The following is a 54,982-nucleotide window of genomic DNA, read 5'->3' as shown; positions in this document are numbered from 1 at the left end:
GGCGCGGCGGCGCCTGCTGGTCGCTGGTGCTCATCATCGTCCTCCCAATGCCAGCCCCGAGGGCCGGTTCTCCCTGGACTGGTCTCACTCGGCCGATCTCGGCCTAGTTTCACCTCCGGCGCCGCGTATGTCCATGCGGCTGGCGAAAGTCGGCAAGGGTTGGCGCAGGCCGCCCCTTGCCGAGAGCATCACGCCAGGCCGAGGTCCTTGAGGATCGTCCCGATGCGGGCCGTGTCTTCGGCGACGAATTTCGCATAATCGTCACCGGTGAGCAGGATCTGCGTCCAGTTACGGTTCTTGCATTCGGTGGCCCAGGCGTCGCTCTTGGCCATGGTCTCGATCAGCTTGATCATTGCTGCCTTGTCGGCGTCCGAGACGCCGGGCGGTGCGAAGACGCCGCGCCAGTTGAACAGCTCGACATCGATGCCGGCTTCCTTCATCGTCGGCGCATCAATTCCCTCCTGGCGTTTATCCGCGGAGATGGCCAGCAGCCGCAGCGCACCCGCCTTGACCTGTTCGGCGAACTCGCCATAGCCGGAGATGCCGGCCGCGACCTGGTTGCCGAGCAGCGCCGACAGCGCCTCGCCGCCGCCGGCAAACGGCACATAGGAGAGATTGGTGGCCGGAACACCGACGGTCTTGGCGATGAGGCCGAACAAGATGTGGTCCGAGCCGCCAGCCGAACCGCCGGCGACCGGAACCTGCGTCGGGTCGGCTTTGAGGGCGGCAACAAAGTCGGCCGCAGTCTTGAATGGCGAGGCGGCCGGCACCACAAGCGCCTCGAACTCGCCAGTAAGGCGGGCGATTGGCGTGACCTCGGTAAGGTTGTTAGCCGCCTTGTTGGCGATGATCGCGCCGACCATGACCATGCCAGCCACCATCAGCGCGTTGCCCTTGCCCTTCCACTGGTTGACGAATTGCGGCAGGCCGACAGTACCGCCGGCGCCGCCGACATTGGTGATCTGCGAGCCGGAGATCAGTTTTTCGCTGCGCAGCACCTGGTCCATGGCGCGCGCCGTCTGGTCCCAGCCGCCGCCCGGCGCCGCTGGCACGAAAATCTGCAGCTGCGGCGCGTCCTGCGCGAAGGCGGGGATAAAATGCGATGCCGCGAGTCCGGCAGCACCCGCTGCCGCGGTGCTCATCAAGAATCGGCGTCTGTTCAGCATGGGATTCCTCCAAATCGCGACACCTCCTCCGGTGCCTGCCAGAAACGTGGCCTGCCTTCAGACCCGCTCGATAAAATTCATGCAGAGTTTGCGTCTTCCTGTCAAAGACAGAACACGCCGCATGCGGCACAATCGGCCTGCGCGATTTTCAGGCTGGCGAACCGGACGCCCGAAGACGACGTGGCAGGCAGTGCCAAACAACATCCGTCAGGGTTGCCGCTCCAGCAGGATGGTCGGCTTGCCTTGGTAGACGGTTCGCAGCACTTCGCCATAACCACATTTTGCCGCGACGTTCAGCGATCCGGTGTTTTCCGGATCGATGATGCAGACGGTCTTCGCGGCGCCGAACGTCTCGTCGCCCCAGGCAAGCACCCGTGCGACGACTTCGCTGGCCAACCCGTGGCCATGCGCGCCCAAAACCAGAGCCCAGCCGGCCTCCGGAATGCCCTCGATCGACGGCGTCATGTCGCGTTTCAGATCATGAAAGCCGGCCTCGCCGATGAAGCGGCCAGTCGCTTTTTCCTCGATCGCCCAGAAGCCGTAGCCCAGAAGCGACCACAGGCCGGCGTGGCGCAGGAAGCGCATCCAGCTTTCCTCCCGCGTGCGCGGCTTGCCGCCGATAAAGCGGGTGACGGCGGGATCGGCCCACATCGCGACATAGGCGTCGAAATCGTCAAGCCGGTGCGGCCGCAGGACCGTGCGCGAGGTCTCAATTACTGGGGCGACAATTGTATGCGGACTGGCCATGGTCATGTCTCGGTTGTTGCCCGTGCAGGTCTTCCAAAAGTGGGGACAGCGACACGCCCGAGACGGGAAATCCAAATCCGTTGCGAAAAACAAGAGCCAAGGCTGTGTAGATCATCTTCCAGGCTGATGTGAATCCTGCCAGGCGGTGTTAGTTTTTCTCCAGTACTGGTTCAGGCGCGTTGGGTTTCGGCGCTGCCGTCCGACAGAGGGAAAACAGCATGGACACGACCGACCTTGTGCTTGCCATCTTCCATCATCTGCTGGTGTTTTCGCTGGCAGGCATCATCGGCGCCGAGTTCGTCCTGATCCGCAGCGACTTGTCCGCCGCGACGCTGAAGCGGCTTGTCGGCATCGATCGCCACTACGGCATCATCGCCATGCTGATCATCGTCGCAGGCATCGGCCGCGTCATCTATGGTCTCAAGGGCTGGGAATTCTACGTCTACAACTGGATGTTCTGGGCAAAGATGGCCGCCTTCGCAATTGTCGGCCTGTTGTCGATTATCCCGACCGTCCGATTCCTGTCCTGGAATAGGCAGGCGAGCGCCAGTCCCGGCTTCCAGGTGCCTGCGGCGGAGCTAGCGTCCGTTCGCAGCTATGTCCGCACCGAGGCCTTCATCTTCCTCTTGATCCCGGTGTTCGCGGCGGCGATGGCGCGCGGCTACGGTTATTAAGATAGGTCGGAGGAAGGGCATCGCGCGGCCCAACCTTTCCACTCATTTGCGCGGACAAACGTGCAGTTTGCCGTTCGAGGCTGATTGTCATTTGTCGGGTTGCGCTAGTTATTGCTCCATCTACATTCGGTTTTGAGAGGAACTCCGCGCAGCGGTTGGTAATTCGTATCCTGGGAGGAATCACGATGAGAAAATTCGTCGCCGCGCTGGCTGCCGTTGCGGCCGCCATGCTTTACCCACCGGCCGCTGGCGCGCAGACCTACCCCGAACGCACGATCAGCATTGTCGTGCCGTTTTCGGCCGGCGGCCCGACTGACACCGTCACGCGTCTTGTCGCGGAAGCCATGTCGAAGGACCTCGGCCAGCAGGTCATCGTCGAGAATGTCGGCGGCGCCGGCGGCACACTGGGCGCGGGCCGCGTCGCAAATGCCGAGCCTGACGGCTACACGCTGCTCCTCCATCACATCGGCATGGCGACAAGTGCTACGCTCTACAGAAAGCTCGCCTACGACACGCTGAACGCATTCGAATATGTCGGCCTCGTCACCGAGGTGCCGATGACCATCGTCGGCCGCAAGGACCTCGAGCCGACCGATCTGAAGGGGCTGGTCGACTACGCCAAGGCTAACAAGGACAGCATCACCGTTGCCAATGCCGGGATCGGTGCCGCCTCGCATCTGTGCGGCATGCTGTTTATGAGCGCCATCGGCACGCCGCTGGTCACCGGACCATATAAGGGCACCGGCCCGGCCATGACCGATCTTCTCGGCGGCCAGGTCGACATCATGTGCGACCAGACGACCAATACCACCAAGCAGATCCAGGGCGGCACGATCAAGGCTTATGCCGTAACCTCGCCGCAACGGCTAGACGTGCTGCCGGACGTGCCGACGACGATAGAGGCCGGTCTTCCCCAGGTGCAGGTCGGCATCTGGCACGGCATCTATGCACCCAAGGGCACGCCGGCCGAGATCACCGAACGCCTGTCGAAATCTCTGCAGGTGGCGCTGAAGGACCAGAACGTCGTCGCCCGATTTGCCGAACTCGGCACCAAGCCGTCGCCCGAGGCCGATGCCACGCCGGCCGCGCTCAAGGCCAAGCTGGAAAGTGAGATTGCGCGCTGGAAGCCGATCATCGAAGCGGCCGGCCAGTACGCCGACTAAAGGTTTTTAACGGGGCGCCGCCGGCGCCCCGTTTTTACACCGGCATCGGCACGCCCGTGAGGCGGGCCGGGAGGACGTCATGAAACCTTTCGCAATCGACAGAGCCAACGGCATATGCGCCGCGCTGTTGATCTTTATTGGCGTCTTTTTCGCGCTGCAGTCGCTGGGCCTCGAAATCGGCACCGCCTTTCGCATGGGGCCGGGCTATTTCCCCCTGGTTCTGGCGATCGTGCTCATTCTGCTCGGCGCCGTCATCCTAGTCGAGGCAGTGCGCTTCGAGAGTGAGCCGATCGGTTACATTGCGTGGCGCGGCATGCTGTTCATCCTGCCTGCTCCGATCTTCTTCGGCCTGACGGTGCGCGGCCTCGGCTTCATCCCATCGATCTTCCTGGCGGCGCTGATCGCATCGTTTGCCAGCGGCCGCATGAAGCCGCTGACCGCGCTCGTGCTGTCGGCCGGCCTGACGCTGTTCGCGTTCGCCATCTTCAGCTACGCACTCGGCCTGCCGTTCCGGCGTTTCGGCCGGTGGTTGCCACTGTCGTTGTGAGGAGATGAAATGGAACTCCTCAACAATCTCGCACTCGGCTTTTCGACGGCCACATCTTTGGCAAACCTCGGTTTCTGCCTGATCGGTGTCCTTCTCGGCACGCTGATTGGTGTCCTGCCCGGTATCGGCGCCACCGCAACCATTGCCATGCTGTTGCCGATCACCTTCCAGATCGGCGATCCGGTTTCCTCCCTGATCATGCTCGCCGGCATCTATTACGGCGCGCAGTATGGCGGCTCGACTACCGCTATTCTCATCAACATGCCCGGCGAATCCTCGTCGGCCGTCACCGCCATCGACGGCTACCAGATGGCCAGGAAAGGCCGCGCCGGGGCGGCACTGGCGACCGCGGCGATAGGCTCGTTCTTTGCCGGCACGGTGTCGACCTTCCTCGTCGCCATCTTTGCCCCGCCGCTGACGGCGATAGCGTTGAAATTCGGTGCTGCCGAGTATTTTTCGCTGATGATTGTCGGTCTGGTCTCGTCCGTCGCGCTCGCCCACGGCTCGATCGTCAAGGCGCTGGCCATGGTCGTGCTCGGCCTGCTGCTCGGCCTTGTCGGCACCGATATCTACACCGGTACACCCCGTTTCACGCTCGGCATCCGCGAATATGCCGACGGGCTGAATTTCGTCGCAGTGGCGGTCGGTGTCTTCGGCGTCGCCGAGATACTGCGCAACCTCGAAAACGAGCATGAGCGTTCCGTGCTGATCCGAAAGATCTCCGGCCTTATGCCGACCCGCGAAGATTTTCGGCGCATGGCGGCTCCCATCGTGCGCGGAACGATCATCGGTTCGGCGCTCGGCATCCTGCCGGGAGGCGGCGCGATCCTTGCCGCCTTTGCCTCCTACACCGTCGAAAAACGTGTCTCGAAAAATCCCGGGGAATTCGGCAAGGGCGCCATCGAAGGCGTCGCCGGACCGGAATCGGCCAACAATGCCGGCGCCCAAACCTCCTTCATCCCGATGCTGACGCTCGGCATTCCGGCCAACCCGGTAATGGCGCTGATGATCGGCGCTATGATCATCCAGGGCATCGTGCCCGGCCCCAATGTCGCCATCGAACAGCCTGCGCTGTTTTGGGGTATCATCACCTCGATGTGGATCGGCAATCTGATGCTGATCATCTTGAACCTGCCGCTGATCGGGCTTTGGGTGAAACTTCTTACCATCCCCTACTACGTGCTCTTCCCGATCATCATGGCGTTCTGCTCGATCGGCGTTTACAGCGTCAACACCAACGTCTACGACCTCTATGCCGTCGCCTTCTTCGGCTTGCTTGGCTACCTCCTGACCAAGCTGCGCTGCGAACCTGCGCCGCTGCTGCTCGGCTTCGTGCTCGGCCCGCTGCTCGAGGAAAACCTGCGCCGCGCCATGATCCTCTCGCGCGGCGATCCGAGCACCTTCGTGACGCGGCCGATCAGCGCCAGCCTGCTCCTCATCGCGCTTGCCGTGCTCGTCATCGTGTTTCTCCCCGCGGTCAAGAAGAAGCGCGAGGAGGTGTTTGTCGAAGAGAGTTCCTGAACGTGGACGGCGCCACATGCGAGGAACTTCACAGTCGCTTGCCGGGCACTGACTCAGTAGCCGCTTCTCCTGGCCCGAGCGGCGCGATCTCCACCAGCGGTGCAGGCACGCTGGTCGTCTTTTCCTTGGCCTTGCAGATATCGGCGATGACGCAGGCCGGGCAATCCGGCTTGCGCGCCTTGCAGACATAGCGGCCGTGCAGGATCAGCCAATGATGCGCGTGCCGCATATATTCATCCGGAATGATCTTCAGGAAACCTTGCTCGACCTGTTCCGGCGTCTTGCCCGGCGCCAGGCCGAGCCTGTTACCGATGCGGAAGATGTGCGTGTCGACCGCCATCGTATGCTGGCCGAATGCCACATTGAGCACGACGTTGGCGGTCTTGCGGCCGACACCCGGCAGCTCGACCAGTTGATCGCGATCCTCAGGCACCTCGCCGCCATGGTCGCGGATCAGCGCCTCCGACAGCGCGATGACGTTCTTGGCCTTGTTGCGCCATAGCCCGATGGTGCGGATATGGTCGCCGAGCTTGGCCTCGCCCAGCGCCAGCATCTTTTGCGGCGTGTCGGCAATTTTGAACAGCGTCCGCGTCGCCTTGTTGACGCCGGCGTCCGTCGCCTGAGCCGAAAGCACCACCGCCACCAACAGCGTGAAGGCGTTGATATGTTCGAGCTCGCCCCTCGGTTCCGGCCGCTGAACGGAAAAGCGCCGGAAAATCTCATGCACCTCGGCCGCGCTGTAAAGCGCCCGCGATCTTGCGGGCCGCGGACGCCGCTTGGCGTTCGAGCCGTCGCGGCGGCCGGGCAACAGGTCTTTTTTTAGCGCAGAAGAGTTTTTGGGCTTGGGGCTTGTCATTGCCTTCCTATAATATTCCCCAATGAGCGACACAAACGCCTCATTTCAGGCCGACGAGCCATTTTTCCAGGCGCTGCTGACACCGCACCGGTCGCTGGGCAAGACCGGCTTTGCCATACTGATGGGCGCCCTGCTGTTCGGCTGGCTGGTGACCGGAGCTTTTTTTCTGTCGCGCGGCGCCTGGCCGGTGTTCGGCTTCTTCGGCCTCGACGTGATCGCCGTCTACATCGCCTTCCGCGCCAATTATCGTGCCGCCCGGGCTCGCGAGGAGGTATCGGTGTCGCGCACCAGCCTCGACATCCGCAAGACTGCCCCGTCAGGCAAATCGGAAGCACACCGCTTCAATCCGTTCTGGGCGCGCTTTTCGATCGCCCGCCACGCCGAGATCGGCATCACCAGAATGGCGGTCGAGGCGCAAGGAAAAACCGTCTCGATCGGCGGCTTTCTCAACCCCGCCGACCGCGAGAGTTTTGCCACCGCATTTTCGCGCGCTCTGGCAGCCGCCAAGGCGCGCTGAGCCAGCGTTTCAGAACCGATAGCGCAACAGCCTGCCGATCTTGCGCAATGCTGGAATGTATTTCCAAAGGCGAACAAACAGTTTCGCGAACCAGCGCATGCGAGCGGCATGTTCCGGCTTATAGGCAGGGATGTCCTCGACGAACCGCAGCTTCGGAACGGCTCGCTCCAACTCATGCGGGTTCTCGATGCTCCAATGGACCTCGGCACCGGTGGCGCGGAAGGAGAAATTGAGGCGAATGATCTTCAGGCCCAGGCGACTATAGGCATCGAAAACCAGTTCGCCGCTCGAAAGATGTCCCACCAAACGAGAAAACAGTTGCTGCCCCTCTTCGGCGCCCAGGTAGGGAGTCAGGCCTTCCGCCACGACTATGGCCGGGCGATCCCGAGGTACTTCGTTCAGCCATCCCGGTTCGGTGACCGACGAAGCGATCAGGTGGTAGTGATCCCGCACGGGATAGAGCTTGCGCCTGAGGTCGATGACTTCGGGATAGTCGACGTCGAACCAGTCCACGCCGGCTGGCGGATCGATACGGAATACGCGCGTATCGAGCCCACACCCGAGATGCAGTACGATGGCGTCAGGATTTCGGGCGAGAAAGTCCTGAACGCAGACGTCCAGCGTCTTTGCCCTGATTGCTAGACCGACGCCGAGATTGTTGTCGACCTTGAGCCGTGAGAAATCATAGTCGATGTTGCGCACCGCCTCGTCGGCAAAGTAGTCCCTGAGCAGCGAATTGGGCAGCCGGCTCTCCAGCGCCTTGCCGTAAAGTGTCAAAAGCAAAGTCTCCTTTGCCCCGGTCAGGTTTACTTTTTCACCAGCCACGACCGTCCTCCCCATTCAAAGCCCAGCTCTATCTGGGTACATGCCGCGGGAAAGCAAGTTTCGGGTGGTGATCGGCGCCGCGAAGGACGATATTCGCACTCAAGGAGATACTGCCATGAACGCCCAAATGCCTCTCAAAACGACAGCAATCCTTCAGAAAGACATCACGCCTGAAGGTGGAGACTACGAAATCGTCCGTCGTGCCATCGAAAAGATCAGCCTCGACTATCGCGACCAGCCTTCGTTGGAAGTGCTGGCCGAGGAGGTCGGCGAGACGCCGACCGGGCTGCAGAAGCTGTTCACCCGCTGGGCCGGCCTGTCGCCCAAGGCTTTTCTGCAGGCCGTCACCCTCGATCATGCGCGCAAGCTGCTCGATGCCGGCATGCCGCTGCTTGAAACCTCGTTCGAACTCGGCATGTCCGGCCCAGGCCGGCTGCACGATCTGTTCGTCACCCACGAAGCGATGTCGCCGGGCGATTACAAGACCCGCGGCGCAGGGCTCACCATCCGCTACGGCTATCATATCTCGCCTTTCGGCATCGCGCTGATCATGGTGACGGACCGCGGCCTTGCCGGCCTCGCCTTCAACGACCCCGGCGGCGAGCGTGCGGCCTTTGCCGACATGTCCAGCCGCTGGCCGAATGCGACCTATGTCGAGGACATGGCGGCGACGGCACCCTATGCCGCGCGCATCTTCGATCCGTCGCTGTGGCGCGCCGACCAGCCGCTGCGCGTTGTCATGATCGGCACAGACTTCCAGGTCCGTGTCTGGGAGGCCTTGCTGCGCATTCCGATGGGCCAGGCCTGCACCTATTCCTCGATCGCCGCGCGCATCGGCGCACCGAGTGCCAGCCGGGCTGTCGGTGCCGCGGTCGGTGCCAATCCGATGTCCTTCGTCGTGCCGTGCCACCGGGCTCTCGGCAAGTCCGGCGCACTCACCGGCTACCATTGGGGTCTGACCCGCAAACGCGCCATCCTCGGCTGGGAGGCGGGACAGGTCTCTTCTTGAATAGCCAACGAATGGAACGATTGGAGCGATGCAAGGACCGCTAGGGTGACAAGCAGCGATCTTACGGAGTAGCTTCCCGCGCAATTAGAGTGGTATGCGCTAGCGGGAGGCACTACTTGATCGTCGTCATCGGCTCCATCAATCTCGATCTCATCGCCAGTGTCGACCGCTTGCCCGGTCCCGGCGAGACCGTGCGCGGCTCCGGTTTCGCTACTGCCCCCGGCGGCAAGGGCGCCAACCAGGCGCTGGCCGCCGCCCGCGCCGGCGCCAAGGTGCGCATGGTCGGCGCGGTCGGCAAGGACAGCTTCGCCAGCGACGCTCTGGCGCTGCTGCGCGACGGCAAGATCGACCTGTCCGGCGTCGGCGAGACCTTTGCCTCGACCGGTACCGCGTTGATCATGGTCGGCGCCGACGGCGAGAACGTGATCGCCGTTGTGCCGGGCGCCAATGATTCGGTCGTGCCGGGTGACCTTTCCAAGGCTTTCGTAAAAAACGGCGACGTCGTGCTGCTGCAACTGGAGATCCCGCTGCAGACCGTCGAGGCAGCACTCGACGCGGCAAGCACGGCCGCCGCGATCACCGTGCTCAACACCGCACCTTTCCATGGCGACGCGGCCGGCTTCCTCGGCAAGGCCGACTATCTCGTCGCCAACGAAACCGAGTTCGACCTCTATGGCGAGGCGCTGTCGTTGAATGGCCGCGACCGCCCGGCACGGATGCGCGACTATGCCGCGAGAACCGGCCGCACCATCGTCGTCACGCTTGGCTCGGACGGCGTTCTGGCGGCAACGCCGGACGATCTCCTGATGGTTCCGGCGCTGAAGATCACCCCGCTCGACACGGTCGGTGCCGGCGACACGTTCTGCGGCTATTTTGCAGCCGGGCTGGCAGCCGGCCTGCCGCTCGACCAGGCGCTAGCCCGCGCTGCCGCAGCCGGTTCGCTGGCCTGCCTGAAAGCCGGTGCACAGCCGGCCATCCCGCTGGCCAGGGACGTCGATGCCGCCCTGCAGAAATCTGCAGGCTAAAGCGGGATGACAGCCATGCGCCCGACGACGAAGCACGCGGTGCCGCCCGCCGGCGACATCTGCCGCCTGTCTGCCGTGGCGCTTGCCGGGAAGATCAGGCGCCGGCAGCTTTCGGTGCGCGAAGTGGTCGCGGCATTCCTCGACAGGATCGAGGCGGTGAACCCGCTGGTCAACGCTATCGTTTCATTGCGTGAGCGTGCCGACATCCTGCGCGAGGCCGACAGCGCTGACGCTCATCTGGCGCGAGGTGGAGATACCGGATCGCTGTTCGGCCTGCCGATCGCGATCAAGGATCTTGCGCTGACAAAAGGCCTGAGAACCGCCTTCGGCTCGCCGATCTTCGCCGATTTTGTGCCTGAGGAAGACGACTTCTTCGTCGAGCGCGTCCGCAAGGCCGGCGCGATCATCATCGGCAAGACCAATGTTCCCGAATTCGGGCTCGGCTCCAACACCTACAACACCGTGTTCGGACAGACGCTCAACGCATTTGACCCGGCGCTGACCGCCGGCGGCTCGAGCGGCGGTGCGGCGGTCGCGCTGGCGCTCGACATGGTTCCCGTTGCCGATGGCAGCGATTTTGGCGGTTCCCTGCGCAATCCCGCTGCCTACAACAATGTCTATGGCTTCCGTCCATCGCAGGGATTGGTGCCGGCCGGCCCAGACCTTGATGTGTTTCTTGCGCAAATGGGCGTCGAAGGGCCGATGGGGCGTAACGTGCGTGACATGGCGTTGCTGCTCGACGTTCAGGCCGGCTATCATCCTCGCGCGCCGCTGTCGCATGATAAGCCAGGCTCGTTCCTCGAAGGGCTGGACGCACCGGCGGCCGGCGGGCGCATCGCCTGGCTCGGCGATCTCGAAGGCCATCTGCCGGTTGAAGCAGGCATTCTACAGCTTTGCGAGGCAGCACTCGGCCGGTTCGCGGATGTATCCTTCGAGGCCGAGCCGCTGATGCCGAAATTCGACTTCGAAGCGCTGTGGCAAGCCTTTGTAACGCTTCGCCAGGCGAGCAGCGGTTGTGCGCTCAAGGCGCATTACGACGATCCCTCGAAACGCAGCCTGCTGAAGCCGGAGGCCGTGTGGGAGGTGGAACATGCACTGCGCCTCACCGCGCCGCAGATCCACGCCGCCACGGTGAGGCGCTCGTCCTGGCACCGAATGCTGCTATCGCTCTTCGAGCGTTTCGACCTGATTGCGCTGCCAGCCGCACAGGTCTTTCCCTTCGATGTCGTCACCCACTGGCCAAGGCAAGTGGCCGGGCGTGCCATGGACAGCTATCATCGCTGGATGCAGGTTTCAGCGTTCGCCACGCTGGGCGGCTGCCCGGCGATCAATGTGCCGGCGGGCTTCGACGCCAGGGGCAGGCCAATGGGCATGCAATTGATCGGGCGGCCGCGCGGTGACCTCTCCGTGCTGAGGGCGGCTGCCGCCTATGAGACAACGCTGCCATGGCTGGCCGGCGCCTGCTGAAATCAACTCCGCATTGTCGGCGCCTCGCCGGCTTGCACGCAACTCATCGCCATGCATTGATCGCGACAGCGCGCCGCACGAGCGGCATCTGTGGAGGGAAAAAATGTCGTTGGAACTCTACGCCACCTATGTCGTCGCCTGCATCGTCATCATCCTGGTGCCGGGGCCGACGGTGACGCTGATCATTGCCAACAGCATCCGCCACGGCTCGCGCGCAGGGCTCGCCAATGTCGCCGGCACCCAGGCCGGGCTAGCCATCATGATCGCCATCGTCGGCATCGGATTGACTTCGCTGATCGCGGGCATGGGCCACTGGTTCGAGTGGGTCCGGCTGATCGGCGCCGCCTACCTGATCTGGATGGGCGTGCAGATGTTCCGCTCGAAAGGCAAGCTGAACGCCGACGGAACGGCAAAAAGGCCACGTGGCGGCTTCTTCCTGCAGGGCCTGCTGGTGGCGATCAGCAATCCAAAGACGCTGGTGTTCTTCGGCGCCTTCTTTCCGCAGTTCATCGCTCCCGAAGGTAATTACGCACTACAGATCGGCGTCATGGGTCTCACCGCGATGATCTTCGCCGCAGTCTCGGATTCGACCTACGCGCTGGCCGCCGGCCGCGCCGGACGCCTGCTGTCGGCCGGCCGCGTCAAGCTCTTGTCGAGGATCAGCGGCAGCTTCCTGGTCGGCGGCGGCCTGTGGCTGGCCTTTTCCAAGGCGAAGTAACGGCCGCGAGCCCGGCGACGCCAACAGCAACATCCTGGAATAGGAAAGCCGATTGAAAGTCGGCCTTCAGGCCACCACATGGATCAACAGTTGGGGATTCATGTCTATGCCGTGGAGTTACGCGGATTTGAAAAGGAACGCGTTTGGCGTGATCCTGTTCATCGCTTTGTTCGCGGCGATGGTTCCGTCGGCTCTGAACAAATGGGCGAATGACGCAAGTCCGATCCGATCGGTCGACCCGGTCGATGCGACGATCAAAAGTGGACAGGGTAAAGGGCGCAATATCCAATATCTGCTGGTCCTTGAGAACGGTTCGATGGTCCTCGTTTACGACGACCTCCCGCATCTGATCGGCTCGCGCGTAGGCATCGAGCGCGTCACGCGCGACAATGGCTTCGTCTTTTACCGGTTTGCAAATTGAACGACGATCGATCGATAAGCTGTTTTCAAAGGTGACGCGAGTGACATGGCTTTTTCGGGGAATCGCTCTTGAACAAAGCCCCTATGCTACTCAACTCTAAGGTATGGGGCCGGCAAATCTTTCTCTTAGAACCCGCATTCTTTTGCTTCGGGAAGAGTTTCGCGACAGAGTTGTTGGCACCGCAATCTTGTGTGCGCTCGCTCTCGCGATCGCTGTGCCGATTGTAACCAGGCAGAACAGTCCGATCACTGGCACACAACTCGTAGGAGGCACCGTCGAAGATGTTGCGACGATGCCTCTAAATCCGAGGGGTTCCGTCGGACATGGACTTTATTATAGATATGAAGTCTGCCCCTATGAGGGCAACGCTCGGATATTTGTCGATGGTGAGGTGGAAACACCCCACATGATTGGATCGGAAGTCTCGATCGAAGAACAACAACGCCAGGACGGTACCACCACCTACCGCCTGCTCCAACTACTGAGCAGCCCTAAAGCCGCCCCAGCCGTTCCAGCAACAGCGCGAAAAACGCATCATGGTCGATGTCGCGCATCACCATGGCGTTCTTCGGCCGCTTGGTCACCCCCCACCAGTCGATCACCGTCATGCCCATGGTGAGCTCCGAGGCGGTTTCCACGCTGACATTGCAGTTGCGCCCCTTGAACAGCTTCGGCTTCAGCAGATACGCGATCACGCAAGGATCGTGCAGCGGGCCGCCGTCGGTACCGTATTTCTCCTCGTCGAAACGTTCGAAGAATTCCAGCATGTCCGCGGTGGCCGTGCCGACCCTGGTGCCGAGCTTGCGGAAGGCCTTCGTACGCTTGGCGGTGGTCAGCGCCTTGTGGGTGACGTCGAGCGGCATCATCACGATCGGAATGCCGGATTTGAACACGACATCGGCAGCATGCGGATCGACATAGATGTTGAACTCGGCGGTCGGCGTGACGTTGCCGCCCTCGAAGAAGCCGCCGCCCATCAGCACGATTTCCTTGATGCGCGGCGCGATTTTCGGTTCGCGGATCAGCGCCAGCGCAACGTTGGTGAGCGGCCCGAGCGCGCACAGCGTGATCGTGCCGCTCTCCTCGTTCATCAGCGTCTCAACGATGAAATCAACCGCATACTCGTCCTGCAGTTTCATCTTTGGTTCGGGCAGTTGCGGCCCGTTGAGGCCGGTCTTGCCATGCACTTCCTCGGCGGTGACGAGTTCGCGCGCCAGCGGCCGGATGGCGCCTGCATAGACCTTGACGTCCGGCCGGCCGGCCAGCTCGCAGATCTTGCGGGCGTTTTTTTCGGTAAGTTTCAGCGGCACGTTGCCGGCCACCGCGGTGATGCCGACGATCTCCAGCTCGGCGCTGCCCAGCGCCAGCAATATGGCGACGGCATCGTCCTGGCCGGGGTCAGTGTCGATGATGATCCTGCGGGATTGGGGCATTTCAATTCCTTGTTTTGGCAAGTCTTTTTGGGCGGGACGTGTGACGGCTTGAAGTCTGCCGGGCGGCGGACCATATCAAGACCATCGGGAAAAATGCCATCCGGGTTTTTCCACTTTATGTCGCTCTTGAGAGGACACTGTAACATGAGCCGAATGACGCCTTTTTCCAGCCCGCTTCTCCTCGGTTTCGATTCCATGGAAAAGACGCTGGAGCGGTTGGCAAAGTCCGGTGACAGCTATCCTCCCTACAACATCGAGCGCCTCAGCGGTGCCGACGGCAAAACCGAAAGGCTGCGTATCACGCTCGCCGTCGCCGGTTTCGCGGAAAGCGATCTCGATGTCACAACGGAGGAGAACCAGTTGGTCGTGCGCGGCCGTCAGAACGACGACACCGAGCGCGAATTCCTCCACCGCGGCATCGCCGCGCGCCAGTTTCAGCGCTGTTTCGTGCTGGCCGACGGCATGCGGGTGATTGCGGCGGAATTGAAGAACGGCCTTCTGTCGATCGATCTCGATCGGCCGGAATCCGAACGGCTGGTACGAAAAATAAACATATCGGTGAAAGACTGATTTTTGCCGATAGCTCTCATGCGGGATGGCCTTGAGCGGCATCTCGCGGCAAGGAGGCTTGAAATGACCAGAACTAACGAAAATATCATCATGACCAGCGGCGAATTCGCCCATCTCGGCGAAGGTTCTGTCGCCTATCTCAGGAAAGTGTCGAGCGACGATCTGCGCGGCCGTTTCCCGGGCCTCGGCGAAATCGCGCCCGGGCTGGAACTGTGGGCCCTGTTTGCCGCCAATGGCCAGCCGATCCTGCTTTCGGACGCTCGCGACCGGGCACTGGCTGGCGCGCTGGAAAACGATCTGACCCCGGTCGCTATCCACTAACGTCGTTATCCACTGACAAATACGGCGCAGCGATCTGGTTGGAAACGGACAGGGCCGCTCACGGCGGCCCTTCAACGGATTTAATCAAAACCTCAGGCGGCGTGCGAGGCCTGTGTGTCCGACAGCAGCGCGTGGATGGCTACGGCGTCGCGCGTGCCCCTGATCTTGGCAACCGTGTCGGCGTCGCGCAGCACCCGCGCAATGCGCGACAGCGCCTTGAGGTGGTCGGCGCCGGCGCCTTCGGGAGCCAAAAGCAGAAACACCAGGTCGACCGGCTGATCATCGAGGGCCTCGAAGTCCACCGGTGTCTCCAGCCGGGCAAAAACGCCGGCGATCCGCTTCACCCCGGCCAGCTTGCCGTGCGGAATGGCGATGCCGTTGCCGACGCCGGTGGAGCCGAGCCGCTCGCGCTGCAGGATGGTGTCGAACACCTCTCGCTCCGGAATGCCGGAAATCGCCGCCGCCCTTTCGGACAGCAATTGCAGCAGCTGCTTTTTGGAGTTCGCCTTCAACGCCGGCATGATTGCCGGAACGCTGACGAGATCGCTCAGATCCATGCTTGAAATCCCTTGTTCGCCTGCCGTCGCCAGTCCCCACGCTCGCGTGCGGCTGGTTTTTACCCCTGCGCGACCTTGGCCGTGGACGGGTCGATCCAGCCAATATTCCCGTCCGGCCGGCGATAGACGATGTTGAGATGGTCGTTTCCGGCATTGCGGAAGACCAGGACCGGGCTGTCCTTGGTATCGAGTTCGATCACCGCTGACGCCACCGACATGGTCCGCAGCGTCATGGTCGATTCGGCGACGATGGCCGGCGCGAAATTCTCCGGTATGTCCTCCTCGTCGTCGGCAAGCGGCGCCATCACCGTATAGGCGACGTCGGTGAGCTCGCCGTTGCTATTGCCTGAATTGTGCGACTTCAGCCGGCGCTTGTAGCGCCTGAGGCGTGTTTCCAGACGGTCCGCCGCGGTATCGAAGGCAAGCGTTGGATCCTGGGCATCGCCGGTCGCCTGCAGCGAAGCACCGGAGTCCAGCCGGATCATGCAATCGGCCGTGTAGCGCGACCCCGATTTGACGACTACGATTTGCCCTGAAAAGCCCCGATCGAAATATTTCCCGATCACTTCCCCGACACGGTCGTTGATGCGCGTACGGAACGCATCGCCGATATCCATGTGTTTTCCCGATATGCGCAGTGTCATCTGAAAACTGACCTTCCTTGCTCAGGCTTCAAACTGTCCCGAGTTTATACTCGTGGTCCGCGCGCACAAGCTTTTGCGGCGTCACTTGCGCCGATTTTAGATCCGAACTTTCCGGTTGATCACAAGCCGCCTTCTTGGCCGTCCCGTGGCCTACATCGTGACGGACCATCTCTCGTGCGGGCATCGGCGAACTCAAATTCACTCGCCAGCCCGTCCCACGCGGGCGGGCTTCTAGCCACTTCGTCGCCGCTTGTCAATGAAGGGCGAAAGCTGTGGAAATTCCGCCGGAGATCAACGGCCGGCGCTGGCCAAAGCGCGTTTTTCGCGCCGCCGCTGCACCGAAGAGGGTATGTTCATGCCTTCCCGGTATTTGGCCACCGTGCGCCTGGCGATGTCGACGCCGCATTCCCGCAGCATGTCCACGATGGCATCGTCGGAAAGCACATCGATGGCTTTCTCCTCGTCGATCAGCTGCTTTATGCGGTCGCGCACCGCTTCCGACGAATGCGCATCGCCGCCACCTGACGAAGCGATCGAGGCGGTGAAGAAATAGCGCAGCTCGAACACACCGCGCGGCGTCAGCATGTATTTGTTTGCCGTGACGCGGCTGATCGTTGATTCGTGCATGCCGATGGCGTCCGCCACCGTGCGCAGGTTGAGCGGCTTCAGGTGCCGCACGCCGTGGACGAGAAAAGCGTCCTGCTGGCGCACGATCTCGGAGGCCACCTTGAGAATGGTCTTCGCCCGCTGGTCGAGGCTGCGCGTGAGCCAGTTGGCGTTCTGCAGGCATTCGGCGAGGAAATCCTTTTCCGCCTGGTTTTTCGCATGTGGCGTGACCTGGGCGAAATAGATGTGATCGACCAGCACGCGCGGCAGCGTCTCGGCATTGAGCTCGACCGTCCAGCTGCCGTCATTGGCTGCACGCACCTCGACGTCGGCCACGATCGCATCGCTGGCACCGCGCGAAAACGCCATTCCCGGCCGCGGGTCGAGCGCCCGGATCTCGGCCAGCATGTCGAGCAGATCCTCCTCGTCGACGCCGCAAATCCGCTTCAGCGTCTGGAAATCGCGCCGTGCCAGAAGTTCGAGATTGGCGATCAGCGCCTTCATCGCCGGATCGAGCCGGTCGCGCACGGCCAGCTGCAGCAACAGGCATTCGGCGAGGTCGCGGGCGAATATGCCGGCGGGCTCGAATGTCTGGCAGACCGCCAGGACCGTTGCCACCGCCGTGGCGTCCGCGCCGAGGCGGGCGGCGATCTCGGCCATGTCGGCACGCATGTAGCCGGCCTCGTCGAGGCCGTCGGCAAGCTCGCCTGCGATCAGGCGCGCCGCCGGATCGGCAAAGGCGAGCGCCACCTGCTCGCCGACATGGTCGCGCAGCGTAATGGCCGCCGCCGCCATATCCGCGACGTCGAAGCCGTCGGAGGAAGAGGTGGAACCGTTGCCGGACGCCGATTTCCATTGTGCCGTCAGGTCGGGCCCGAGCCGCTCGCTCGTACCAGGATCGTCAGGAAACAGGTTTTCCAGCGACGTATCGAGCTTTTCCGAGATCGCCTCGGCGCTCCATGCCGTTTCCGCCTCGAACCAGTCGCCGTCGGCAGCCGGTTCCGATGCGGCGTCGCCCTTCTGCGCCTGGTCGCTGGCGGCGTCCTCCTGCGGTTCGGCGCGTTCCAGCAGGGGATTGCGTTCGATCTCGTCGTCGATGAAGCGTTCCAACTCGAGATGGGTGAACTGCAGCAGGCGGATCGACTGCATCAGCTGCGGCGTCATCACCAGCGACTGCGACTGTCGTAGCTGTAGTTTTGCCGCCAACGCCATGGTTCGGTTTCAAACGCTCCGTCTACGCACCCGCACTGCTGGAAGGAATTTTCCAGGCCAGCATAGAAACTGGCCCGGCTTTTGCTTGTCAAGGCGAGGAGCGGCAAAACTCGCCTGCCGGCACGTTTTCAGGCAGAAAATTGAAGAAAAAGCTGCTGGACTACGCCGGAAATCCCGCTCGAGCCGGAATTTCGCACTTAGAGCGTAAATCCCTCGCCGAGATAAAGCCGCCGCACATCGGCATTTGCGACCACTTCGTCGGCTCGACCATGGGTCAGCACCTGGCCGGCATGGATGATGTAGGCGCGGTCGATCAGGCCAAGTGTCTCGCGGACATTGTGGTCGGTGATCAGAACGCCGATGCCACGTGCCGTCAAGTGGCGCACGAGTTGCTGGATGTCGGCGACGGCGATCGGATCGATGCCGGCGAAAGGTTCGTCGAGCAGCATGTAGGCGGGGCGGGTTGCCAAGGCGCGGGCAATTTCGAGGCGTCGCCGCTCACCGCCGGAGAGCGACAGCGACGGAGCCTTGCGCAGATGGCTGATGTGAAATTCCTCGAGCAATTCGTCGAGCAGGCGCTCACGCTCCTTGCGGCTCTTTTCGACGACCTCGAGCACGGCCCGGATGTTTTGCTCGACATTCAGGCCGCGAAAAATCGACGCTTCCTGCGGCAGATAGCCGATGCCGAGACGGGCGCGGCGATACATCGGCATCGACGTGACGTCGAAACCGTCGATTTCGATCGTGCCTTCATCGACCGGCACCAGGCCGGTTACCATGTAGAAACAGGTCGTCTTGCCGGCGCCGTTGGGGCCGAGCAGCCCAACCGCCTCGCCGGCGCGCACGCCCAGCGTCACGCCGCTGACGACTTTGCGGCCCTTGTAGCTTTTGGTCAGGCCCTTGGCGATCAAGGTTCCCTTGAACTTTGCCGCTTCGACGGTGACCCTGGCCGGTGCCGCAAGTTTGCTGGCGGCGCGCCCTGGAAGACGCGCCAGCAGCGACGATATACCGGTCATCAGGGTTTCGCTGCTCCAGACTTCGCCGGCGGCGTGATCGACATCATGACGCGGCCGCCGCAAGCGTCGACCTGGGCAAGGCCGCTCTTCATCTGCACGGTAAGCTTGCAGCCGACAAGCACGTTATCGCCTTGCGAGAGCACGACCTTGCTGCCCGAAAGCACCAGCACTTCGGTCTTCATGTCGAAGGTGCCGCGGTCGCCGGTGGCAACCTGATTGTCCGATTTGATGTAGACCTTATCGTCGACCTCGAGATGGTCGATGTTGGCGGATCCGGTCATCGCCGCGGCACCCGCGGGCTGGGCGCCTTTAGCGGCGCCTGCATCCCTGACGTAATAGACCGTCATTTTGCCGGCCTTGAGCACGGTTGGACCCTGGACGACGTTGACGTTGCCGGTGAAGACGGCGACGCTTTCCGCCTGGCGCACCTCGAGCTTGTCGCTTTCGATCTGGATAGGCTTGTCGCCCGACAGCCTGAGGCCGGACATTTGGCTGGTGGCACTGGATTGCGCCAGCGACGGCGCCGTCCCGAAGGTCAGCCCCAAGGGCAACCCGAGCGTCAACGCCGAAATCGCGGCGAGGCGCCGTGCCGAACTACTGAACCGCATTGGTCTCTCCGCTCTTTGCCTCTGCCGCCTTCAAACTGGCGGGATCGATGTCGACGCGCACCTTGTTCTCGAAAACCAGGACCTTGCCATTGTCCTGGACCGACATCGAATCCGCCCTGATCCGCGACCCGCCGCGGCTGACATCGACGGGCTCGCTTGTCTTCATAGTGCCTTCGCCCATGTCGAGATAGACTGATTTGAATTTTGCCACCACACCATCCGTGGTCGACACGGTCACATCGCTGGTCAGGCTGAGCGTGTTGCCGTCGCGATCATAGGTGCCGTGCGTGGCATCGATGGCGGCCGTGTTGTCGGTCGCAATCGGCAGCTTGGCCTTGATGCCCTCCAGATCGATGATGCCTTGTTTGCTGACATCCTGTATGGCGCGCAGGGCTGTCATCGAATAGGGCAGGTTCTGTTTGGTGAAGCCGTTGAGCTTGGGGTTGGCCATCACCAGCTTGCCATCGGCAAAGGCGCCGCCGTCGGCCTGCACCTCGATTGCAGCGGGAGCCATGAGATAGGAATAGACGGGAAACGCGACCGCAATCACGGCAGCGACCAGCGGCACGGCCAGCTTGAGGACACGGACCCGGCGCGAATGACGCTGCGCAACGTCAAACGCGTCGACCCGCGCCCGGCCTGCGGCCTTGGGAGCCAACTCCGTCTCGGTGTTGGTCGGTTCGATTGGTCCCGCTAACATGACTGCTTCTTCTAAACCCCTGCCCGCCAGGCCGCCCTATAGGTGGGGTGCCGGCGCCCTCAAGCAAGCACAAGCCGAGGAAAACCGCAAAAATGTGACAGCCGCCCCTGTACAATGAAAATGGCCCCAGCGCAGCCTGTACCTCATACCAGATATGGGCGCACAGTGTTAGAGCCTGTGGAACGTGACAGGTTGAGGCTTGCCGCGAATGCCTAACGGCCTTTGGCGCAAGGCCGTCAGGAAACGGTAGCCGGGCGCGAATGGTTGCTTTAAAAGCATCTGCTCCCACCGACTACGAGGCTGACCATGGTATTGAGAGCCGACGACCTGATCGACCGCCGCCGCTTGCGCCGCAAGCTGACATTCTGGCGTGTTGCGGCGATTATCGTCGCAGCAGCCGGACTGATCGCCTTCTCGGCATGGATCTATGGTGACGACTTCACCGGCGCGGCTGTCGACCACATCGCCAAGGTCAAGATCGAAGGTACCATCACCGAAGACGAAGAACTGATCAAGCGGCTGGAGGCAATCCGTCAGTCGCCGCGCGTCAAGGCTGTGATCCTGTCGATCGATTCACCCGGCGGCACCACCGTCGGTGGCGAATCGATCTATGAGGCAGTGCGCAAGCTTGCCGCCGAAAAGCCGGTGGTGGCCGAGGTCGGCACGCTCGCGGCTTCGGCGGGCTATATGATCGCCACCGCGGCCGACCATATTGTCGCACGCAAATCCTCGATCGTCGGCTCGATCGGCGTGCTGATCCAGTACCCGGATGTCAGCGGCCTCATGGACAAGCTCGGCGTCAAGCTGGAGGAGGTGAAATCCTCGCCCTTGAAGGCATCGCCTTCTCCCTTCAAGCCGACCAATGACGATGAGCGCGCCATGGTCCGCAAGCTCATCCTCGACAGCTACGACTGGTTCGTCGGCATCGTCGCCGAGCGCCGCAACATGACCAAGCCGGAGGTGCTGGCGCTCGCAGACGGGTCGATCTTCACCGGCCGGCAGGCGGTCACCAACAGATTGATCGACGCGGTCGGCGGCGAGGCCGAAGCAATCGACTGGCTTGCAGGCAAGGGTGTCGATGCCAAGCTCAAGGTGGTGGAATGGAAGGACACGGAAAAACGCGGCGGTTTCCTGTTCTCCAAAGCGATGGCGCAGACCGTCGGTGCTGCGCTTGGCCTGGCCGGCCATGACGGCGACGTCCTTCACGAAATTGGAGCGGACCGCTTGTTTCTTGACGGTCTCGTTTCCGTCTGGCACCCTTGAGGAACCGCTTGGGACGAGTGAAAAACCAAATAAAATCATTCTGATAATTTCGGCGGCACTGCTTTTACGGGGAGCCTTTTCATGATCAAATCCGAACTTGTGCAGATCATCGCCACGCGTAATCCGCATCTTTTCCTGCGCGACGTCGAAAACATTGTCAGCGCCATCTTCGATGAAATCACCGACGCGCTTGCCGAGGGCAACCGGGTCGAGTTGCGCGGCTTCGGCGCGTTTTCGGTGAAAAATCGCCCTGCCCGCACCGGCCGCAACCCGCGCACCGGCGAATCCGTAGAGGTCGAGGAGAAATGGGTACCGTTCTTCAAGACCGGCAAGGAATTGCGTGAAAGGCTGAACGGAGGCAAGTAGGCGCCGCGCCCGCCGTCCCGCTCCGATAGCAGTCCCTACGGAAAAACATGTTCAATCGCTTAATCCTCATCGTGGTCTTCGTGCCGCTGGCCATCATCCTGATCGCGCTGGCCGTTGCCAACCGCGAACCGGTCGCCTTCACGCTCGACCCGTTCAATCCGGGCAACCCGGCGCTGACGCTGACCTTGCCGCTGTTCATATTCCTGTTCCTTGCCCTTGCCATCGGCATGATCGTCGGCAGCCTGGCGACCTGGATCAAGCAGGGGCGCTATCGCAAGCTGGCGCGCCAGCGCGGTGCCGAGGCCGAGAATCTGCGCCAGGCGGTAAGCCGCGCGCCTGCCGCGCCTCGGGGCCCGGCTTTGCCGAAGCCGACAAACTGAAGCGTCTTTGACATATCTTTCGCGGAGCCTTTCATGCTGACCATTTCGGCCGCCGAGGTCGACAGCGCGCTGACCTTTCCCGGCCTGATCGAGACGCTCCGCGCCGCCTTTCGCGATGGCGCCGTACAGCCGGTGAGGCACCATCATACGATAGAGCGGCCCGACGGCGCCGCTTCAACGCTGCTTTTGATGCCGGCCTGGACCGACTTCAACACGGCTGGCACCTCCGCCGGCGGTCACATCGGCATCAAGATCGTCACCGTGTCGCCCGACAACAACGCTGTCGGCAAACCCGCGGTGATGGGCCTTTACCTCTTGCTCGACGGCACCACCGGCGAGCCGCAGGCCATGATCGACGGCCAGCGGCTGACGCAGTGGCGCACGGCCTGCGCCTCGGCGCTGGCCGCCTCCTACCTGGCCCGCGAGGACGCCTCGCGGCTGCTCGTGGTAGGCGCCGGCGCGCTGTCGCCGTTCCTGGCGAAGGCGCATTCGGCTGTGCGGCCGATCACCAGCATCCGCATCTGGAACCGCACGCCGGCCAATGCCGAAAAGGTCGCTGCAAGATTGCGTGCGGAAGGTTTTGCGGCCGAAGCCGCAGGCGATCTCGACGCCGAACTCGGCCAGGCCGACATCATTTCCTCGGCGACCATCACCACCGAACCGCTGGTCAAGGGCGCCTTGTTGCGACCCGGAACGCATGTCGACCTCGTCGGCGGCTTCACTCCGGCGATGCGCGAAAGCGACGACGACACGGTTGCGCGGGCCCGCGTCTATGTCGACACCCGCGCCGGCGCCACCAAGGAAGCCGGTGACATCGTCCAGCCGCTGGCCTCCGGCGTGTTGAAGCCGGAAGCCATCGTCGCCGACCTTTATGAACTCACGCGCGGCCAGAAAAAAGGCCGGCAGAACGACGACGAGATCACGCTGTTCAAGTCGGTCGGCGCAGCCCTCGAGGACCTCGCCGCCGGCATTGGCGTGTATCGCGCAAGCGTAGGGCAGTAGGGCAGTAGGGCAGTAGGGCAGTAGGGCAGTAGGGCAGTAGGGCAGTAGGGCAGTAGGAAACCGCACTGATCGTGCGGCGCCGCGCCAGCTATATTTCCTGTCACGTACTCCCCTACTGCCCTACTGCCCTACTGCCTTACTCCCTTTGCCAATAAACCCGCAGCCGATGATTGTCGGGATCGAGCGCGACGAAGGTCCGGCCGAAATCCATGTCGGTCGGGCTCTGCAGGATTTTCAGACCCCGTCCGGCCCAATCGGTGTAGGTGGCATCGACCGCCTCCGGCGTGTCCAGCGCAAAGACGATCTCGGCGCCACCGCCTGCTGCCGCGGCGGCCGGTTCCACGGTGTGACGCGACCAGAGGCCGAGCTTGAAGCCGTTGTCGAGCACGAACAGCACGAAGGTCGGCGAGGTCTCGACCGGCTGCCGCCCAAGCAGCGCGCTATAGAAGGCGCCGCTTTGCTCAGGCTTGTCGACATAGAGGATGACGAAATTGGGCGGTGTCATGAATTGCTCTCCAGATCGTTTCGACTGGAGGAGCATACCGTACGCCACTGCCAGATTCTGGCAGCAGTCTCAACTGAGCAGCAGCCTTAGCTTGGCGTGTCGAGCGTCGCCCGCCATTCTTTGAGCAGCACCTGACGGCGGCGCGGATAGCGCATCTCGGTGGCATTGAGGCCGGATATCCGGTCGGCGCGAAAGTGCCTGAAATCCTGGCGCATCTCGCACCAGGCCGCGACGACGCGCACCTTGTCGAAGAAGCCGAGTGCGAACGGCCAGACGGTGCGCTCGGAGGCAGCGCCGCCGGCGTCGCGATAGACAAAGCTCAGCTTACGCTCCTCGCGGATGGCCTGCCGCACCACGCCGAGATCGATGCCTTCGGTGACCTCGGTGCGCGACCCGACCAGCAGCGTCGAGGCGTCGAGCTCTTCGCGCAAATCGTCCGGCAGCACCGCCGCGATCTTGGCCAGCGCGTCGGTGGCGGCGTTCGCAAGCCGCCAGTCCGGCTGCTTGGCCACCCAGCGCGAACCGAGCACGATCGCCTCGATCTCCTCATCGGTGAACATCAAGGGCGGCAGCATGAAACCGGGCCTGAGCACGTAACCCAACCCCGCCTCACCCTCGATCGGCGCGCCCTGCCCCTGCAGCGTGGCGATATCGCGATAGAGCGTGCGGATCGACACACCCATTTCGCCCGCAAGGCTACGGCCGCTGACCGGCCGGCGATGCCGGCGCAGAATCTGGATCAGGTCGAGCAGGCGTTCAGCACGGGACATGAATCATGACCTGGTTTCAATCACAATAGAGCCCCAGCACTTTCGGCGGCAAGCGACATGGTAGCGGACGGGAACGTCTGCGCCCTGACGCCGTTGTCTGGCCATTATGGATATACGCGGGTTCCTGTTGTTCTGGTCGGTTTTGACCGCCATCGTCGCTGCGCTCAGCCTCGGACCATCCTTCGCCCATGTGCTGGAATCGGTGCCGCGGCTGACCAGATGGCCGCCTTCGCTCTGGCGTGAAACCACTGTCTTCAACGCTCAGTTCCAATTCTTCGCGATTGTCGGCGCACCGCTGGACGTGGCCGCGATCGCCTGTCCGGGGCTTCTCGCCTGGATGCTGCGCAGCGACCGCCCGGCATTCTGGTGGATTTTGGCCGCCACCGTGCTTTATCTGATGGCCCTCGTGGCGTGGTTTACCCTGGTCAAACCGGCAAACGATGTCCTGGCCACCTGGGTGCCTGGACCGATCCCGGACAATTTCGAAAGTATCCGGAGCAGCTGGGAAACCGGCCATATGGTCGTCACCGGCTTCAAGGCCGTTGGTTTCATAACGCTCGCAGTCGGCCTGCTGTCGATCAGGCGCGGCTGATCCGGTTGCACACGTCGGCAGCCCTTTTGTTGCGCCGGTCAATGTGCTGTGGCAGAAGCGGCGAGCCGCCTTCCGGAGATGCGCCTTCTTGAAACCTTTTCGCGACAAACGCCGCGACAGCCGCCCGCCCGCGAAGGGCGGGGCGGAGCAGCCGCGGCGGCGCGACACCGGCCTGACCGCCGGTTCGGAGCCTAAACTGCAGGACCGGTCCGAGCCGAAAGCCGCGCCGCGCCCTCTATCCCGCCGCGATGGCGCGCTGCCTGCCGAACATCTGCCGCTGATCCTCGAGGTCGGCCCCAATCAGGACTACGCGCTGCTCGACAGCGGCGCCGGAGAAAAACTCGAGCAATACGGCCCCTACCGCATCGTACGGCCGGAGGGCCAGGCGATCTGGCAAAAGGCTTTGCCGGCCAGGGACTGGGAGCGCGCCGACGCCATTTTCACCGGCGATACCGACGAGGAAGGCATCGGCCGCTGGCGCTTCCCCAAGACGCCGCTCGGCGAGACCTGGCCGATGAAGCATGACGGCATAGATTATCTCGGCCGCTTCACTTCGTTTCGCCATGTCGGCGTCTTTCCCGAGCAGGCCTCGCACTGGGACCACATGGCCGGACTGATCGCGTCGGCAAAACGGCCGGTGAAGGTGTTGAACCTGTTCGGTTACACCGGCCTTGCCTCCTTGGTGGCGGCGCGTGCCGGCGCCGAGGTCACCCACGTCGATGCTTCCAAGAAGGCGATCGGCTGGGCGCGCGAAAACCAGGAAATGGCGGGCTTGTCGCAAAAGCCGATCCGCTGGATCGTCGACGATGCCGTGAAATTCGCCGAGCGCGAGGAGCGCCGCGGCAGCCGCTACGACATCATCCTGTTCGACCCGCCCGCCTATGGCCGCGGACCGAAGGGCGAGGTCTGGCAGCTGTTCGAGGACCTGCCGGCGCTGACCGATATCTGCCGCGCGATCCTGACGCCGAAGCCGCTCGCCGTGGTACTGACCGCCTATTCGATCCGCGCCTCTTTTTTCGCCATCCATGCCCTGATGCGCGACACCTTCGCCGGCATGGGCGGCACGGTCGAGTCGGGTGAATTGATCATCCGCGAGAAATCTGCCGGTCGGGCGCTTTCGACCTCGCTGTTCTCACGCTGGGTGGCCTGAATGAGTGCCTACGAACGGCACGCGGGCGCGCCAGGGCAGGTGAAGGAAGTCACCAGCCTCGCCAACCCGCTGGTCAAGGACATCAAGGCGCTCGCGCTGAAGAAATTCCGTGACCAGCAGAATGCCTTCATGGCCGAAGGCCTGAAGCTGGTCATCGACGCGCTCGATCTCGGCTGGTCGATCAGGACACTGGTCTTCGCCAAGGCCGGACGTGGCAATACGGCGGTTGAAAAGGTCGCGGCGCGCACGGTCGCCGCCGGCGGCACCGTCCTTGAAGTTTCGGAAAAAGTGCTGGTCGCCATCACCCGCCGCGACAATCCGCAAATGGTCGTCGGCGTGTTCTCGCAGAAATACCTGCCGTTGAAGGACATCCGCGCCCGTGACGGCGACGTCTGGGTGGCGCTCGACCGCGTCCGCGACCCCGGCAATCTCGGCACCGTCATCCGCACGGTCGACGCTGTCGGGGCCAGGGGCGTCATCTTGGTCGGCGAGACCACCGATCCCTTTTCGGTCGAAACGGTGCGCGCCACCATGGGCTCGATTTTCGCCGTGCCGGTCGCCAAGGCGTCGCCCGAAGCTTTTCTCGCCTGGCGAACGAGCTTCCCCGGCCTCGTCGCCGGCACCCATCTGAAGGGTGCGGTCGACTACCGCTCGGTCGATTTTTCAAAGGGCCCGGTGCTTTTGATGATGGGTAACGAGCAGCAAGGCCTGCCTGACGAGCTTGCCGCAAGCTGCGACAAACTGCTGCGGATACCGCAGGCCGGCCGCGCCGATTCGCTCAACCTTGCAGTGGCCACCGGCGTCATGCTGTTCGAGATCCGGCGCGGCGCGCTGAAGCTCGGCCCGGAGGACGCCAGATCGTGACATCTCAAACCGTGAAACTGCAAACCATGAAGTCCTGGAGGCCGTATGCTCTTCTGGTCGTCGCCGCGATAGCGCTCGACCAGTGGGTGAAATACCTAGTCGAAACCGGTCTTGCCTTTCAGGAACGGCTCGACCTGCTTCCGTTCCTGGCGCTGTACCGCACCTACAACACCGGCATCGCGTTCTCGCTGTTTTCGTCCTTCGGCGACACCGGCCTGGTGGTCGTCGCGGTCCTGGTGGTCGCTTTCGTGCTCTATCTTGCGGCCCGCACGCCGCCCGGCCACCTGCTTGCCCGCATCGGCTTCGCACTGATCGTCGGCGGCGCGCTCGGCAACCTGATTGATCGCGCAATCTACGGTCATGTCATCGACTATGTCCTGTTCCATACGCCGGTCTGGTCCTTCGCGATCTTCAACCTCGCCGACGCCTTCATTTCGGTTGGTGCGGTGCTGGTCGTCTTCGACGAACTCATTGGCTGGCGGCGCGGAGCGTCGAGCGATTGACCTCACTCGCCTGGCGCCACACATTCTGATCTGCAAGCCCGAGGAGAAAAAATGCCCGAAACCTTCAAAGCCATCCTCGTTTCGCGTGACGCCGAGAAAAATCAGTCGGTCGCGGTGACCGAGCTTACCGAGGCAGACCTGATGGAGGGCGACGTCACCGTCGCGGTCGAGGCGACGACGGTGAACTACAAGGACGGTCTTGCAATTACCGGCAAGGCGCCGGTGATCCGCCGCTGGCCGCTGGTGCCGGGCATCGATTTCGCCGGCACCGTCATCTCGTCTTCCAATCCTGACTGGCGCAAGGGTGACAAGGTCATATTGAACGGCTGGGGCGTCGGCGAGACGCATTTCGGCGCCTTTGCAGGGCGCGCCCGCGTCAAGGGCGACTGGCTGGTGCCGTTGCCGGACGGCATGAGCCCGCATGATGCGATGGCGGTCGGCACCGCCGGCTACACCGCCATGCTTTGCGTCATCGCGCTGGAGCGCCACGGCATCGTGCCCGATCGCGGCCCGGTGGCGGTGACCGGCGCTGCCGGTGGCGTCGGCTCGGTCGCGGTCTCGATCCTGTCCAGCCTCGGCTATCACGTCATCGCCTCGACCGGCCGTGCTGCCGAAAGCCCCTATCTGATCGACCTCGGCGCCGCGGAAGTGATTTCACGCGACGAGCTTGCCCAGCCCGCAAAACCACTCGCCAAGGAACGCTGGGCCGGCGGCGTCGATGCGGTCGGCAGCCACACGCTGGCCAACGTTCTATCGATGACCTCCTATGGCGGCGCCGTTGCCGCTTGCGGCCTCGCCGGCGGCATGGACCTGCCGGCAAGCGTCGCGCCCTTCATCCTGCGCGGCGTCTCGCTGCTCGGCATCGATTCGGTGATGGCGCCGAAGGCGGTCCGCCTCGAGGCCTGGCGCCGTATCGGCGCCGATCTCGACCACGCAAAGCTTGCCAGCCTTTCGACGAGCATCGGCTTCGACGGCATCATCGGCGCCGCGCATGACATCGTCGAGGGTAAGATCCGCGGCCGCGTGGTGGTGGATATGTGAGCCCCCAAGGGAAAAAAAAGAGCGCGACCGGTAAAATTCGAGCGATCAACCACAACCTTCGATAAGCTCTGTCTGACAGGATTTCCGTATGATTGCGGAACCCGGCATCAGAGAGGCGGAACCAGCCGAACGGGCCGACGGGACGGCCCCCGCGGCGCCAGGACGGCAGCTTGTCGCCGCGCCACCGCTGGCGCCGGAACTGCCGGCCTCCAACCGCGAAGGCCTGCCCTTCCTGACGCTCGTCGCCATTGTCGTGCTGGCAGGCTTTTCGCATCTGACCGGGGCGCCGATCTTCATCACTATCGGCCTTTTGGCGACAGCCATCGCCGGGCTCGCCATGCATCTGCGCAACAGGCGCACCGAGCGCCGCGCGGTGGCCCTGCTCGATGCCACGACCGCCCGCAGCCGCGCCGAAATAGAGACGCTGGCCGACCGCATGTGGGAGATGCAGGAGAGCGAGGAGCGCTTTCGCGGGCTGATCGATGCACTCGGCGATCTCGTCGTCCATCGTGACCGCGACGGCCACATTGTCTACGCCAACAAGGTTTTCGCCGACCTTGTCGAAACCGACCAGCGCGACCTTGCCGGCAAGACTCTGGCCGAACTAGGCATCGATGTCGGCATCGTCCCCGACGCCGCGTTTTCCGACCATGAATGCCTGAGTTCCACCGACGTCGCCATTCGCACGCCGGACGGCCCACGCTGGTTCTCTTGGATCGAGCTGTCGGTGCGCGACAAGGACAGCGGCGCCGTTTCGCATCGCGCCATCGCCCGCGACATCACCGCTCGCAAGCGCGCCGAATCCTCGCTGATCACCGCCCGCGAGCGGGCCGAATATGCGAGCCAGGCCAAATCGCGCTTCCTCGCCACCGTCAGCCACGAGATCCGCACGCCGATGAACGGCATCATGGGCATGGCCCGGCTTCTCGCCGACACCAGCCTTTCGCCCGAGCAGCGGACCTATGTCGGCGCCATCTCGACCTCGGCCAGCGCGCTGCTGGCGCTGATCGAGGACCTGCTCGACTACTCCAAGATCGAGGCCGGCCGCTTCGATCCCGAACCGCAGCCGATGTCGGTGCGCGAGATCGCCGACAATGTCATCGAGCTTTTGGCGGCGCGGGCTTTTGCCAAGGATATCGGCCTCGGCTGTCATGTCGAACCCGACGTGCCGCAGCTGATCACCGCCGACCCCGGCAGGGTCAGGCAGGTGCTGCTCAATCTCATCGGCAACGCCGTCAAGTTCACCGACAGCGGCGGCGTCCTGGCAAGCATCGCCCGCGTCCGCACCGAAACCACCGACCGCATCCGCTTCACCATCACCGACACCGGCCCCGGTCTGCGCGAGCAGGACATGGAGCGCATATTCGAGGACTTCGAACAGGCTGACGGCACCTCGACCCGTGCGCATGGCGGTGCCGGCCTCGGTCTCGCCATTTCCAAGCGCCTGGTGACCGCCATGGGCGGCACTATCTCTGTGTCGAGCCGGCTTGGCCAGGGGTCCGAATTCGTCTTCGAGATTCCCGCTATTTCCGCCGTCGAGGCGCCGCAGATCCGCCAGGACGCGCTGTCGGGCCGGCATGCCGTGATCGTGTCGAAGAACCTGGTCGAGGCCGAAGCCCTCGCCCGCACCATTCGCGCCAATGGCGGCACGGTCGATCTGGCCACCGCCGCCGCCCAGGCCACCCCTTTCGCCGAGAGCTGCGACGTGCTGCTGATCGATGCTGCCATGGAGCAAAGCGACGGCAGGCTGCTCAGGCGCCTGCGCCAGAGCGGATTTGCCGATTGCGAGGCAGTGACGCTGATTGCACCGACCGACCGTGGCATGCTTGGCGAGTTCCGTGCCAATGGTTACGCCACCTTCCTTGCGAGGCCGGTGCGCGGCGAGACATTGCTGCGCGTGCTTTTGACCAGCCACGCGCCGGTCGTCGCCGAGCCGCAACTGCAAAGGCGCGGCGCGCAGGCGGGGCACGCCATTGGCGCCCGCCAGCAGGGCCTGTCGGTGCTGATCGCCGAGGACAACGACATCAACGCCATGCTGGCCCGCGCCACGCTGCTGAAGGCCGGGCATCGCGTGAAAGTGGTCGGCAACGGCAAGGCCGCCGTCGAGGCGGTCATCAGCACCGGCCACAAGCACCGTTACGACGTGGTGCTGATGGACTTGCATATGCCTGTCATGGACGGCCTGGACGCCATCGCCGCCATCCGCCGCCATGAGGAGGAGACCGCGGTGCCGCCGGTGCCGATCATGGTGCTGTCGGCCGACAGCCAGGAAAAGACCCGCCACGCCGTGCTCGCTCACGGTGCCAGCGGCTTCGTCACCAAGCCGCTCGACCCCGATGCCCTGGTTCATGCGGTCGAAGGGCAAGCGGCCGCCTGAGGCACAACATAGACGGTTGATAGATTGCCCAGTCGACGAAGTATTGCCCGCAGAGCCGTATCACGGTACTGTCACAATCCTGTTGCACCTACACCGTATCCCCGTGCCAAGAGGGATGGCTCGAAGGAGAATCACTCGTGCATACAGTCATGCCGGAATGTGATGCTCGGCCGAACGCCAGCGGGCCTTTGCTCGTCGGCCGGAACGCCGATGCCGTCATAAAAGGCGCATCGCTCGGCCGCATCGGCAATCTCGAAGTGCGGCTCGCCCGCAACGAGGCCGAGATCGCTGCCGCGCAGGAAGTGCGCTACCGGGTGTTCTACGACGAGCTTGGTGCCAGGAAGGACCTGTTCCAGATGCAGGACCGCCGCGATGCCGATCGCTTCGATCCCCTCTGCGACCATCTGCTGGTCTTCGATACTTCGCTTTCCGGCCCCGAGCATCGCCGCATCGTCGGCACCTACCGCCTGCTGCGGCAGGAGATTGCCGCGGCCGCCGGCGGCTTCTATTCCGAAGGCGAATTCGAACTGACCAAGCTGATCGCGCGGCATCCTGGCCAGCGCTTCCTCGAGCTCGGCCGCTCCTGTGTTCTGCCCGAATACCGCTCGAAGCGCACCATCGAGGCGCTGTGGCAAGGCATCTGGGCCTATATCAATCATTACGGCATTGGCGTGATGACCGGCTGCGCGTCGTTCCACGGCACCGTGCCGGCGGCACATGCAGAGGCGCTGACCTACCTTGCCCACCACTGCCGGACGAATTCATCCTGGGACGTGCGTGCCGTCGCCGGGCGCTATTGTTCGATGGATCTGATGCCGATCGAGGCCGTCAATACCAAGGCGGCGATCGCCGCGATGCCGCCGCTGGTCAAGGGCTATCTGCGCGTCGGCGCGCGCATCGGCGACGGTTGCGTCATTGATCGTGAATTCTCGACGGTCGACGTGTTCGTGGTGATGCCGGTCAAGGAGATCGGCGCCCGCTACGTCAATTATTATGGCGGAGAAGCGCAGCGGTTTGCGGCCTGAATAGGGGAGTAGGCGGAGAGAAGGCAAGGGCGCGAGTAGGCAATTGCTCTACTTTACCCGACGTAGCGCTATTCCCTACTCCCGTACTGCCCTATTCCCCTACTCCCCTAACTTACGCATCTTTCTCAGCCTGCTCGTTGACCGGCCCCGGCTCCACCGGCGCTTCGCTTGCGACATGCTTGGGGCCGCCCTTGGCGACACCGACCATGGCCGGCCGCAGCACACGCTCGCCGATCGAATAGCCGGGCTGCACGACCTGCACGACCGTGTTGGCCGGTACGTCGGGATTGGGCACCTCGAACATCGCCTGGTGGAAATTCGGATCGAATTTCTCGCCCTCGGGCTCAAGCTTCTTCACGCCGTGGCGTTCCAGCGCCGACAGCATGGCGCGCTCGGTGATCTCGACGCCGTCGATCAGCGTCTTGAAGCCGGCATCGCCCGACGCCTTGGCCTCCTCCGGGATGGCATCCAGCGCACGGCGCAGATTGTCCGACACCGAAAGCATGTCGCGGGCAAAATTGGCAACCGCATAGGCGCGCGCATCGTGGACGTCGCGGGCGGTACGGCGGCGCAAATTCTCCATGTCGGCCGCGACGCGCAGCGCGCGATCCTTCAGCTCTTCGTTTTCCTTCAGAAGCCGCACAAGCGCTTCATAGTCGCCGTCGACGCCGCCTTCCCTTGGCTCCGCGGCAGCCTCGGTCTTCTCGGCTTCATCGGGCGCGCGTTCGTCTTTTGCCTGGTCGCTCATCGCCGTTTCCCGTCATTTTCGAATGGTGTGGATTTGCGCCCGATATCGAGGTTTGCCGGCCAAAAATCAAGGGGCAAGCGATACTGCAGCCGCTGTCGCGGCTTGACGGCGGACGGCGCATACCTTTCGATTTTAATTCAAACTTTACCGTACCCGACGGCTTTGCTTGCCAGCATACTACAATGCGGGAACCATTCCTCCCTTGGAAGAGTTTCGAAGTCGACACAGGATTTTGGATGATGCCCCGCAGGAATGGCGAAAAACGCGACGGGCTCGCCGCCGATATCCGGCGCCAGCTCGGCACCGAGGCGACCAAGCGCTTTCTGCGCACCTTGCCGGCCTTCCGCACGGAGTCCGATATTCCCGACCGTCTGAAGGAATTGCTCGACCGCCTGGACGGCGTAGAAGCCAAGGTGGTCGCAGGCGGGCGCCGTCGGTAGGCGCCGTTGCCGGCGACGCGACCTGCGATTGCGGCCGCAATCCTCGCCATCGCGCGACATTTACCCGCAGTAACTTTGCGTGATCTCCGCCTTGCGGCAGCGCGCCGCTCCGCCTATGTTTCATGATGAACATGATTTCCCCCGAAGCTGTGGCAAACAGCAAGCGCGCCTGGTTGAAGATCCTGTCGCGCTATAAAAAGCCCGACAGGCGTCGCAGCGCCGTCGAACTCGCCATCACCCTCATCCCCTTCGCCACGCTGTGGGCATTGTCCTCGGCCGCTTATGCCTATGGCCATTGGTGGGGTCTGGTCCTCATCCTTCCGGCCGCCGGCTTTCTGGTGCGGATCTTCATGATCCAGCACGATTGCGGCCACGGCTCCTTCTTTGCCAACCGCTATGCCGACGACTGGATCGGCCGCGTGCTTGGCGTGCTGACGCTGACGCCCTACGATTGCTGGCGCCGCGCCCACGCAACCCATCACGCCAGCGCCGGCAATCTCGACGAGCGCGGCACCGGCGACATCAAGACACTGACCGTCGCCGAATACCGGCAACTGTCGTGGCGGGGCCGGCTCGCCTATCGCCTCTATCGCCATCCGCTGGTGATGTTCGGCCTTGGCCCGATCTGGATTTTCATTTTCGAGCAGAGACTGCCCTTGGGCATGATGCGGGGCGGTTTCACCCCCTGGGTGTCGTCGATGTCGACCAACCTCGCCATCGCGGTCATCGCCGCGCTGCTCATCTGGTTCGTTGGCCCCGGCGCGTTTCTGGTCGTGCATTTGCCGATCGTCATCCTCGCCGGATCGGCCGGCATCTGGCTGTTCTATGTCCAGCATCAGTTCGAGGAGACGGAGTGGACAAAGGACTCCGAGTGGGAATTCCAGCACGCTGCTCTGCACGGTTCGTCCTATTACGACCTGCCGCCGGTGCTGAACTGGATCACCGGCAATATCGGCGTCCACCACGTGCACCACCTCTCGGCCAAGGTGCCGTGCTACCGGCTTCCGGAAGTGCTGAGGGACTATCCGGAGCTGCGTGAGATCGGCCGCGTCACACTCCTCGACAGCCTGCGCTGCGTCAAGCTGGCGCTGTGGGACGAGAGTCGCAGCAAGCTGGTATCGTTCCGCGAAGCGCGGATGGCCGTGTAAAGCATACCGCCGCACCTAAAGCGCGTTGCGCTCGACCGGCCTCATGCGACGCGCTTTAGGTTGTCGTTTATGCATGCCGTTATCGCAAAACCGCTGACACTTTTGCGCGACATGCGTTAGGGGTGCGGCGGGCTCCACATTCCGAGCTTAAGCCGCCCGGCGCTGGTCGCGCATCAGGGTCTCGCCCTGGCGGATCTCGGTGCCCAGCACTTTCAGGCATTCGCGCATGAAGGCGGCAAGGCCCGGCCAGCCCTTGGCCGACACCAGATTGCCGTCGACATGGGCGCCGGTCGGCGCAACATCGATATAGATGCCGCCGGCCAGCGTGACTTCCGGCTCGCAATATTGCAGCGCCGCGACTTCCCTGCCGCGCACCACGCCGTCGACCGCGATCAGGATCTGCACGCCGTGGCAGATGGTGAAGATCGGTTTTCCCGTCTCATGGAAATGCCGCACCAGCGCCTGCACGCGCTTGTCGATGCGGATATATTCCGGCCCGCGCCCGCCCGCCGCGTAGACGGCATCGTAGTCGGCCGGATTGACCTCGGAAAACGTCTTGTTGAGGATGTAGTCGTGGCCGAGCTTTTCCGTATAGGTCTGGTGGCCCTCGAAGTCGTGCAGCGAGGTCTTCAGGATATCGCCGGCCTTCTTGTCGGGGCAAACGACATGGACGGTGTGGCCCACCGCATGCATGGCCTGTTCAAAGACGAAAATCTCGTACTCCTCGCTGAACTCGCCAACGAGCATCAATATCTTCTTGCCAGCCATACCCGGTTCCTCCCTTGTGGCCACATTTATTCGGATCGCGAAATAATGGGCCTATCCTAAGGCGGAGAGGCGCAAAATAAAAGGCTGAATCGGGAATGTGGTCCGACCAGATAGGGCTTCTGGCCCTCTGGAGCGGATCAGCCGGCGCGCACCCGCCGCCAGGAATATTTCGGGCCTTTGGCCTCCGGCTTCACCGCCGGCTGATAGAACAGCGGCAGTCCGCCGGTGCGGCCTTGCTCGAGCCGCTTCAGCAGCACCGGGTGCGATACCTCGAATTCATCGAAGCCGACGCGCAGCATATGCGGCAGCTGATCGATCAGCACCTGCCCGGTGGCGCGCATAGCGCCTGCAAAATGATAACGGCTGCGCAGCAATTCGCCCTTGGAGAACGAGCGGCCGTCATTGAACGCCGGAAACGCCAGCGCCACCAGCGACAGCTGATCGAGCAGGCCTGCGATCTTCTCGAGCTGATCGCCGGGCTGCAGCAGCACACCGATGCGCTCCTTCGCCGACCGCCGCACCTCCGGATCGAGGCCGAGAAACGCCTGCAAGGGCAGGATGAAACGGCCATTGCCGACCAGCGCCTCGGCGCTTTCGGCATGAACCCACTCGTCCTCGCGGAACCCATCCGGTGTCCACAGCCGCATGGTGTTTTCGGCTATCAAGTCGCTCATCAAGAAAATTCCCAAGTCCAAAGATTCTAAAGTGCAAAACACCTCAGGGTGCGTTGAGATTCAGGTCAGGCCGAGCCGAAGGCGGGCGCGAAGCGACCAAACTGTGTGGCCTCCGAGAACCGGAGCTGAGCGTACTTTGGGTACGTGAGCGCCGGAAGCACAGGAAGCCGCCGTTTGCAGGCCGGCTGAATATCAATATACCCTAAAGCGAGGCGTCCGTCAGCGATCTTTCCAGCCCCGACAAATGGATGCCGCATTCGGTCTTGGCATGGCCGGCCCAGCGGCCGCTGCGCGCATCGTCGCCCGGTTGCACCGGCTGCGTGCATGGGAAACAGCCGATCGACAGATAGCCATAGGCGACCAGCGGGTTTTCACGCAGCGCATGCGCGCGCATGTAGCCGGCCTGGTCCGATGTCGTCCAGTGCGCCAGCGGATTGATGCGGATGCGCGAGCCGACCGCCTCGAACACCGGCAGCGCTGCCCGGGTCGCCGCCTGGAAGCGCTTGCGGCCGGTGAACCAGGCGCGGAACGGCTCGACGCCGCGCGCCAGCGGCTCGACCTTGCGGACGTCGCAGCAGGCGTCGGTGTCGGTCTCGTTCAGATTGCCGGTCGGGTCGATCCTTGCCAGCGCCGCATCGTCGGGCCTGATCACCCGGATATCGCTCAGCCCGAAATCGGCGGCCAGCGCGTCACGATAGCCGAGCGTCTCCTCGAAATGCTTGCCGGTGTCGAGAAAGATCACCGGCAGCGTCCGGTCGATCTCGGCGATCATGTGCAGCAGCACCGCCGAATCCGCGCCGAAGGACGAGACGGCGGCGATTTCGCCGTGAAAGAACTCCCGGGTCGACCGCTCGATGATCTCCAGCGGCTTCAGATGGCCGTAGAGCGCGTCGAGACCCGCTGCTTGGGCGGCGATGCCGGCCTCGACGTCGACGATACGGTCAAGCGGCCTTGGCTTCGCCAGCATAGAGCGCCTCCTTGAACGGCGCGGGACCGACTCGGCGGTAGGCGTCGATGAATCTTTCGTTTCTGTCCAGCCGAAGCCCGAGATAGGTCTCGACGATCTGCTCGATGGCATCGGTGATCTCTTCCGAACTGAAGCCGCGGCCGATGATCTCGCCGACCGAGGTGTTCTCGTCGGCCGAGCCGCCGAGCGTCACCTGGTAGAGCTCGGCGCCTTTCTTCTCGACCCCGAGGATGCCGATATGGCCGACATGGTGATGGCCGCAGGCATTGATGCAGCCGGAAATCTTCAGCTTCAATTCGCCGATGTCGCGCTGGCGCTCCAGCGAAGCAAAGCGCCGCGAGATTTCCTGCGCCACGGGAATGGAACGCGCCGTTGCCAGCGCGCAATAGTCGAGGCCGGGGCAGGAGATGATGTCGCTGATCAGGTTGGAATTGGCCGTCGCCAGCCCGATATCGACAAGCGCGTCATAGACCGCCTTGAGGTCGGCACGCGCCACATGCGGCAGGATCAGGTTCTGCTCGTGGCTGACGCGCAGCTCGTCGAATGAATATTTTTCGGCAATGTCGGCGACCGCTTCCATCTGGCTGTCGGAGGCATCGCCCGGCGTCTCGCCGATGCCCTTGAGCGAGATGGTCACCGCCGCGTAGTCGGGATGGCGATGGGTGACCACATTCTGATCCAGCCATTCGGAAAAGCTCTTGGAGTCGAGACGGGCAAGCTTGACCGCCTCGTCGCCTTCCGGCCGGTCGACAAGTGGAGGCGGCGCGAAATAGGCATCGATGGCGCGGATGTCTTCTTCCGGCAGCCTCAGCTCGGCGTCCTTCAACTCCTGCCATTCGGCCTCGACCTGGCGGGTGATCTCCTCGACGCCGGTCTCATGGACCAGGATCTTGATGCGCGCCTTGAACTTGTTGTCGCGCCGGCCGTAGAGGTTGTAAACGCGAAGGATCGCCGTGCAGTAGGACAACAGATCCGCTTCGGGCAGGAAATCGCGGATCTTCTTGGCGACCATCGGCGTGCGGCCTTGGCCGCCGCCGACATAGACGGCGAAACCGAGCTCGCCGGCGGCGTTCTTCTTCAGGTGCAGGCCGATGTCGTGCGTCTGGATGGCGGCGCGGTCGCGCTCGGCGCCGGTCACCGCGATCTTGAATTTTCGCGGCAGGAACGAGAACTCCGGATGCACCGAGGACCATTGCCGCAGGATTTCGGCATAGGGGCGCGGATCGGCAACCTCGTCGGCGGCTGCGCCGGCGAAGTGGTCGGCGGTGACGTTGCGAATGCAATTGCCGCTGGTCTGGATGGCGTGCATCTCGACGCTTGCCAGATCCGCCAGGATCGCCGGGATGTCCGACAGCGCCGGCCAGTTGAACTGGATGTTCTGGCGCGTCGTGAAATGGCCGTAACCCTTGTCGTATTTGCGGGCGATGTGGCCAAGCATGCGCAGCTGCTTGCTGTTCAGCGTGCCGTAGGGCACCGCGATGCGCAGCATATAGGCATGCAGTTGCAGATAGACGCCGTTCATCAGCCGCAGCGGCCGGAACTGGTCCTCGGTGATCTCGCCGGCAAGGCGCCGCGCGACCTGGTCGCTGAACTCGGCGACGCGGGCCTTGACGAAATCGTGGTCGAACTCATCGTAACGGTACATATTCAGGTCTTTCCGGGCGCGTCCGCCCGTTATTTTCTTCGTTCGAGCATGATCGGGATCATTGCTTGTGTCATCTATGCCGCGCGTGCAGCTTGCGGACGGGCCTGCTTGCCCAGGTCGTTGCGGGTGGTCGGGCCGGCGGCACGGATCTTTTCACGCAGCCGGACCGCTTCGACCGTGCCGTTGGCCACGGTCACGTCTATCAGGTTGACGTCGACCACTTCGTTGTTGGCGGAGGCCTTGGCGCCGATTGCCTCCAGCCGGTCCTCGGCCGCCTTGTCATGGGCGATGTCGGCATGGTCGATGATCTCGGCCCAGCCGCCATTGGCGTACCAGACGGCTATGCCGTCGGCGAGGCGGTTCGCGGTCAGGACTTTCATTGGCTCACTCCTTGCGCGGCAGCACTCGCCACGCTTTCCTGCCTGTGTGCCGCCAGCGGCTCGGACCGTTCGAAATTGGCCCCGGCGACCGCGTCGCCGATGATGGTCATCACCGGGCCGCTGAGGTCGGCGCGCGCCTCCAGCGACGGCAGGTCGGCGAGCGTGCCGTGGAAACGGCGGCGGTTGGCAAGGCTGGCATTCTCGACCACGGCGACGGCCGTATCCGGCGACAGGCCGGCTTCGATCAGCCGGCCGGCGACCTCGGCGGCGACCGAGCGGCCCATATAGACGGCGACCGTCGCGCCGGAAATGGCGAGCTTTGCCCAGTCGGGCAGCGAATTTCCCTTGAGGTCATGGCCGGTGGTGAACACCATCGACGACGACACGCCGCGCAGCGTCAGCGGCAGTTCGAAATCGGCGGCGGCGGCGAAGGCCGCGGTGACGCCCGGAACCACTTCGTAGGCGACGCCGGCATCGCGAAGTGCCGCCATCTCCTCGCCGGCCCGGCCGAACACCAGCGGGTCGCCGGACTTCAGCCGCACGACACGCTTGCCGGCGTGGCCAAGCTCGACCAGCAGCGCATTGATCTCGGCCTGGCTCTTGGAATGGCAGCCCTTGCGCTTGCCGACCGGCAGGCGCTCGGCATCGCGACGGCCCATTGCGACGATCGCCTCCGGCACCAGCGCGTCATGGACGATCACGTCGGCTTCCATCAGCAGGCGATGGGCGCGCAGCGTCAAAAGGTCCTCGGCGCCTGGACCGGCGCCTACAAGCGCGATATGGCCCGATGCCGGTTCTGTCGAAAGCAGCAGGCCGACGGCCGCATCATGCGCCTGCGAAAGCTCGCCTGCCTCGACAGCGCGGGCCGGCGCGCCGCCAAAGAAATCGCTCCAGAAGCGGCGGCGGGCATTGCCCTTCGGCAGCAGTCTTTCGGCGGTGTCGCGAAACGATGCGGCGAGCGCCGCGAGCGGCCCGAGCGAGGGCGCCAGCATGCGGTCGATGCGGCTGCGCAGCATCTGCGCCAGCACCGGGCCGGCACCTTCCGTGCCGATGGCAATGGCGACCGGCGCGCGGTTGACCAGTGCCGGCGTGAAGAAATCGCATAGCTCCGGCCGGTCGACGGCATTGACCGGAATGCCCAGCCGGCGCGCATCCCCGGCAACGCGGCGATCGAGCGCCTCGTCGCCGCTGGCGGCAAACACCATCACCGCACCATTGAGATGTGCTGCATCATAGGCGTCGGCGATGTGGGCGGCCCCCGTCTCGGCGATAAAGGCCAGCAGCTCCGGGCTTGTTTCATCGCTGACGATGCGCAGCACAGCACTCGACTGCGCGAGCAGCCGCGCCTTGGCCAGCGCTTCCTCTGCACCGCCGACGATGGCTATGGCTTCGCCCTCGACCCGCATGAAGACGGGAAAGGCATTGAGCTTGGGCGTGGCTTGCGGCATGACGAGCGGAATCCTGGAACCGTTTGTCAGTTCTACGCGGGGGCGCGAAAAACCAGAAGGCACCCACTCGCGCATCGCTTCGTAGCAGGCAATCTCTTTTCTGCAAGCATGAAGGCCAAGAGAAAAATATTCCAAATTCAAATGCGGGGCAGATTGAAGCTGCTGTTGCAGCCCTTGATCCGCTGCCTTTTTAGCGGCCGGAGGAGCTAACCACAAAACAAATTTTTCTAAATTCTATCAATTTAGTAGATTAAGCCGCCGGATCCTGACCAAGCGATCGACGGCAGCCCCGCACTCTCGCCGACCCCTGTCGGAGCACCGGGTCCGAGTGCCGGAACATTCCCGCCTCGGCACGCGTTTGCTCTATGGACCCAGGCCCGGTCACACCCCTGCGGCAAAGGCCCGGCGATGGGCTCGAAAAATCAAAAAAGGAGCGCCCCATGAGCAACGTCAGACTGAAACGCGGACTATGGATCGTGGTGGCAGATGGCGAAAAGGCGCTGTTCCTCGAGAACCGTGGAGACGTCCAATATCCCGACCTTCAGGTCGTGCACGAGATGGAGCAGGAAAATCCGGCAACCCGAGAACAAGGCACGGACCGCCCCGGCCGCTACAGCGACGGCCCTTCCGTCCACCGCAGTGCGGTCGAGGACACCGACTGGCACCGTCTCGGCAAGGAGCGTTTTGCCGAAGAGATTGCCGACAGGCTCTACAAGCTCGCGCATCGCGGCAGCTTCAAGGAGATCGTGCTGATCGCGCCGCCGCCGGTGCTGGGCGACATGCGCAGGAAGCTGCACAAGGAGGTCACCGACAAGATAACGGCCGAAATTCCAAAGACGCTGACCAACCACAGCATACCCGATATCGAGAGCCTGCTGCAGGCGACCTGATCGGGCATCGGCGGCGCGCAACTTTCGTTTCCATAGCAATCGCCTGCCTGGAGCAGGCCGCGCCGGGTGGCAACGCTTGCCGGCTCAACGCCTTTTTGCCGCCTTGCCATCGATTTCATGGGGATTGCGGGTTGTCTCGCGACTGTCCCAGCCTCCATACTGCCAAGGCGGCGGCTTTTGGACGGCGCATATCCGACATCGCGATTCCTGAAGGTGCTCCATAGACAATGCCGCATGACACGCCCCTTATCGCCACCATCGTCGCCGGTCTGGGGCTGGCTTTCGTCTTCGGCGCACTTGCCAACCGTTTTCGCGTGCCGCCGCTGGTAGGCTACCTCGTCGCCGGCGTTCTGGTTGGACCGAACACGCCGGGTTTCGTCGCCGATGCCGGCCTCGCCAATGAACTTGCCGAGATCGGCGTCATCCTGCTGATGTTCGGCGTCGGCCTGCATTTCTCGCTGAAGGACCTGTTGTCGGTCCGCGCCATCGCCGTGCCCGGCGCCATTGTGCAGATCGGCTTCGCGACAGCTCTCGGCGCCGGCCTTGCCTGGATGCTCGGCTGGTCGATCGGTGCGGGACTGGTCTTTGGCCTGGCGCTTTCCGTGGCCTCGACCGTGGTGCTGTTGCGCGCCCTGCAGGAGCGGCGGCTGATCGAGACCGAGCGCGGCCGCATCGCCGTCGGGTGGCTGATCGTCGAGGATCTGGCGATGGTGCTGGCGCTGGTGCTTTTGCCGGCGTTGGCCGGCGTGCTCGGCGGCCAAGAGCAGGTGGAGGTGCACTCCAGCAGTCTGCTGTCGCTGCCGGCGAGCTACGGCGTCTGGGGCGTCGTCGCCGTCACACTGGCCAAGGTCGCGGCCTTTGTCGTGGTCATGCTGGTGGTCGGCCGCCGGCTTATCCCCTGGATCCTGCACTACGTCGCCCATACCGGATCGCGCGAACTGTTCCGGCTGGCGGTGCTTGCGATTGCGCTTGGCGTCGCCTTCGGCGCGGCCAAGCTGTTCGGCGTGTCGCTGGCTCTCGGCGCTTTCTTCGCCGGCATGATCATGAGCGAATCCGAGCTCAGCCACCGGGCGGCCGAGGAATCGCTGCCGCTGCGCGACGCCTTTTCCGTGCTGTTCTTCGTTTCGGTCGGCATGCTGTTCGACCCGTTCAGCGTGATCAGCAATGGCTGGCCGATCCTGGCGACGCTGGCCATCATCGTTGTCGGCAAGTCGCTGGCAGCCTTCGTCATCGTCGTCGTCTTCCGCTATCCGGTGGCAACCGCATTGATGATTTCGGCAAGCCTAGCCCAGATCGGCGAATTCTCGTTCATCCTGGCTGAACTCGGCGTCGGGCTGAAACTGCTGCCCGAACAAGGCCGCGACCTCATCCTCGCCGGCGCCATCCTGTCGATCGTCCTCAATCCGCTGATGTTTTTTGCCGTCGACCGGATGAAACCCTGGCTGGAAGCACGCGCCGGCAGGACGGCGCCGTCCGGCGAAGCAAGGCCGATCGGCCCGGCGACCGAGCCCGGCCAGGTGGCTTCGGTCGCGGCGCCTGCTAACGAGGATGGCCCACCGCCCAGGACGAGGCTGACCGGCCACACCATCCTGATCGGCTACGGCCGCGTCGGCAGCCTCGTCGGCACGGCGCTGAAGCAGGCCGCCCTGCCCTTCCTCGTCATCGAGGATGCCGACAAGACGCTGGCGAAGCTCAAGGCCGACGGGGTCGAAACCGTACCCGGCAACGCGGCGAGTGGCGACGTGTTCGCCGCATCCAATCCCGAGGGGGCGAAGCGGCTGATCCTGGCCATTCCCAACGCCTTCGAGGCCGGGCAGGTCGTTCTGCGCGCCCGCGCCGCCAATCCGACAATCGAAATCATCGCCCGCGCCCATTCCGATGCCGAGGTCGAGCACCTCAAAGTCCTTGGTGCCGACACCGTCATCATGGGCGAACGCGAGATCGCCCGCGGCATCGTCGAGGAGGTTTTGGCAGCACCGAAAGCGCCCACGGCAGCCTAAGCCTGCGCCGCCCCGCCAGCGTTGCGGTCAAGCCCTTCTCCCCGTTCTTCACGGGAGAAGGTCCCGGCAGGGGGATGAGGGGCAGCGTCAACGATTGATCAGAACCAACCGCTCAAACGTGCTGGCCGCCATTGATATGGATTTCCGAGCCGGTCACGTAGGACGCCTGCTGCGAGCACAGGAAGAAGATGATGTCGGCGACTTCTGCCGTGGTGCCCAATCTTCTCAGCGGGATGGTCTCGACGATTTTTTCCGTACCCGGCGACAGGATCGCGGTGTCGATCTCGCCCGGCGCAATGGCGTTGACGCGAATGCCGTGCGGGCCGAAATCATGCGCCATCTCGCGGGTCAGCGAGCCGAGTGCCGCCTTCGACGTCGCATAGGCGGTGCCGGCGAAGGGGTGCACCCGGGTGCCGGCGATCGAGGTGACGTTGACGATCGAGCCCTTGGCCGATGCCAATTCCTTGAACAGTCCGCGCGCCAGCATGATCGGCGCAAAGAAATTCACCTGGAAGACGTCGCGCCAGACATGCATCGGCGTGTCGATCGAGTTCATGCGGCTGTTGCCGTCCTTGAGCTTGGGCGAGATGCCGGCATTGTTGACCAGCGCATGCAACTGCCCGCCATGCGCCTCCAGCCGGTGGCGGATTTCCGAGATGGCGATGCCGACATCCTCCTGGTCGGCGAGGTCGACCTTGATGTGGTCTTCAGGTCCGGCCGGCCACGGGCAGTCCTCGGCAAAGGCCTGGCGCGAGCAGGTGATGACGCGCCAGCCTTCGCGTGAAAAGCGCTTGACAGTGGCATGGCCGATGCCACGGCTGGCGCCGGTCAGCACGATGGTTTTTCTGGTGTCGGTTTCGCCCATGTCGCTTGTCTCCAAGCGAGAGATGTAGCGGAACGCTGCAGCGGTTGCGAGGGGATAGAGCTCAGCCGCCTGTCAGAATGTCTAGAATCGAGGTCTGTCGCTTCTTGACCGGGCCGCCGACATTGCCGGGCGGCACCGGGTGCTTGATCGATCCGGTGGCGCTGTCGACGCCCGGCATGGCCAGGCCGCCGGCATCGACTGTCTCGGCAGAACGCACGGGACGCGAAGCCGACTGGGTAGCTGCCACAGGCGGCGCCGATTGGCCGACGGAAGCGACCGGCGCCGGCGGCGGCGTGTCGGACGGTATGTCGTCCGGCACGATGGTGTCGGGCGGCGTCGACTTCCAGGTTCCAGGCAGCGGCCGCACCGGCACGCCCTCATGCGCGGCGACCATGAACTCGTGCCAGGCCTGCGCCGGCAATGCGCCGCCGGTGACCTTCTTCATCGCGCTGCCGTCATCATTGCCGAACCAGACGCCGGTGGTGAGGTTGGCGGTATAGCCGATGAACCACGCGTCGCGCGAGTTCTGGCTGGTGCCTGTCTTGCCGGCGGCCGGCCAGGCGAACGCCGCCTTCCTGGCCGTGCCGATCTCGACCGTGCCGGTCATCATCGAGTTCATCATGCCGACGACATCGGGATTGACGACCCGCGGCGCACCGCCGCCATTATTTTCGTAGAGCACCTTGCCGTCGCTCGTCGTGACGCGGCGGATGAAATGGATGTCGGGCTTATAACCGCCGTTGGCAAAGGGAACATAGGCCGAGGTCAGTTCCAGCGGCGTCACTTCCGAGGTGCCCAGCGCGATCGAGGTATTGGCCGTAAGCTCGGACTGGATGCCCATGCGGTGCGCCGCCTCGACCACCGCATTCGGCCCGACTTCCATGGTCAGCTGCGCGGCAACCGAATTCAGCGATTTTGCCAGCGCCGTCGCCAGCGTCACCTTGCCGAAATATTTGCCGCCGTAATTGTCGGGCGTCCAGTTGCCGATCTTGATCGGCGCGTCGTTGCGCACGCTGTCGGGCGTGCGGCCGGATTCCAGCGCCGCCATGTAGACGAACGGCTTGAACGCCGAGCCCGGCTGGCGGCGCGCTTCCGAGGCGCGGTCGAACTGGCTGGTTGAATAATCATAGCCGCCGACCATGGCGCGCACCGCGCCGGAATTATCGATCGACACCAGCGCGCCCTGGCTGACATTGAGTTTTTTGCCGCTCTGTTCGATCAGCCGGCGGATCGATTGCTCGGCGAGCTTCTGCAGTGTCAGATCGACGGTCGTGTCGACGACGATATCGCGGCGCACATCGCCGATCAGGTCGGGCAGTTCTTCCATGATCGTATCGGCGACGTAGTTTTCCGAGCCGGTCCAGTAGGACGGCGCGCGCGTCGCCGGCGCGCTCATTGCCGTGGTCTGCTCCTTGGCGCTGATCTTGCCCTCGTCGCGCATCGCGGCGAGCACCAGCTGCGAGCGCTGCTCGGCCGCCTTCGGGTCGCGCGCCGGCGACAGCCGCGACGGCGCCTTGAGCAGGCCGGCGAGAAGGGCGGCCTCCGACAGCGTGACGTCACGCGCGCTCTTGCCGAAATAGCGGCGCGAGGCCGCTTCGACACCATAGGCGCCGGAGCCGAAATAAACCCGGTTGAGGTACATTTCGAGGATCTGGTCCTTCGTATGCTTGTGCTCCAGCCACAGCGCCAAGAGCACTTCCTGCACCTTGCGTTCCAGCGTTCGGTCCGGCGTCAGGAACAGGTTCTTGGCCAGCTGCTGGGTCAGCGTCGAGCCGCCCTGCGAAAAATGCCCGCCCAGCACATTGGTCACCATGGCCCGGGAAAGGCCGATCGGGTCGATGCCGAAATGCGAATAGAAGCGGCGGTCTTCGATGGCGATGACGGCCTCGGGAATATAGGGCGACATTTCGTGCAGGCCGACGGCCTCGCCGCCGCTCATGCCGCGATTGCCAAGCAGCTGGCCGTCGACCGAGACGATCTTGATGTTGGGGGCGCGGTCGGGAATGGCCCAGGTGGTGGCCGCCGGCATTTTCGCGCCGTAATAGACGACGATGCCGGCAGTGGCGATGCCGCCCCAGATGGCCAGCACGAAGCACCAGTAGAACAGCCGGGCAAGAACGCCGAACACGCCGCGCCGGCTTTTGCCGCGCCCGCCGCGCGGCGGCTTGGCCTTGGACGATTTGCGCTTTGCAGCGGCTTTTCGGTTGCTCGGCACGACGCGGTCCTCCTCGCTTACCGAAAAACCGGCCGAGGATCTCGCCCCCGGCGATGCCTCGAAGCTGGGCTCGATGCGGCTGTCTTTCCGGTTCGCCATGCGCTGTGCTGTCTTCCCCATGCCTATGGCGTTGGGGTTGAAGACTAGATGCGGCGGTTTAAAGGCGGGTTAAGTCGGGAAAAATCAAAGCAAACTGTATTCAATCGCTTGCGGAGCAGGCGCGGCCCGCGACAGCGCCAGAAATGAAAAACCCGCCTCGGCGGGCGGGTCGTTGGAGCCAATGAGCACCATAGCGGAGTTAGTAGCATAGCTGCCGGCACAAAGCAAGAACAAAATACGGAGGAAAAAATTCGCCACGAGCCCGCCGGCCCGAGACCAGCCCCCTCAGTCGTCGGCATCCGCATCGTCGGAGGCCGGCCGCCAGCTGATCGGCTCGATCTTCCTTTGCGTATGGCCGTCCGTATAGGCCCACCAGCCGGCGTCGCTTTCGTCCCAGTCGCCGCCGGCCGCCTTCAGCTGGTCGAGCGAACGGTATTGCGCGATGCTCTCGTTCATCACGCCGTCGCTGTCCTGCCAGTAGACGGTGACCTTGGAGCCGTCCTTCGGTGCCGTTTCGATTGATTTTCGGGCAGCCATTTTCATTTCTCCCGGTGAAGCGAACGGAACGCCGGGACAAGCGTCTGGTTCCTGGCCGATGGCCTTTAGGAGAATTCGCTCCGGCGAGACATATGGCGTGGTTTTCGAGAACCGGAGCGCAGCGGACATTTGGGTCCGTGAGCACCGGAAGCGGAGAAAACTGCGCCAGATGGCCGCCGGAGTAGAATTATCATGAAGGCCATTAGCTGTGGGCGAAGATGTCCTCTTCATCCCAGCCCATCAGGTCGAGTTTCGCACGCGTCGGCAGGAAGCGGAAGCAGGCATCGGCCTCCCTGGTCCGGTTGTCGCGCGCCAGCCGCGCGCTCAGTACGTCGCGCAGCCGGTGCAAATAGAGCACGTCGGAGGCGGCATATTCGAGTTGCTCGGGCGACAGCGTCTCGGCGGCCCAGTCCGATGATTGCTGCGCCTTCGACAGGCCGATCCCGAGAAGCTCGAAGCAGATGTCCTTCAGCCCGTGCCGGTCGGTGTAGGTGCGCGTCAGCCGCGACGCGATCTTGGTGCAGAACACCGGCTCCGGCATGACGCCGAAGGCGTTGTAGAGAACGGCGAGATCGAAGCGGCCGTAATGGAACAGCTTGGTGATGCTGCGGTTCTTGAGCAGGCTGACGAGGTTCGGCGCCTTCTTCTGGCCGGGCGCGATCTGGATGACGTCGGCCGAGCCGTCGCCCGGCGAGATCTGCACGACGCAGAGCCGGTCGCGATGCGGGTTCAGCCCCAGCGTCTCGGTGTCGATGGCGACCGCCCCGACATCGTAATGCAGCAGGCCGGGCAGATCGTTTTTGTGGAAACGTATGTCGCTCATCGTCTTCTCCGGTCGCGGCCCCGTGCAGCGATGCGCAAGGGACCGTGCCCGTCCTTGCCGCGATCCGGCGAAAAATCAACAAAAACTTGAGTCTGGCGCAATTTCAGCGTGTCAGCGCCTCGAGAATGCGCGCCCAGGAGCGCTGGCCCTTGTGGAAGGAGCTCATCTCGTACTTCTCGTTCGGCGAGTGGATGCGGTCGTCGTCGAGGCCGAAACCGACGAGCAGCGACTCCATGCCGAGATAAGTCTGGAAATCGCCGACCACCGGGATCGAGCCGCCGCTGCCGGTCACCACCGCCGGCTTCGGCCATTCGTCGGACAGCGCCTGCTTGGCCTTGGCGAGGAAGGGCGAGTCGTAGGACAGCTGGATCGCCGGCGAGCCGCCATGCGGATGAAATTCGACCGAGCAGTCCGCTGGCACGCGCTCTCTGACGAATGCCTGGAAGGCGGCGCGGATTTTTTCCGGATCCTGTTTGTGGACCAGTCGGAAGGAGACTTTCGCCGAGGCTTGCGCGGCGATCACCGTCTTGAAGCCCTTGCCGGTATAGCCGCCGATAATGCCGTTGAACTCGGCCGTCGGTCGCGCCCAGGTCAGCTCGAGCACCGAGCGGCCCTTTTCGCCGGACGGAATCGATAGGCCGATCGGGCCGAGGAAGGTCTCGGCGGTCTCGCCGAGCGACAGCCATGACTGCAATATCTGCGACGGCGTTTCCTCGACGCCGTCATAAAAACCCGGGATGGTGACGTGACCATCGGCATCGTGGATGTCGGCCAGGATCTTTGCCAGGATGCGGATCGGATTGGCGGCCGCACCGCCATAGAGCCCGGAATGCAGGTCGCGGTCGGCGGCAGTCACCGTGATCTCCTCGCCGACCAGCCCGCGCAGCGAGACGCAGATCGACGGCGTATCGCGGTCCCACATGCCGGTGTCGCAGACCAGCGCGAAATCGGCCTTGAGCTCATCCGCATTCGCCTCGAGAAACGGCTTCAGCGACGGCGATCCGGACTCCTCCTCGCCCTCGAACAGGATTGTGATTCGGCACGGCAATCCGCCATGCACCTGCTTCCACGCGCGGCAGGCCTCGACGAAGGTCATCAGCTGGCCCTTGTCGTCGGCCGCGCCGCGGCCGGTGATCACCTTGTGGCCGGGCTCGATCTCCTTGACCGCCGGCGCGAACGGGTCGCTTTCCCACAGCTCGATCGGATCGACCGGCTGGACGTCGTAATGGCCGTAAAACAGCAGATGCGGCGCGCCCGCCGGCCCGTCGTGATGCGCGACCACCATCGGATGCCCCGGCGTGTCGCGCACGCTGGCGTCGAAGCCGATCAGCTTGAGCTCGGCGACCAGCCATTCGGCTGCCTTGCGGCAGTCGGCGGCGTAGTCCGGATCGGTGGAGATCGACTTGATGCCGAGCAGGCCGAACAGGCGTTCGAGGCTCTGGTCGAAATTCTTGTCGAGGCGGTCGAGAACAGGGGAAACTGCGGACATCTGGCGGGGCCTTTCGATTCTGGCGGCGAATCTAGAGCCCATGTTGCGAAACGGAAAGCCCGCGACCGTTGGGCCACAGCTTCCTGTCCAAAGGCAAAAAAATGCCGCCGTGGTGGAGGGAACCACGGCGGCCTTTACTCGAAACGATGCGGCAGCCCGGAGAGGGGGGATAGGCTGCCGCAAGTGTCCGGGATAGGCGGGGGACGGGCCTTGCTCCGGACTTCGGCGAAAACTGCCGATGGCGTTTATCTGTGTCTGCGAACGTGGCGATTCAAGGGCACAAAAATTACACTTTTGTAACATAGGCGTGAGCGAACAAAGCTCCGGCCAGGCCGGCAGGGCCGGCCAAGCTCGCACGCCATTTTGTCAGGGTGTTGCCGGAACCCTTGGCGCAAGCCGCCTTTGGCATGGACCGCGGCGCTGCGCCGCGCTATTCCCTCGTGCCATGAAAAAAGGCGATCATCTCTTCCTTGTCGACGGCTCCGGCTACATCTTCCGTGCCTATCACGCGCTGCCGCCGCTGTCCCGCAAGTCCGACGGGCTGCCAACCAGTGCCGTGCTCGGCTTCTGCAACATGGTCTGGAAGCTGACGCAGGACGCCCGCAACACCGATGTCGGCATCGTGCCGACGCATTTCGCCGTGATTTTCGACTATTCGTCGAAGACCTTCCGCAACGACCTCTACCCCGAATACAAGGCCAACCGCTCGGCGCCGCCGGAAGATTTGATCCCGCAATTCGGCCTGATCCGCCAGGCGACCAGGGCCTTCAACCTGCCATGCCTTGAGACGGAAGGCTACGAGGCCGACGATTTGATCGCCACCTATTGCCGGCTTGCCTGCGAAGCCGGCGCCGACACCACCATCATCTCTTCCGACAAGGACCTGATGCAACTGGTCGGCCCAACGGTTGCCATGTACGACCCGATGAAGGACCGCCAGATCGGCGTTCCCGAGGTGATCGAGAAATGGGGCGTGCCGCCACAGAAAATGATCGACCTGCAGGCGCTGACCGGCGATTCGGTCGACAATGTGCCGGGCGTGCCCGGCATCGGGCCGAAGACGGCAGCGCAATTGCTCGAACAGTTCGGCGACCTCGACACGCTGCTCGCCCGCGCCGGCGAGATCAAGCAGGACAAGCGGCGCGAATCGATCATCGCCAATGCCGACAAGGCGCGCATCTCGCGTGACCTGGTGACGCTGAAGAACGACGTGCCGGTGACCGAGGGGCTTGACGAGTTCGTGTTGCACGCGCCGGACGGCCCAAGGCTGATCGGCTTTCTCAAGACCATGGAATTCTCGACGCTGACCCGCCGCGTGGCCGAAGCGACCGGAACCGACGCGGGCGACGTTCCAGCCACCCCCGTCACCATAGAGCGTGCCGATACCGCGCATGGCCCCGATATGGGTTTTGGCCTGCCCGCGGCCGCCGAGAGCGCACCGCCGCCGGACGAAGCGGCACTCGAAGCCCCGGCCGCAGCCAAGCAAGGCGACACCCCATCCCTGCTTTCGGCGCTTCGCCTGGAGGCTGCCACTGCCCGCAAGATCGACACCAGCGCCTACACCTGCATCCGCGACGCCGCGACGCTGAAGGCCTGGATCGCCGAGGCGATAGAGAGAGGCATCGTCGCCTTCGACGTTAAGACGTCCTCGCCCGATCCGATGCAGGCCGAACTGATCGGCCTTGCCATGGCCGTCGCGCCCGGCCACGCCGCCTACGTGCCGCTTGCTCACAAAAACGGCAATGGCGACCTGCTCGGCGGCGGCGCGGTCGAAAACCAGATCCCGATCCGCGACGCGCTGGCGTTGCTCAAGCCGCTGCTCGAGGACAAATCCGTCCTCAAGATCGTGCACGACATGAAATACCGCCTTGTCGTCATGAGCCGTCACGGCATCGAGGTCGGCCCCTATGACGACACCATGCTGATCTCCTACGTGCTCGAGGCCGGCACCCACGGTGGCCATGGCCTGGAGGCGCTGGCCGATAAATGGCTCGGCCACGCGACCATTCCGCTGAAGGAACTGGCCGGTTCGGGAAGAAGCTTCGTCGGCCTCGATCAGGCCGACCTCGGCAAGGCGACGGCTTACGGCGCCGAGCACGCCGACGTCGCGCTCAGGCTCTGGCAGGTGCTGAAGCCACGGCTTGCCGCCAAGGGCCTGGTCTCGGTCTATGAACGGCTGGAACGGCCGCTGGTGCCGGTATTGGCGCGGATGGAACAGCGCGGCATCTCCGTCGACCGGCAGATCCTGTCGCGGCTCTCCGGCGAACTGGCACAGGGTGCCGCACGGCTTGAGGACGAAATCTACCAGCTGGTCGGCGAACGCATCAACATCGGCTCGCCAAAACAGCTCGGCGACATCCTGTTCGGCAGGATGGGTCTGCCCGGCGGTTCAAAAACCAAGACCGGCCAGTGGTCGACCTCGGCGCAGCTTCTCGAAGACCTCGCCGCCGAAGGCCACGAATTGCCGCGCAAGATCGTCGACTGGCGCCAGCTGACCAAGCTGAAATCGACCTATACCGATGCGCTGCCCGGCTTCATCCATCCCGACACCAAGCGCGTCCACACCTCCTACGCGCTTGCCGCGACGACGACCGGGCGGCTGTCGTCCTCGGATCCCAATCTGCAGAACATTCCGGTGCGCACCGTCGAGGGTCGAAAGATCAGGACGGCCTTCATCGCGGACAAGGGCAACAAGCTGGTTTCCGCCGACTACAGCCAGATCGAATTGCGCGTGCTCGCCCACGTCGCCGAAATCCCGCAGCTCAAGCAGGCCTTCGCCGACGGCGCCGACATCCATGCCATCACCGCGTCTGAAATGTTCAACGTGCCGGTCGAGGGCATGCCTTCGGAAGTGCGCCGCCGTGCCAAGGCGATCAATTTCGGCATCATCTACGGCATTTCGGCCTTTGGCCTCGCCAACCAGCTGTCGATCGCGCGCGAGGAAGCCGGCGACTACATCAAGAAATATTTCGAGCGCTTTCCCGGCATCCGCGACTATATCGATGCGACCAAGGCCTATGCCCGCGAGCACGGCTTCGTCGAGACCATTTTCGGCCGCCGCATCCACTATCCGGAAATCAGATCGTCAAATCCTTCGGTCCGGGCGTTCAACGAGCGCGCCTCGATCAACGCACGCCTGCAGGGCACCGCCGCCGACATCATCCGCCGCGCCATGATCCGTATGGACGAGGCGCTGGAAAAAGCCAGGCTTTCCGCCCGCATGCTGCTGCAGGTGCATGACGAACTGGTCTTCGAGACGGTCGAAGCCGAGGTCGAGGCGACGATCCCGGTCGTCTGCCACGTCATGGAGAACGCCGCCATGCCGGCGGTGTCGATGTCGGTGCCGCTGCACGTCGACGCCCGCGCCGCCAACAACTGGGAAGAGGCGCATTAAGGCGGGCCACAGAGCCATGTTCGGTTCAAGGTTCACGAGCAGCAGCGGTATGCTATAGTGCCCGTATGATCACCAAGGCACTTGAGAATCTGGTAAGGCATGCGGAAGCTTGGCCTCGCGAAGACCAGGAGGAGCTTGCTGATTACGCCCGCGTCATCGAGGCGCGGCGGACTGGCGTGTATGCGATGTCGGAATCAGAGCGCAGCGCGGTCACAGCGGGCCTAGCAGAGGCCGATCACGGCACTTTCGTAGATGAGGATACCGTTCGCGCGGCCGACACCCGCCGCAGGCTATGAAGGTCCGATTTACGCGGCAAGCCTTTGCCGAACGCGAGGCGATTTTCAACTACCTCGAAGAGCGGGCGCCTCAGGGCGCCCTTTCAGTCATTTCTCGGATCCACGCTGGGATTTCGCGACTTGCCGATTTCCCGAAAGCGGTCACGCGACCGACATCCCTGGCGTTCGCGTCCTCTTCATAGGCCGCTACCCTTATAAGGTCTTCTATCGTGCCCGTGCCGACGCAATTGAGATCCTGCACATCCGGCATACCTCAAGGAGACCCTTTCCCTACTGAGCCGATCCGGGAACACCCGGCGAGGGCTCGGAAAACCTTGCTCCGCCTTCGCCGCGTTGCTCCGGCCTCAAGCCGCCTCGGCCAAACACTTCGCACATGTCCCACGAAACTCGATCACCGCCTTCTTGGCGGCGAAGCCGGTCGAGCGCACCCATTCGTCGAGCCGGTGGCCGACATCATGGTCGGAGAACTCGGTCACCTGGCCGCAGGTGTCGCAGATGGCAAACGCCGTCATCGAATGGCTGTGGTCGTGCGGCTCGGCACAGGCGACGAAGGAATTGAGGCTTTCGAGCCTGTGCACGAAGCCGGATTTCACCAGCGTGTCGAGCGCCCGGTAGACCTGCAGCGGCGCGCGAAAACCGCGCTCGCGCAGTTGGTCGAGCAACGTATAGGCGCTGAGCGGGCCGCTGGCGGCCTCGAGCTTCTCGAGAACGCAAAGCTGGTTCTTCGTCAGTACATCCCTTGCCGCCATGATCCTGTTCCAAGCCGCTCCGTGCCGATCGCTGCCATTTCGCAACCAGTCGGACCTCTTCCACTGAGATAGCGACGAACTGCCATTTTTGCTACTGTTTCTATTCGCAGCCGGTGGTCGGCTGGCCGGCGGCGCCATATTCAAAATACTGACAAAATCCTCGGCCAGGCTGGCCGTGCTTGGAAATTCGATCGGGCTTGGGGAAGCAATCATGATCAAAGTGACGCGGCGGACGCTGCTTGCCGGCACGTCCGCGCTGGCCGCTGCCGGCCTGGTGCCGTTTCGGGCATTCGCAGCGGCGCGCACCTACCATGCGCTGCTTGTTGCCTGCACCGATTACCCGAACCTGCCGAAGAAAAACTGGCTGATCGGACCGAAAAACGATGCCGGCCTGGTGCGCGATTACCTCCTGGGGAACACGCCCGCGCCGGTAAAATTCCTGGCCGAAAACGTCACGCTGCTCGCCAAGGATGTCGAAGGCGCCAACGGACCGCCGACACATGCGGCGATCAAGGCGGCGTTGGCCGATCTTGCCGCCAAGGTCCAGCGCGACGATTTCGTCTACCTGCATTTGTCCGGTCACGGCGCGCAGCAGCCGGCAGCGAACAAGGGCGACGAGACGGACGGCCTCGACGAGATTTTCTTGCCGTCCGACATCGACAAATGGGTGAACCGCGAAAAGGGCGTGCCCAATGCGCTGGTCGACAACGAGATCGGCACCGCGCTCGACGCTATCCGCGACAAGGGCGCCTTTATCTGGGCCGTGTTCGACTGCTGCCATTCCGGCACTGCGACGCGCGCCGCCGAGGTCGACGACGAGCTGGAACGCAAGGTCGAGTTCGCCGATCTGGTCGGCGGCGACGACGCTGCCAGGGCGGCTGCGGTGAGAGCCTATGACGAGATTGCGTCGGCCGCGCCGCGCGGCTTTGACGAGGACGGGCAGCGCAAGCCGGCCTTCAAGCTGACGCCGACCGGCGCCGAGCCGACCACCAAGGGCAAATTGGTCGCCTTCTACGCGGCGCAGACGGTGGAGACGACGCCCGAGATGCCGCTGCCCAAGGGCACGGCCGATGCACCGCGTTTCGGCCTGTTCACCTTCACCATCCTGTCGAAACTGGCCGAGAACCCCAACATCACCTATCGCCAGCTCGGCCAGGCCGTGCTGCAGCAATATTCGGCGGACGGCCGCACCCGGCCGACGCCGCTGTTCGAAGGGGAACTCGACGCACGCGTCTTCGGCACCGTC

General features: G+C 63.5%; 58 protein-coding genes (2 of these 58 running past the window's edge). 30 read left to right on the top strand and 28 right to left on the bottom strand.

Annotated elements, in window-relative coordinates:
• From NKH67_RS23825 to NKH67_RS23815, 3 genes are all read right to left on the bottom strand, one after another.
• Window positions 1–34, bottom strand: partial view of a tripartite tricarboxylate transporter TctB family protein gene (locus tag NKH67_RS23825; RefSeq protein ID WP_352502673.1) — the beginning only. 500 nt of this gene lie to the left of the window's left edge; the window shows 34 of its 534 coding nt (coding positions 1–34); its start codon is at window positions 32–34; the stop codon falls past the left edge of the window.
• Window positions 35–188: 154 nt separating this feature from the next.
• The gene (locus tag NKH67_RS23820) at window positions 189–1,166 is read right to left on the bottom strand and encodes a Bug family tripartite tricarboxylate transporter substrate binding protein (RefSeq protein WP_352453995.1); all 978 of its coding nucleotides are present in this window, start codon (window positions 1,164–1,166) and stop codon (window positions 189–191) included.
• Window positions 1,167–1,373: 207 nt separating this feature from the next.
• The gene (locus tag NKH67_RS23815; protein WP_352469446.1) at window positions 1,374–1,913 is read right to left on the bottom strand and encodes a GNAT family N-acetyltransferase; all 540 of its coding nucleotides are present in this window, start codon (window positions 1,911–1,913) and stop codon (window positions 1,374–1,376) included.
• 218 nt (window positions 1,914–2,131) lie between these two features.
• On the opposite strand from NKH67_RS23815, the gene NKH67_RS23810 reads away from it, so the two are divergent.
• The 4 genes from NKH67_RS23810 to NKH67_RS23795 all read left to right on the top strand — a co-directional run bounded on the left by NKH67_RS23810 (window position 2,132) and on the right by NKH67_RS23795 (window position 5,818).
• On the top strand, window positions 2,132–2,587 hold the full coding sequence (locus tag NKH67_RS23810) for a DUF2214 family protein (RefSeq protein WP_352469445.1): 456 nt from the start codon (window positions 2,132–2,134) through the stop codon (window positions 2,585–2,587).
• 185 nt (window positions 2,588–2,772) lie between these two features.
• Entirely contained in the window at window positions 2,773–3,750 is a 978-nt protein-coding gene (locus NKH67_RS23805; RefSeq protein WP_352502658.1) for a tripartite tricarboxylate transporter substrate-binding protein, read from the top strand.
• Window positions 3,751–3,829: 79 nt separating this feature from the next.
• On the top strand, window positions 3,830–4,297 hold the full coding sequence (locus tag NKH67_RS23800) for a tripartite tricarboxylate transporter TctB family protein (RefSeq protein WP_352502657.1): 468 nt from the start codon (window positions 3,830–3,832) through the stop codon (window positions 4,295–4,297).
• 9 nt (window positions 4,298–4,306) lie between these two features.
• A complete protein-coding gene (locus tag NKH67_RS23795) occupies window positions 4,307–5,818 on the top strand; it encodes a tripartite tricarboxylate transporter permease (RefSeq protein WP_352502656.1) in 1,512 nt (503 codons plus the stop codon).
• Window positions 5,819–5,846: 28 nt separating this feature from the next.
• On the opposite strand, the gene nth is transcribed toward NKH67_RS23795, so the two are convergent.
• Window positions 5,847–6,674, bottom strand: a complete 828-nt coding sequence (gene nth, locus NKH67_RS23790; RefSeq protein WP_352502655.1) for an endonuclease III — start codon at window positions 6,672–6,674, stop codon at window positions 5,847–5,849.
• A 22-nt stretch (window positions 6,675–6,696) separates the two neighbouring features.
• On the opposite strand from nth, the gene NKH67_RS23785 reads away from it, so the two are divergent.
• Complete coding sequence (locus NKH67_RS23785) at window positions 6,697–7,191, top strand: DUF2244 domain-containing protein (protein WP_023675281.1); 495 nt, start codon at window positions 6,697–6,699, stop codon at window positions 7,189–7,191.
• Between the two features lie 9 nt (window positions 7,192–7,200).
• Here the strand turns inward: NKH67_RS23785 and NKH67_RS23780 are convergent, their stop codons facing one another.
• The gene (locus tag NKH67_RS23780; RefSeq protein ID WP_352502654.1) at window positions 7,201–8,016 is read right to left on the bottom strand and encodes a class I SAM-dependent methyltransferase; all 816 of its coding nucleotides are present in this window, start codon (window positions 8,014–8,016) and stop codon (window positions 7,201–7,203) included.
• 115 nt (window positions 8,017–8,131) lie between these two features.
• Between NKH67_RS23780 and NKH67_RS23775 the strand changes: the two genes are divergently transcribed.
• From NKH67_RS23775 to NKH67_RS23755, 5 genes are all read left to right on the top strand, one after another.
• A complete protein-coding gene (locus tag NKH67_RS23775) occupies window positions 8,132–9,025 on the top strand; it encodes a methylated-DNA--[protein]-cysteine S-methyltransferase (RefSeq protein ID WP_352453988.1) in 894 nt (297 codons plus the stop codon).
• A 116-nt stretch (window positions 9,026–9,141) separates the two neighbouring features.
• Window positions 9,142–10,050, top strand: coding sequence for a ribokinase (locus tag NKH67_RS23770; RefSeq protein ID WP_352502653.1), 909 nt, complete (start codon window positions 9,142–9,144; stop codon window positions 10,048–10,050).
• 6 nt (window positions 10,051–10,056) lie between these two features.
• Window positions 10,057–11,517: an amidase gene (locus NKH67_RS23765; RefSeq protein ID WP_352502652.1), complete on the top strand. Its 1,461-nt coding sequence runs from the start codon at window positions 10,057–10,059 to the stop codon at window positions 11,515–11,517.
• Window positions 11,518–11,620: 103 nt separating this feature from the next.
• Window positions 11,621–12,235, top strand: a complete 615-nt coding sequence (locus NKH67_RS23760; RefSeq protein ID WP_292663261.1) for a LysE family translocator — start codon at window positions 11,621–11,623, stop codon at window positions 12,233–12,235.
• 52 nt (window positions 12,236–12,287) lie between these two features.
• Entirely contained in the window at window positions 12,288–12,656 is a 369-nt protein-coding gene (locus NKH67_RS23755) for a hypothetical protein (protein ID WP_352502651.1), read from the top strand.
• A gap of 491 nt (window positions 12,657–13,147) precedes the next feature.
• On the opposite strand, the gene NKH67_RS23750 is transcribed toward NKH67_RS23755, so the two are convergent.
• Complete coding sequence (locus tag NKH67_RS23750) at window positions 13,148–14,089, bottom strand: nucleoside hydrolase (protein ID WP_352469434.1); 942 nt, start codon at window positions 14,087–14,089, stop codon at window positions 13,148–13,150.
• A gap of 144 nt (window positions 14,090–14,233) precedes the next feature.
• On the opposite strand from NKH67_RS23750, the gene NKH67_RS23745 reads away from it, so the two are divergent.
• The gene (locus NKH67_RS23745; protein ID WP_023675270.1) at window positions 14,234–14,659 is read left to right on the top strand and encodes an Hsp20 family protein; all 426 of its coding nucleotides are present in this window, start codon (window positions 14,234–14,236) and stop codon (window positions 14,657–14,659) included.
• A gap of 63 nt (window positions 14,660–14,722) precedes the next feature.
• Window positions 14,723–14,980 carry a BQ00720 family protein gene (locus NKH67_RS23740; RefSeq protein WP_023675269.1) on the top strand — a complete coding sequence of 86 codons (258 nt, stop codon included), beginning with the start codon at window positions 14,723–14,725 and terminating at the stop codon, window positions 14,978–14,980.
• Window positions 14,981–15,072: 92 nt separating this feature from the next.
• On the opposite strand, the gene ptsN is transcribed toward NKH67_RS23740, so the two are convergent.
• The 6 genes from ptsN to lptC all read right to left on the bottom strand — a co-directional run bounded on the left by ptsN (window position 15,073) and on the right by lptC (window position 20,323).
• A complete protein-coding gene (ptsN, locus tag NKH67_RS23735) occupies window positions 15,073–15,537 on the bottom strand; it encodes a PTS IIA-like nitrogen regulatory protein PtsN (protein ID WP_023675268.1) in 465 nt (154 codons plus the stop codon).
• Between the two features lie 59 nt (window positions 15,538–15,596).
• Window positions 15,597–16,181, bottom strand: a complete 585-nt coding sequence (gene hpf, locus NKH67_RS23730; protein ID WP_023675267.1) for a ribosome hibernation-promoting factor, HPF/YfiA family — start codon at window positions 16,179–16,181, stop codon at window positions 15,597–15,599.
• Between the two features lie 291 nt (window positions 16,182–16,472).
• Window positions 16,473–17,999, bottom strand: a complete 1,527-nt coding sequence (rpoN, locus tag NKH67_RS23725; RefSeq protein WP_353031886.1) for an RNA polymerase factor sigma-54 — start codon at window positions 17,997–17,999, stop codon at window positions 16,473–16,475.
• A gap of 197 nt (window positions 18,000–18,196) precedes the next feature.
• Complete coding sequence (gene lptB, locus NKH67_RS23720; protein WP_292664962.1) at window positions 18,197–19,015, bottom strand: LPS export ABC transporter ATP-binding protein; 819 nt, start codon at window positions 19,013–19,015, stop codon at window positions 18,197–18,199.
• On the bottom strand, window positions 19,015–19,623 hold the full coding sequence (locus tag NKH67_RS23715; RefSeq protein ID WP_292664963.1) for an LptA/OstA family protein: 609 nt from the start codon (window positions 19,621–19,623) through the stop codon (window positions 19,015–19,017). Before NKH67_RS23715 ends, lptB begins: the two co-directional genes overlap by 1 nt.
• Window positions 19,610–20,323 carry an LPS export ABC transporter periplasmic protein LptC gene (gene lptC / locus NKH67_RS23710; protein ID WP_352502649.1) on the bottom strand — a complete coding sequence of 238 codons (714 nt, stop codon included), beginning with the start codon at window positions 20,321–20,323 and terminating at the stop codon, window positions 19,610–19,612. The genes NKH67_RS23715 and lptC overlap by 14 nt, the downstream gene beginning before the upstream one ends.
• 306 nt (window positions 20,324–20,629) lie before the next feature.
• On the opposite strand from lptC, the gene sppA reads away from it, so the two are divergent.
• The 4 genes from sppA to lhpI all read left to right on the top strand — a co-directional run bounded on the left by sppA (window position 20,630) and on the right by lhpI (window position 23,334).
• Window positions 20,630–21,586 carry a signal peptide peptidase SppA gene (gene sppA, locus NKH67_RS23705; protein WP_352502648.1) on the top strand — a complete coding sequence of 319 codons (957 nt, stop codon included), beginning with the start codon at window positions 20,630–20,632 and terminating at the stop codon, window positions 21,584–21,586.
• Between the two features lie 81 nt (window positions 21,587–21,667).
• Window positions 21,668–21,952, top strand: a complete 285-nt coding sequence (locus NKH67_RS23700; RefSeq protein ID WP_023675261.1) for an integration host factor subunit beta — start codon at window positions 21,668–21,670, stop codon at window positions 21,950–21,952.
• 47 nt (window positions 21,953–21,999) lie between these two features.
• The gene (locus tag NKH67_RS23695) at window positions 22,000–22,332 is read left to right on the top strand and encodes a LapA family protein (protein WP_352613047.1); all 333 of its coding nucleotides are present in this window, start codon (window positions 22,000–22,002) and stop codon (window positions 22,330–22,332) included.
• Between the two features lie 33 nt (window positions 22,333–22,365).
• Window positions 22,366–23,334 (top strand): bifunctional Delta(1)-pyrroline-2-carboxylate/Delta(1)-piperideine-2-carboxylate reductase, encoded by a 969-nt coding sequence (gene lhpI, locus NKH67_RS23690; RefSeq protein WP_352502646.1) that lies wholly within the window; start codon window positions 22,366–22,368, stop codon window positions 23,332–23,334.
• A 136-nt stretch (window positions 23,335–23,470) separates the two neighbouring features.
• On the opposite strand, the gene NKH67_RS23685 is transcribed toward lhpI, so the two are convergent.
• Together NKH67_RS23685 and NKH67_RS23680 are read right to left on the bottom strand one after the other, a co-directional pair.
• Window positions 23,471–23,839 carry a VOC family protein gene (locus NKH67_RS23685; protein WP_352469426.1) on the bottom strand — a complete coding sequence of 123 codons (369 nt, stop codon included), beginning with the start codon at window positions 23,837–23,839 and terminating at the stop codon, window positions 23,471–23,473.
• Between the two features lie 86 nt (window positions 23,840–23,925).
• A complete protein-coding gene (locus tag NKH67_RS23680; RefSeq protein WP_352468341.1) occupies window positions 23,926–24,609 on the bottom strand; it encodes a helix-turn-helix transcriptional regulator in 684 nt (227 codons plus the stop codon).
• 106 nt (window positions 24,610–24,715) lie between these two features.
• Between NKH67_RS23680 and NKH67_RS23675 the strand changes: the two genes are divergently transcribed.
• From NKH67_RS23675 to olsB, 7 genes are all read left to right on the top strand, one after another.
• Window positions 24,716–25,201 carry a DUF1772 domain-containing protein gene (locus NKH67_RS23675; protein ID WP_352469425.1) on the top strand — a complete coding sequence of 162 codons (486 nt, stop codon included), beginning with the start codon at window positions 24,716–24,718 and terminating at the stop codon, window positions 25,199–25,201.
• Between the two features lie 196 nt (window positions 25,202–25,397).
• Window positions 25,398–26,351, top strand: coding sequence for an RsmD family RNA methyltransferase (locus NKH67_RS23670; protein ID WP_502893797.1), 954 nt, complete (start codon window positions 25,398–25,400; stop codon window positions 26,349–26,351).
• A complete protein-coding gene (locus NKH67_RS23665; RefSeq protein ID WP_352469423.1) occupies window positions 26,352–27,215 on the top strand; it encodes a TrmH family RNA methyltransferase in 864 nt (287 codons plus the stop codon).
• Between the two features lie 26 nt (window positions 27,216–27,241).
• A complete protein-coding gene (gene lspA, locus NKH67_RS23660) occupies window positions 27,242–27,718 on the top strand; it encodes a signal peptidase II (protein WP_352454178.1) in 477 nt (158 codons plus the stop codon).
• Window positions 27,719–27,769: 51 nt separating this feature from the next.
• Complete coding sequence (gene acuI / locus NKH67_RS23655) at window positions 27,770–28,759, top strand: acrylyl-CoA reductase (NADPH) (RefSeq protein ID WP_352469422.1); 990 nt, start codon at window positions 27,770–27,772, stop codon at window positions 28,757–28,759.
• An 88-nt stretch (window positions 28,760–28,847) separates the two neighbouring features.
• Window positions 28,848–31,136: a PAS domain-containing hybrid sensor histidine kinase/response regulator gene (locus NKH67_RS23650; protein ID WP_352469421.1), complete on the top strand. Its 2,289-nt coding sequence runs from the start codon at window positions 28,848–28,850 to the stop codon at window positions 31,134–31,136.
• 149 nt (window positions 31,137–31,285) lie between these two features.
• Window positions 31,286–32,161, top strand: a complete 876-nt coding sequence (gene olsB / locus NKH67_RS23645; RefSeq protein ID WP_023675251.1) for a l-ornithine N(alpha)-acyltransferase — start codon at window positions 31,286–31,288, stop codon at window positions 32,159–32,161.
• Between the two features lie 112 nt (window positions 32,162–32,273).
• Here olsB and grpE read toward each other — a convergent pair whose 3' ends face one another.
• On the bottom strand, window positions 32,274–32,909 hold the full coding sequence (gene grpE / locus NKH67_RS23640) for a nucleotide exchange factor GrpE (RefSeq protein ID WP_352502644.1): 636 nt from the start codon (window positions 32,907–32,909) through the stop codon (window positions 32,274–32,276).
• Window positions 32,910–33,145: 236 nt separating this feature from the next.
• Between grpE and NKH67_RS23635 the strand changes: the two genes are divergently transcribed.
• Both NKH67_RS23635 and NKH67_RS23630 read left to right on the top strand, forming a co-directional pair.
• A complete protein-coding gene (locus tag NKH67_RS23635; RefSeq protein ID WP_023675249.1) occupies window positions 33,146–33,349 on the top strand; it encodes a hypothetical protein in 204 nt (67 codons plus the stop codon).
• 125 nt (window positions 33,350–33,474) lie between these two features.
• Window positions 33,475–34,497: a fatty acid desaturase gene (locus NKH67_RS23630; protein WP_352469420.1), complete on the top strand. Its 1,023-nt coding sequence runs from the start codon at window positions 33,475–33,477 to the stop codon at window positions 34,495–34,497.
• Between the two features lie 147 nt (window positions 34,498–34,644).
• On the opposite strand, the gene NKH67_RS23625 is transcribed toward NKH67_RS23630, so the two are convergent.
• From NKH67_RS23625 to cysG, 6 genes are all read right to left on the bottom strand, one after another.
• Complete coding sequence (locus NKH67_RS23625) at window positions 34,645–35,265, bottom strand: DJ-1/PfpI family protein (protein ID WP_352502643.1); 621 nt, start codon at window positions 35,263–35,265, stop codon at window positions 34,645–34,647.
• A gap of 137 nt (window positions 35,266–35,402) precedes the next feature.
• Entirely contained in the window at window positions 35,403–35,939 is a 537-nt protein-coding gene (locus tag NKH67_RS23620) for a DUF934 domain-containing protein (RefSeq protein ID WP_352469419.1), read from the bottom strand.
• 202 nt (window positions 35,940–36,141) lie between these two features.
• On the bottom strand, window positions 36,142–36,906 hold the full coding sequence (locus NKH67_RS23615; RefSeq protein ID WP_352448339.1) for a phosphoadenylyl-sulfate reductase: 765 nt from the start codon (window positions 36,904–36,906) through the stop codon (window positions 36,142–36,144).
• Window positions 36,881–38,551, bottom strand: a complete 1,671-nt coding sequence (locus NKH67_RS23610) for a nitrite/sulfite reductase (protein WP_352469418.1) — start codon at window positions 38,549–38,551, stop codon at window positions 36,881–36,883. Before NKH67_RS23610 ends, NKH67_RS23615 begins: the two co-directional genes overlap by 26 nt.
• Window positions 38,552–38,625: 74 nt before the next feature.
• A complete protein-coding gene (locus NKH67_RS23605) occupies window positions 38,626–38,931 on the bottom strand; it encodes a DUF2849 domain-containing protein (RefSeq protein ID WP_352469417.1) in 306 nt (101 codons plus the stop codon).
• Window positions 38,928–40,379, bottom strand: a complete 1,452-nt coding sequence (cysG, locus tag NKH67_RS23600) for a siroheme synthase CysG (RefSeq protein WP_352469416.1) — start codon at window positions 40,377–40,379, stop codon at window positions 38,928–38,930. Before cysG ends, NKH67_RS23605 begins: the two co-directional genes overlap by 4 nt.
• Before the next feature lie 440 nt (window positions 40,380–40,819).
• Here cysG and NKH67_RS23595 point away from each other — a divergent pair, with 440 nt between their 5' ends.
• Complete coding sequence (locus NKH67_RS23595; RefSeq protein WP_352448343.1) at window positions 40,820–41,269, top strand: baeRF12 domain-containing protein; 450 nt, start codon at window positions 40,820–40,822, stop codon at window positions 41,267–41,269.
• Between the two features lie 227 nt (window positions 41,270–41,496).
• The gene (locus tag NKH67_RS23590) at window positions 41,497–43,269 is read left to right on the top strand and encodes a cation:proton antiporter domain-containing protein (protein ID WP_353031881.1); all 1,773 of its coding nucleotides are present in this window, start codon (window positions 41,497–41,499) and stop codon (window positions 43,267–43,269) included.
• 112 nt (window positions 43,270–43,381) lie between these two features.
• Here NKH67_RS23590 and NKH67_RS23585 read toward each other — a convergent pair whose 3' ends face one another.
• The 6 genes from NKH67_RS23585 to NKH67_RS23560 all read right to left on the bottom strand — a co-directional run bounded on the left by NKH67_RS23585 (window position 43,382) and on the right by NKH67_RS23560 (window position 49,297).
• Window positions 43,382–44,134 carry an SDR family NAD(P)-dependent oxidoreductase gene (locus NKH67_RS23585; protein ID WP_352502641.1) on the bottom strand — a complete coding sequence of 251 codons (753 nt, stop codon included), beginning with the start codon at window positions 44,132–44,134 and terminating at the stop codon, window positions 43,382–43,384.
• 61 nt (window positions 44,135–44,195) lie between these two features.
• Window positions 44,196–46,448, bottom strand: coding sequence for a transglycosylase domain-containing protein (locus tag NKH67_RS23580; RefSeq protein WP_352502640.1), 2,253 nt, complete (start codon window positions 46,446–46,448; stop codon window positions 44,196–44,198).
• An 84-nt stretch (window positions 46,449–46,532) separates the two neighbouring features.
• Window positions 46,533–46,706, bottom strand: a complete 174-nt coding sequence (locus tag NKH67_RS23575) for a hypothetical protein (protein WP_352502639.1) — start codon at window positions 46,704–46,706, stop codon at window positions 46,533–46,535.
• A 27-nt stretch (window positions 46,707–46,733) separates the two neighbouring features.
• Window positions 46,734–46,985: a hypothetical protein gene (locus tag NKH67_RS23570; protein ID WP_352502638.1), complete on the bottom strand. Its 252-nt coding sequence runs from the start codon at window positions 46,983–46,985 to the stop codon at window positions 46,734–46,736.
• 202 nt (window positions 46,986–47,187) lie between these two features.
• Window positions 47,188–47,808 (bottom strand): ribonuclease D, encoded by a 621-nt coding sequence (locus NKH67_RS23565; RefSeq protein WP_254816792.1) that lies wholly within the window; start codon window positions 47,806–47,808, stop codon window positions 47,188–47,190.
• Between the two features lie 103 nt (window positions 47,809–47,911).
• Complete coding sequence (locus NKH67_RS23560; protein WP_352502637.1) at window positions 47,912–49,297, bottom strand: M20/M25/M40 family metallo-hydrolase; 1,386 nt, start codon at window positions 49,295–49,297, stop codon at window positions 47,912–47,914.
• 445 nt (window positions 49,298–49,742) lie between these two features.
• Between NKH67_RS23560 and polA the strand changes: the two genes are divergently transcribed.
• Both polA and NKH67_RS23550 read left to right on the top strand, forming a co-directional pair.
• The gene (gene polA / locus NKH67_RS23555; RefSeq protein ID WP_352502636.1) at window positions 49,743–52,691 is read left to right on the top strand and encodes a DNA polymerase I; all 2,949 of its coding nucleotides are present in this window, start codon (window positions 49,743–49,745) and stop codon (window positions 52,689–52,691) included.
• A 292-nt stretch (window positions 52,692–52,983) separates the two neighbouring features.
• Window positions 52,984–53,169 (top strand): type II toxin-antitoxin system RelE/ParE family toxin, encoded by a 186-nt coding sequence (locus tag NKH67_RS23550; RefSeq protein WP_352502635.1) that lies wholly within the window; start codon window positions 52,984–52,986, stop codon window positions 53,167–53,169.
• A 162-nt stretch (window positions 53,170–53,331) separates the two neighbouring features.
• Here the strand turns inward: NKH67_RS23550 and NKH67_RS23545 are convergent, their stop codons facing one another.
• On the bottom strand, window positions 53,332–53,736 hold the full coding sequence (locus NKH67_RS23545) for a Fur family transcriptional regulator (protein WP_023675234.1): 405 nt from the start codon (window positions 53,734–53,736) through the stop codon (window positions 53,332–53,334).
• A gap of 211 nt (window positions 53,737–53,947) precedes the next feature.
• Here NKH67_RS23545 and NKH67_RS23540 point away from each other — a divergent pair, with 211 nt between their 5' ends.
• Window positions 53,948–54,982, top strand: the 5' end (the start) of a protein-coding gene (locus NKH67_RS23540; RefSeq protein WP_352502634.1) for a caspase family protein. The gene runs 1,167 nt beyond the window's last position; the window shows 1,035 of its 2,202 coding nt (coding positions 1–1,035); the start codon lies at window positions 53,948–53,950; its stop codon lies off the right edge, out of view.

It is taken from the genome of Mesorhizobium sp. M0968, assembly GCF_040319065.1.
In the GTDB taxonomy this organism is placed as follows: Bacteria; Pseudomonadota; Alphaproteobacteria; order Rhizobiales; family Rhizobiaceae; genus Mesorhizobium.
This window is presented reverse-complemented; position numbering and strand designations above follow the sequence as displayed.

Coding starts and splice junctions, on each gene's coding strand:
- NKH67_RS23615 (WP_352448339.1), bottom strand. CDS start 36,906: ATGCTGGCGAAGCCAAGGCCGCTTGACCGTATCGTCGACGTCGAGGCC.
- NKH67_RS23610 (WP_352469418.1), bottom strand. CDS start 38,551: ATGTACCGTTACGATGAGTTCGACCACGATTTCGTCAAGGCCCGCGTC.
- ptsN (WP_023675268.1), bottom strand. CDS start 15,537: ATGGATCTGAGCGATCTCGTCAGCGTTCCGGCAATCATGCCGGCGTTG.
- cysG (WP_352469416.1), bottom strand. CDS start 40,379: ATGCCGCAAGCCACGCCCAAGCTCAATGCCTTTCCCGTCTTCATGCGG.
- nth (WP_352502655.1), bottom strand. CDS start 6,674: ATGACAAGCCCCAAGCCCAAAAACTCTTCTGCGCTAAAAAAAGACCTG.
- NKH67_RS23765 (WP_352502652.1), top strand. CDS start 10,057: ATGACAGCCATGCGCCCGACGACGAAGCACGCGGTGCCGCCCGCCGGC.
- NKH67_RS23745 (WP_023675270.1), top strand. CDS start 14,234: ATGAGCCGAATGACGCCTTTTTCCAGCCCGCTTCTCCTCGGTTTCGAT.
- olsB (WP_023675251.1), top strand. CDS start 31,286: ATGCCGGAATGTGATGCTCGGCCGAACGCCAGCGGGCCTTTGCTCGTC.
- lptC (WP_352502649.1), bottom strand. CDS start 20,323: ATGTTAGCGGGACCAATCGAACCGACCAACACCGAGACGGAGTTGGCT.
- NKH67_RS23560 (WP_352502637.1), bottom strand. CDS start 49,297: ATGTCCGCAGTTTCCCCTGTTCTCGACCGCCTCGACAAGAATTTCGAC.
- NKH67_RS23750 (WP_352469434.1), bottom strand. CDS start 14,089: ATGCCCCAATCCCGCAGGATCATCATCGACACTGACCCCGGCCAGGAC.
- acuI (WP_352469422.1), top strand. CDS start 27,770: ATGCCCGAAACCTTCAAAGCCATCCTCGTTTCGCGTGACGCCGAGAAA.
- NKH67_RS23630 (WP_352469420.1), top strand. CDS start 33,475: ATGAACATGATTTCCCCCGAAGCTGTGGCAAACAGCAAGCGCGCCTGG.
- NKH67_RS23605 (WP_352469417.1), bottom strand. CDS start 38,931: ATGAAAGTCCTGACCGCGAACCGCCTCGCCGACGGCATAGCCGTCTGG.
- NKH67_RS23595 (WP_352448343.1), top strand. CDS start 40,820: ATGAGCAACGTCAGACTGAAACGCGGACTATGGATCGTGGTGGCAGAT.
- NKH67_RS23715 (WP_292664963.1), bottom strand. CDS start 19,623: ATGCGGTTCAGTAGTTCGGCACGGCGCCTCGCCGCGATTTCGGCGTTG.
- NKH67_RS23545 (WP_023675234.1), bottom strand. CDS start 53,736: ATGGCGGCAAGGGATGTACTGACGAAGAACCAGCTTTGCGTTCTCGAG.
- NKH67_RS23820 (WP_352453995.1), bottom strand. CDS start 1,166: ATGCTGAACAGACGCCGATTCTTGATGAGCACCGCGGCAGCGGGTGCT.
- NKH67_RS23810 (WP_352469445.1), top strand. CDS start 2,132: ATGGACACGACCGACCTTGTGCTTGCCATCTTCCATCATCTGCTGGTG.
- NKH67_RS23565 (WP_254816792.1), bottom strand. CDS start 47,808: ATGAGCGACATACGTTTCCACAAAAACGATCTGCCCGGCCTGCTGCAT.
- lspA (WP_352454178.1), top strand. CDS start 27,242: ATGAAGTCCTGGAGGCCGTATGCTCTTCTGGTCGTCGCCGCGATAGCG.
- NKH67_RS23685 (WP_352469426.1), bottom strand. CDS start 23,839: ATGACACCGCCCAATTTCGTCATCCTCTATGTCGACAAGCCTGAGCAA.
- sppA (WP_352502648.1), top strand. CDS start 20,630: ATGGTATTGAGAGCCGACGACCTGATCGACCGCCGCCGCTTGCGCCGC.
- grpE (WP_352502644.1), bottom strand. CDS start 32,909: ATGAGCGACCAGGCAAAAGACGAACGCGCGCCCGATGAAGCCGAGAAG.
- NKH67_RS23800 (WP_352502657.1), top strand. CDS start 3,830: ATGAAACCTTTCGCAATCGACAGAGCCAACGGCATATGCGCCGCGCTG.
- NKH67_RS23675 (WP_352469425.1), top strand. CDS start 24,716: ATGGATATACGCGGGTTCCTGTTGTTCTGGTCGGTTTTGACCGCCATC.
- NKH67_RS23805 (WP_352502658.1), top strand. CDS start 2,773: ATGAGAAAATTCGTCGCCGCGCTGGCTGCCGTTGCGGCCGCCATGCTT.
- hpf (WP_023675267.1), bottom strand. CDS start 16,181: ATGACACTGCGCATATCGGGAAAACACATGGATATCGGCGATGCGTTC.
- NKH67_RS23570 (WP_352502638.1), bottom strand. CDS start 46,985: ATGGCTGCCCGAAAATCAATCGAAACGGCACCGAAGGACGGCTCCAAG.
- NKH67_RS23580 (WP_352502640.1), bottom strand. CDS start 46,448: ATGGCGAACCGGAAAGACAGCCGCATCGAGCCCAGCTTCGAGGCATCG.
- NKH67_RS23550 (WP_352502635.1), top strand. CDS start 52,984: ATGAAGGTCCGATTTACGCGGCAAGCCTTTGCCGAACGCGAGGCGATT.
- NKH67_RS23620 (WP_352469419.1), bottom strand. CDS start 35,939: ATGAGCGACTTGATAGCCGAAAACACCATGCGGCTGTGGACACCGGAT.
- NKH67_RS23775 (WP_352453988.1), top strand. CDS start 8,132: ATGAACGCCCAAATGCCTCTCAAAACGACAGCAATCCTTCAGAAAGAC.
- NKH67_RS23760 (WP_292663261.1), top strand. CDS start 11,621: ATGTCGTTGGAACTCTACGCCACCTATGTCGTCGCCTGCATCGTCATC.
- NKH67_RS23740 (WP_023675269.1), top strand. CDS start 14,723: ATGACCAGAACTAACGAAAATATCATCATGACCAGCGGCGAATTCGCC.
- NKH67_RS23585 (WP_352502641.1), bottom strand. CDS start 44,134: ATGGGCGAAACCGACACCAGAAAAACCATCGTGCTGACCGGCGCCAGC.
- lhpI (WP_352502646.1), top strand. CDS start 22,366: ATGCTGACCATTTCGGCCGCCGAGGTCGACAGCGCGCTGACCTTTCCC.
- NKH67_RS23625 (WP_352502643.1), bottom strand. CDS start 35,265: ATGGCTGGCAAGAAGATATTGATGCTCGTTGGCGAGTTCAGCGAGGAG.
- lptB (WP_292664962.1), bottom strand. CDS start 19,015: ATGACCGGTATATCGTCGCTGCTGGCGCGTCTTCCAGGGCGCGCCGCC.
- NKH67_RS23795 (WP_352502656.1), top strand. CDS start 4,307: ATGGAACTCCTCAACAATCTCGCACTCGGCTTTTCGACGGCCACATCT.
- NKH67_RS23700 (WP_023675261.1), top strand. CDS start 21,668: ATGATCAAATCCGAACTTGTGCAGATCATCGCCACGCGTAATCCGCAT.
- rpoN (WP_353031886.1), bottom strand. CDS start 17,999: ATGGCGTTGGCGGCAAAACTACAGCTACGACAGTCGCAGTCGCTGGTG.
- NKH67_RS23665 (WP_352469423.1), top strand. CDS start 26,352: ATGAGTGCCTACGAACGGCACGCGGGCGCGCCAGGGCAGGTGAAGGAA.
- NKH67_RS23815 (WP_352469446.1), bottom strand. CDS start 1,913: ATGGCCAGTCCGCATACAATTGTCGCCCCAGTAATTGAGACCTCGCGC.
- NKH67_RS23650 (WP_352469421.1), top strand. CDS start 28,848: ATGATTGCGGAACCCGGCATCAGAGAGGCGGAACCAGCCGAACGGGCC.
- NKH67_RS23590 (WP_353031881.1), top strand. CDS start 41,497: ATGCCGCATGACACGCCCCTTATCGCCACCATCGTCGCCGGTCTGGGG.
- polA (WP_352502636.1), top strand. CDS start 49,743: ATGAAAAAAGGCGATCATCTCTTCCTTGTCGACGGCTCCGGCTACATC.
- NKH67_RS23785 (WP_023675281.1), top strand. CDS start 6,697: ATGAGCGACACAAACGCCTCATTTCAGGCCGACGAGCCATTTTTCCAG.
- NKH67_RS23635 (WP_023675249.1), top strand. CDS start 33,146: ATGATGCCCCGCAGGAATGGCGAAAAACGCGACGGGCTCGCCGCCGAT.
- NKH67_RS23695 (WP_352613047.1), top strand. CDS start 22,000: ATGTTCAATCGCTTAATCCTCATCGTGGTCTTCGTGCCGCTGGCCATC.
- NKH67_RS23680 (WP_352468341.1), bottom strand. CDS start 24,609: ATGTCCCGTGCTGAACGCCTGCTCGACCTGATCCAGATTCTGCGCCGG.